Below are 57671 nucleotides of genomic sequence, written 5' to 3'. Positions count from 1 at the left end.
ATCAGCGACCTCGCCAGCGCATGGACGCGGGTGGACAAGAACCATCGCCGGCTGATCGGGCGCTGCACCGAGCAGGGCCTGCAACTGAGCATGGACGACGACTTCGACGCCTTCCACCACCTGCACCTGCAGACCCACGAGCGCAAGGGTGCGCCGCTGTACCTGCCGCGCGAGGCGTTCCGCCGCTTCGTGAAAACCCTGCGCGAACGCAACCTGGGCCGGCTCTACCACGCACGGATGCCCGACGGCCGCGTGGCCGCCAGCCAGCTGGTGCTGACCGGGCCGCACCCGGTCAGCCACACCGTCTGCGCCGGCGCCGAGGCTGCGTTGCTGAGCCTGGGCGCGTCGGCGTTCCTGCGCTGGCGCGCGCTGGAACACCTGGCCGCCGAGGGCTACCGCGCCAACGACCTGACCGACGCCGAACTCAACCCCGTCACGACTTTCAAGTCGCAGATGGGCGGCGAGCTGTCGCTGTGCCTGGAGGTCTCGCGTGCCGACGACATCCGCTTCCGCCTCGGCGACTGGGCAACCACGCTGCCGCAGCGCGCCCGCCGCGGCGTGCACCGTGCCCTGCGCCGCTCCACCGGCATGGCCGAATGAGCGAGCCCGTGGTTTCCGGGGCCGAACTGGTCTGCGCCACGCTGACGCGCGCCGGCGTCGACTGCGTGTTCGGCCTGCCCGGCACGCAGACCACGGGTCTGTACGAGGCGCTGCGCCGCGCGCCGCTGCGCAGTGTCGTGGCCACCCACGAGTTGTCGGCAGCGATGATGGCCAACGGCTACTACCGCGCCTCGGGGCGGATCGCCGCCTTGCTGACGATTCCCGGCCCGGGCTTCACCTGGGCACTGACCGGGCTGGCGGAGGCGGCGCTGGATTCGGCCGCGCTGCTGCACCTCACCATGCAGCCGGCACGCTCGCCCGGACAGCAGTTCCAGCTGCAGGCGCTGGACCAGGCGGCGATCGCCGGCCCGCTGAGCAAGGGCCAGTACCACGTCGACCATGCCACCGGGATCGCCCCCGCGTTGCTCGCGGCACACGCACAGGCCGGCGCCGGCGAACCCGGTCCGGTGCTGGTGCAGTTCGCGAGCGATGCATTGCGCGAAGCGGCGCCGCTGGCAGATGTCGCGCTTCCTTCGCCGCCACCGCTCGACGAGGCCGCACTCGACGCCGTGCTGGCCACGCTGCGCCAGGCCGGTCGCTGCATGCTGCTGCTCGGCCAGGGCTGCGCCGCCGCGGCCGGGTTGGCCACGCAGCTGGCCGAAACGCTGTCCGCCGCAGTGGTCACCACCACCTCGGGGCGCGGCGTGGTGGCCGAGGATCACCCGCTGTCGCTCGGCTTCGCGTTCGCCGGCAACGAGTGCGGCACGCTGAACGCGCTGGTCGAGGCCAGCGGCGCGGTGCTGGCGATCGGCTGCAAGTTCTCGCACAACGGCAGCCGCGGCTTCGAGCTGCGGCTGCCGCCGGAAAAACTCATCCACGTCGACGCCAGCGCCGCCGTGCTGGGCGCCAACTATCCCGCGCGCCACGCGATATGCGCGGACGCGGCGACCTTCCTGGCCGCCCTCCTGCAACGGCTGCAGACCAAGCCTGGCCATGCCGGCTTCAGCCACGACGAGATCGCGCAGTGGCGGCGGCGCGCCGACGACGAGCGCGACCGGCGGCGGGTCGAGCCGCGCATCCACGGCGTGGACGGCGGCCAGCCGCAGGCGTTCTTCGCCGCGCTGCGCCAGGCGCTGCCACGGCACGGCTGCCTGCTCACCGACTCCGGCCAGCACCAGGGGCTGGCGCGCCGCCACTTCCCGGTGCTGTGCCCGCGCGGCCTGATCGTGCCGACCAACCTGCAGTCGATGGGCTTCGGCATCGGCGCCGCGATCGGCGCCTGCCTGGCCGATCCGGCGCGGCCGGTGGTGGCGCTGGTCGGCGACGGCGGCCTGGCGATGTCCGGGCTGGAGCTGCTCACTGCGGTGCGCGAACGGCTGCGGCTGACCGTGATCGTGTTCGTCGACGGTGCCTACGGCCTGATCCGCATGCAGCAACTGGCCGGCTCGGGCCATGCGTACGGCACCGAGTTCGACAGCGTCGACGTCGCCGCCCTGGCCGCGGCCGTCGGTGCCACGCACGTACGCCTGCAAGGCGATGCGCAGGCCACCCTGGCCGCGGCGATCGAGGCGCCCGGCGTGACCCTGGTCGAGGTGCGCGTGGGCGATTCCGCACCGATGCACTGGCTGCGAGCCAAGAGCCGGCTGCGCGGTTCGCGGCTGCGCAGGTGGTGGCGCCACCTGCACCGTTGAACCCCCACGCGCGGCGGCCCGGTGGCCATCGCGGGTGCTAGCATGGCCGCACAGGCGCGGCGTCGAGCGCACGCATGCGGCGATCAGGGGAAACATCCATGGGCAAGCGGGACGGGCGGCACGTGCCGGCGATCGTGATGGGCTGCGGCCCCACAGCGTTGGGCATCCTGCGTTGTCTGAAACTGGCCGGCATCCCGACCTACGTGGCCTGCCGCGCGGGCGACCAGGTGACGCGCTCGCGCTGGTTCCGACCCACGCCCGGCCCGACGGCGTGGGATGGCGTGCCCGGTCCGCAGGCACTGGATCACCTGCGCGACCTGCCGCTGGACGAGGCGGTGCTGATCGCCGGCGCCGACGACGCCGCACTGTGGCTGGCCGATCTGCCGCAGAGCGAGCTGGGCCAGCGCTTCCGCACCAGCACCTGCTCGCGGCAGACGCAGGAGCTGCTGCAGGACAAGTCGCGCTTCGCCGCGCTGCTGGCCGAAACCGGCATGCCGCACCCGCCGACCTACCGCATCGACAGCGCGGCGGACATCGCGGCGATGCCGTTCGAGCGGCTCGACCGCGTCTTCATCAAGCCGGTCAACTCGCAGAAGTTCAGCGACGTGCTGGGCATCAAGGGCGTGTGGGTACACAGCCGCGAGGAGCTGCTGGAAACCTGGCAGCGCCTGCACGGCCTGGGCTTCCGCCTGATGGCGCAGGAGTACGTGCCCGGCACCGCCGCCGACCATTATTTCGTGGACGGCTTCCGCGACGCGCAGGGACGTTTCACCGGCCTGTTCGCGCGGCGACGCTTCCGCATCCACCCGGCCGACTTCGGCAACAGCTCGTACTGCGAGAGCATCCCGCTGGCCGAGGTCGAACCGGCGGCGACCAACCTGACCGCGCTGCTGGCGAAGGTGGATTACCGCGGCATCTTCAGCGCCGAGTTCAAGCGCGACGCCCGCGACGGCCAGTTCCGCATCCTCGAGGTGAATACCCGCGCCTGGACCTATGTCGAGTTCGCCGCGCGCTGCGGCGTCAACGTGTGCGAAATGGCCTGGCAGGATGCGCTGGGCCTGCCGGTCGATGCCGCCGCGCCGGATTACGTGGTCGGCGCCGGTTGCGTGAACCTGCAGCGCGACATCAACGCCGTGCGCGGCCAGTCGCGGCAGGCCCGCGAGCCGTGGTCGAAGATCCTGCGGCAGTGGGCGCACGCGCATTACCACACGTTCCGTTTCGACGATCCGCTGCCGGGCCTGTCCAGCGCGTGGCGCATCGCCACCCACCGCACCGGGCGCCACCACGGCCCCAGCGAGGCGCCGGTACCGCCGGCCGCCGCGCCGAACGAGCCGCCGGCAAACTGAACCTGGACGGCATATATCGCTCCATCGCGAATCGAAGATATATACTGCCGGGCACCGTGACCCCGGAACCCTTGCGATGCCGTCGATCAGCTTCGAATTCTTTCCGCCCAAGACCGACGACCAGCGCGCGCAGCTCGACCGCGCGGCGCAGGCGCTGAAGGCGCACCGACCCGAATACGCCTCGGTCACCTTCGGCGCCGGCGGTTCCACGCTGAGCTACACCGGCGACACGGTGGCGCGGCTGCATACGCAGCACGGGCTCAACGTGGCGCCGCACCTGTCGTGCATGGGCGGCACCCGGGCGGAGATCGCCGCGCTGCTCGACGGCTACCGCGCGGCGGGCTATCGGCGCATCGTGGCGTTGCGCGGCGACATGCCCTCGGGCATGGCCACGGCGGGCGACTTCCGCTACGCCGCCGAACTGGTGGCCTTCATCCGCCGGCACTGCGGCGACCATTTCCACATCGAGGTGGCGGCCTACCCGGAGACGCATCCGCAGGCCGACGACGCGCTGCGCGACCTCATGCACTTCAAGGCCAAGATCGACGCCGGCGCCAACGGCGCGATCACCCAGTATTTCTTCAACCCGGATGCGTATTTCCGCTTCGTCGACGACGTGCGCAAACTTGGCGTGAACGTGCCGATCGTGCCGGGCATCATGCCGATCTCCAACTACAGCCAGCTCAGGCGCTTCTCGGAAATGTGCGGCGCGGAAATCCCCCGCTGGATCGCCAAGCGCATGCAGGCCCACGGCGACGATGCGGATGCGGTGCGTGAGCTCGGCGCCGAGGTGGTGGCGCAACTGTGCCGTCGCCTGCTCGACGGCGGCGCGCCGGGGCTGCACTTCTACACGCTCAACCGCGCCCGCGCCACGCAGGCGGTGTTGCAGCAGCTGGCCTGAAACCACCACCGCGCACAACCTCCCGCAGGAGCCCGCTGGCGGGCGATGCCTTTGAGGCGGGGATTTGCAAGCAAGAGCATCGCCCGCCAGCAGGCTCCTGCGATGGTGATGCGCCAACGGGAAGTCGTTCGTGGCGCCGCGGGACGGCTATGCTGACCGGATGTTGCGCCTGGTCGCCCTGCTCAGCCTGGCCTTGCTTGCGTGCGCCGCCCCCGCGGCGGCGCAGACGCCGATCCATCGTTGCATCGGCGCCAACGGCGGCGCGGTGTTCACCGACCAGCCGTGCGCCGCGCTGCGCGCCACGCCGGTCAACCCCGCGACGCCCACCGATACCCCCGCGCCGAGCGGGCCGCCGCCGGTGCTGTGTGCCGCCAACATCGAGGAGCTGCGCCAGAGCGTGATCGATGCGTTCGCGCGGCGCGACAGCGTCCGCATGGGCGGGCTGATCCTGTGGGACGGTTACGGCCGCGGTGCGGCGATCGCCGACATCCGCGCGCTGACCACGCTGATGGAACAACCGCTGCTGCAGGTCGACCTGCCCGCTCCCGCGGCATCCGCCGCCGCGCTGCCGGACAACTGGCCGCCCCTCGCCGGCGACCCTGCTCCAGCGGCAACCGCCGCGCCCGATCAACTGGTGCTGCACACCGCCGGCGCCGACGGCGCGGGTTCCACGTGGCGTTTCGACATCGTGCGCCAGGCCGGCTGCCTGTGGCTGCGCAACGCGCCGTAAACGCCGCCCCCGCAGCGACGCGCTATCATGTGCAGTCTTCATGGAGAACCGAACATGGCGCAGCAGTACCCCGAATGGATCTGGCAGAACGGCCACATCAAGCCGTGGGCCGAAGCCACTACCCACGTGATGTCGCACGCGCTGCATTACGGTTCGTCGGTGTTCGAAGGCATCCGCAGTTACGCCACGCCCGACGGCGCGGCGATCTTCCGCCTCACCGACCACCTGAACCGGCTGTTCCTGTCGGCCAAGATCTACGACATGCAGCTGCCGCACTCGTTCGAGGAGCTGGCCGCCGCCTGCCGCGAGGTGATCCGCAAGAACGGGCTCGGCGCGTCCTACCTGCGCCCGGTGGCGTATCGCGGCCTGGGCGGCTTCGGCCTGTCCGCCGAAACGCCGATCGACATGGCCGTGGCCGCCTGGCCGATGGGCCCGTACCTCGGGCCGGAAGCGCTGCAGAACGGCATCGACGCCTGCGTGTCGAGCTGGCAGCGCTTCGCCCCGAACACCATCCCGGCCGGCGCCAAGGCCGGCGGCAATTATCTTTCCGGCCAGCTGATCGCGCGCGAGGCGCGCCGGCTCGGCTTCGGCGAAGGCATCGCGCTCTCCTCCAGCGGCCTGCTCAGCGAAGGCGCCGGCGAGAACCTGTTCCTGGTCTTCGACGGCGTGCTGCACACCACGCCGGCCAGCGCCTCGATCCTTGCCGGCATCACCCGCGACACGCTCAAGACGCTGGCCCGCGAGGACGGCATCGAGGTGGTCGAGCGCGACATCCCGCGCGAGTACCTGTACCTGGCCGACGAGGTGCTGATGTGCGGCACCGCCGCCGAGATCACCCCGATCCGCTCGGTCGACGGCAAGCAGGTCGGCGCCGGCAAGGCCGGTCGCGTCACGCTGCGCCTGCAGGAGCTGTTCTTCGGCCTGTTCGACGGCCGCACCCACGACAAGTGGGGCTGGCTGGAACAGGTCTGAGGGAAGCCCCTCTCCCCGTGGGAGAGGGGTTGGGGAGAGGGTACGGGCGGAGCGCGCTGCGGCAGCGTTCCTTGTGGTATTCAACGCGGCGCCCCGCACCCTCATCCGGCGCTGCGCGCCACCTTCTCCCGAAGGGAGAAGGGATCTTCGGCTCGCACCTCCCAAACGGGCCTGATACGAAAAACCCGCCTTCCGGCGGGTTTTCTTGGTTCACATCAGGTTGCGACCGTGGAACAGTTCCTCGATCTCGCGCCGGAGCAGCGACTCGATCCGCTGGCGTTCCTTGAACGACAGGTCGTCCGCGTGCGACTCGAACAGGTAGGTGTCCAGGTCGAAGTCCTTGATGTGCATCTTGGTGTGGAACATGTTCTCCTGGTACACGTTGACGTCGAACATCTCGTACTTCTGCCGGATGTGCCGCGCCAGGTAGTCCTGCACCGAATTGATCTTGTGGTCGATGAAGTGCTTCTTGCCCTTCACGTCGCGGGTGAAGCCGCGCACGCGGTAGTCGCACACCACGATGTCCGACTCGAAGCTGTCGATCAGGTAGTTCAGCGCCTTCAGCGGCGAGATCACGCCGCAGGTGGCCACGTCGATGTCCGCGCGGAAGGTGGCGATGCCGTTGTGCGGATGCGTCTCCGGATAGGTGTGGACGGTGATGTGGCTCTTGTCCATGTGCGCCACCACCGCGCCGGCGATCGAATCACGGCCGAGCTTCTCCACCACCGGCTCCTCGGAAATGAGGATGGTCACCGACGCGCCCTGCGGATCGTAGTCCTGGCGCGCGATGTTGAGGATGTTCGCGCCGATGATCTCGGCCACGTCGGTGAGGATCTGGGTCAGGCGGTCGGCGTCGTACTGCTCGTCGATGTATTCGATGTAGCGCTGGCGCTGCTCTTCGGACACCGCATAGCAGATGTCGTAGATGTTGAAACTCAGCGCCTTGGTCAGGTTGTTGAAACCCTGCAGGCGAAGACGGGGAAGCGGTTTGACCACGAGCGACTCTCCATGGGCCATGGCGGCCGGCTGTAGAGGCGGGTTAGCGACAAGGGTCCCCGCGATTGGTGTGAAGCACAGGCTGGTGCCTGCGACCCTTGGTTGGTGGCATGCTCTCGACGTTGCCGCTGTCGAAAGACCGCGAAGTATGCGGCAAACGCGTCAGGAAATGAACCTGCAGCCAATCGGCATGTTTGCCATAATGCGGGACAAGCTGACGTGATTGCGGTCACGCTTGCCGCGGAGGCGACAAGCGCCGCAGAACCTTGCCTGACCTGAGGAGTCGACGTGGCCCCACACCTGAAATACCAGTTGCAACAGGCCTTCGAACGCTCGCAGGCCCCACTGGGCTTCGCCCCCGACCCCGCCTCGATGGAGCGCTTCCTGGCGCTCTGCCACCGCCGGCGCTACCCGGGCAAGACCGCGATCATCCGTCCCGGCGATCCGGCCAACACGCTGTACTACGTGGTCGAGGGTTCGCTGGCGGTATGCACCGAGGACGAGCAGGGCCGCGAATTGATCCTCGCCTACATCAGCCGCGGCCAGTTCATCGGCGAGATGGGCCTGTTCGTGGAGCAGGCCCAGCGCGAGTCGGTGGTGCGCTCGCGCACGCCGTGCGAGATGGCCGAGGTCAGCTACGAGCGGCTGTTCCAGCTGATGGAAGGCCCGCTGCGCGAGGAGTGCCCCAAGATCCTGTTCGCGATCGGTGCCCAACTCACCAATCGCCTGCTGCGCACCTCGCGCCAGGTCAGCCGCATGGCGTTCATGGACGTCACCAACCGCATCTCGCGCACCCTGCTCGACCTGTGCGACGAGCCCGACGCGATGACCCACCCGGACGGCACGCAGATCCGCATCTCGCGCCAGGAAGTGAGCCGCATCGTGGGCTGCTCGCGCGAGATGGTCGGCCGCGTGCTCAAGCAGCTCGAAGAGCAGCGCATGATCGACGTCTCCGGCAAGACCATCGTGATCCGCGGCACCCGCTGACCACGCCCGGCCGGCACCGCCACCGGTTCGCCTGAACCGGGTTTTTACGGCCGCCAGTCGAGCATGGTCTCCCGCCCCGGCTGCGAGACGGCGCTTGGATTTCGATCAGTTCTTCCTCTTCGTCGGCATCGGTCTGCTCGCCCAGGTGGTGGACGGGGCGCTGGGCATGGCCTACGGGCTGGTATCCAATTCGATCCTGCTGGCGCTGGGGCTGCCGCCGGCGGTCGCCAGCGCCACCGTGCACACCGCCGAGATCGCCACCACCTGCGCTTCCGGCGCCTCGCACGCATGGTTCGGCAACGTGCGCTGGCCGCTGTTCTGGCAGTTGGCGATACCCGGGGCGATCGGCGGCGTGCTCGGCGCCACCTTCCTCGCCAGCGTGCCCGGCGAGACGATCCGCCCGTTCATCAACGCCTACCTGCTGGTTCTCGGCGCGATGGTCCTGTTGCGCGCGTTCGGCAAGCGGCTGAGCCGGCATCGGGTGCAGCACACCGGCGTGCTTGGCTTCTTCGCCGGCCTGCTCGACGCGATCGGTGGCGGCGGCTGGGGGCCACTGGCCACCAGCACGCTGATCGCCCGCGGCGGTGGCGTGCGCCGGACGATCGGCTCGGTCAACGCGGCGGAGTTCGTGGTGACCACGTCGATCTCCGCCACCCTGGTGTGGCACGTCGGCATCGGCCACTGGCCGATCGTGCTCGGCCTGCTCACCGGCGGCGTCCTGGCCGCGCCGTTTGCCGCCTGGCTGGTGCGCCACCTGCCCGAACGCGCGGTGATGGCCGCGGTGGGCACCTTGATCGTGGCGATCAGCCTGGTGCAGCTGCTGCACGCGTAGGGCGGGCACCGCCCGCCATGTTTCATCCCATTGAGCACGAGCCGGCGGGCGGTGCCCGCCCTACGCGCGCCGAACTCCGGCCTTCACAACCACTCGACGCGGGTCAGCGTGCGGCCGAGTGCCTTCTCCACCTTCTTGCACAGTTTCGGCGTGCCGTTGACCAGCACCGCCTCGGTGGCCTGCCTGAGCATCGCCACATCGTGCATCGAATCGCCGTAGGCCACGTGCCAGGCGGCGACGCCGTGCTCGGCCAGCGACTGCACCTTGCGCCGGCCCACGTTGTGCCGGCGCGGGCGCAGGCCCAGCCAGCCGGGGCGCAGTTGCGAGGCGACCACTTCCACGCCGGCCAGCCCCAGTTCGCGCAGGATGCCGGTCGCCAGCGTCTCTTCGCAGCCGGTCACCACGATCACCCGATCGCCTTGCGCCTGATGCCGGCGCAGCCGGCTCAGTCCTTCGCGGCAGAATTGCTTCGGGCGTCGCGCCAGCACGCCAGCGAAGGCATCGGCGGCCACCCGGTATCGCGGCTCGCGCAGGCCCAGCAAGGCGATCCGCACCAGCAGGTACAGCGGCAGGCGGCGCGACAGCGGCCACGTCAGCAGCAACAACGGCGAGGCCAGCAAGGCCACGCCCTTGCGCCATGCCGAGCCGGCATAGCGGCTGCGCACGAACAGGGCGAAGGAATCGCCGTGGATCAGCACCCCATCGAAGTCGAACAGCACCACGCGCGGCGTGTTCTCGCACGGCGCGGCGACCGCGTCATCCCCCGGCGCGGCCGTGGCAGGTTCGACGGGGGCGCTCATGCGTTGGCGAACAACCGTCGCAGTTCGCGGCCCGGGTCCTCGGCGCGCATGAACGCCTCGCCGACCAGGAACGCCTGCACGCCGCCCGCGCGCAGGCGAGCCACGTCTTCGGGCGTGTGGATGCCGGATTCGGCAACCAGCACGCGGTCGTATTCGATCAGTTCCTGCAGCGCCAGCGAGGTTTCCAGCGCGGTCTCGAAATTGCGCAGGTTGCGGTTGTTGACGCCGATCAGCGGCACCGGCAGCGCCAGCGCGCGCTCCATCTCGTCCTCGTCGTGCACTTCGCACAGCACGTCCAGGTCGAGCTCGGCGGCGAGCAGCGCCAGCGGCAGCAGCTCGTCGTCGTCCAGCGCGGAGACGATCAGCAGGATGCAGTCGGCGCCGATCGCGCGCGCCTCGTGCACCTGGTAGGGGTCGATGATGAAATCCTTGCGCAGCAGCGGCAGCGAACAGGCCTTGCGCGCCTGCTGCAGGAACGCCTCGCTGCCCTGGAAGAAATCGGCGTCGGTGAGCACCGACAGGCAGGCCGCGCCGGCCTTCTCGTAACTGCGCGCGATCGCGGCGGGATCGAAATCGGCGCGGATCACGCCCTTGCTGGGGCTGGCCTTCTTCACCTCGGCGATCACCGCGGGCAAGCCAGCCTCGATCTTCGCCTCGATGGCAGCGGCGAAGCCGCGCGTGTCCGGCAGGTCGGCGATGCGCGCGCTCAGCTCGGCCAGCGGGACCTTGCTGCGGCGCTCGGCGACTTCTTCGGCCTTGCGCGCCAGGATGCGATTGAGGATGTCGGTCATGGCATCTCGCTCGGGTGGGGTGACGGGTGCATCGTAGTCGGCCACGACGCGTGGTGTAACCGCACCGTGTTTACGGGACTCCCGCCAGACGTCGCGTGGCGGCCACGAAGGCCTGCATTTTCGCATGCGCGGCGCCGCTGGCGATCGCCGCACGGGCGCGTTCGATGCCGGCGCCGATGTCCTCGACCACGTCGGCAGCATACAAGGCCGCGCCGGCGTTCAGGCACACGATGTCGTGCGGCACGCCGGGTTCGCCGTGCAGCGCACCCAGCAGCATCGCCTTCGATTCGCCGGCGTCCTCCACCCGCAGGTTGCGGCTGGAGGCCATCGCCAGGCCGAAATCCTCCGGCTCCACCTCGTACTCGCGCACCACGCCGTCGCGCAGTTCGCCGACCATGGTGGCCGCGCCCAGCGAAATCTCGTCCATGCCGTCGCGGCCCCACACCACCAGCGCCCTGCGCGCGCCCAGCGCCTGCAGCACGCGGATCTGGATGCCGACCAGGTCCGGGTGGAACACGCCCATCAGGATGTTCGGCGCGCCGGCCGGATTGGTCAGCGGGCCGAGAATGTTGAACAGCGTGCGCACGCCCATCTCGCCGCGCACCGGCGCCACCACCTTCATCGCCGGATGGTGGTTGGGCGCGAACATGAAGCCGATGCCGGTCTCGGCCAGGCACGCGGCGACCTGCGCCGGCGCCAGGTCGATCGACGCGCCCAGCGCCTCCAGCACGTCGGCGCTGCCGGACTTCGACGACACGCTGCGCCCGCCGTGCTTGGCGATGCGCGCACCGGCCGCCGCGGCCACGAACATCGACGCGGTGGAAATGTTGAAGCTGCACGCGCCGTCGCCACCGGTGCCGACGATGTCGAGCAGGTGCGCATCGTCGCCGATCACCGGCACCGGCGCGGCCAGCTCGCGCATCACCCGCGCCGCGCCGGTGATCTCGCCCACGGTTTCCTTTTTCACGCGCAGGCCGGTGATGATCGCCGCGGTCATCAGCGGGCTCACCTCGCCGCGCATGATCTGGCGCATCAGCGAGATCATCTCGTCGTGGAAGATCTCGCGGTGCTCGATCGTGCGCTGCAGCGCTTCCTGCGGCGTGATGCCGACCATGCTCATGCCGCCAGCTTCCGCCGCGGCAGGCCGAGGAAGTTGGCCAGCAGGTCGTGGCCGTGCCGGGTCAGGATCGATTCGGGATGGAACTGCACGCCCTCCACCGGCAGGGTCTTGTGGCGCAGGCCCATGATCTCGTCGATCGAGCCGTCCGGGTTTTCCGTCCACGCGGTGACTTCCAGGCAATCCGGCAGCGAGGCCTGCTCCACCACCAGCGAGTGGTAGCGCGTGGCCTCGAACGGATTGGGCAGGCCGGCGAACACGCCCTGGCCGCGATGGATCATCGGCGAGGTCTTGCCGTGCATGATCTTCTTCGCGCGAATCACCTTGCCGCCGAACGCCTGGCCGATCGCCTGGTGGCCCAGGCATACCCCGAACACCGGGATCTCCCCGGCCAGCTCGCGCAGCACGTCCAGCGACACCCCCGCATCGTCCGGCGTGCCCGGCCCCGGGGAAATCATGATGTGCGAGGGCTTCAGCGCGCGGATGCCGGCCACGGTGAGCGCATCGTTGCGCACCACCCTCACCTCCTGGCCCAGCTCGCCCAGATACTGCACGAGGTTGAAGGTGAAGCTGTCGTAGTTGTCGATCATCAGGAGCATGGTGTGCTCTGCCGCCGCGGACATACCCAGAGACGCCCATGATAGCGGGACAACCGCGGCCGGTCAGCGCGGATGCGCGTCGGTCGGCGCCGGAGCGGGGTGCGAGAGCGGATAGCCGTGCTCCCGCAGCAGGCGCAGCACCCCATCTACGGGCAGTGCCTGCACCTGGTGGCCTTGCCAGCCGCGCATGTCGCCGGCGTGGAACAGGGAGTTGATGATGGCTTCTTCGGTCGCCTCGATGGCGGCCATGAACAGCGGCGACATGGCGTCGTTGCGCAGCACGGCAACCTGGCGCACGGACTGTTCGGCGGCGTACGGCACGCGGTTCGCCGCGTAGGTGGAGAAGGCGATCACGTAGTCGCCGCTGCCGTTGGACGCGATGCCGCCGCTGCGGGCGAGGCCGAGGATCGCGCGTTTCGCCAGCCGTTTCAGGTTGCGCGCATCCAGCGGGGCGTCGGTGGCCACCACGATCATGCACGAGCCGTCGGGCGAGTCGTTCAATGCGTCGCTGAGGTAATACTTGTGCAGCAGCTTGCCGACCGGGACGCCGGCCACGGTCAGGGTGCCGCCGAAGTTGGTCTGCACCAGCACGCCGACGGCATAGCCGCCCAGACGGTCAGGCAGCTTGCGCGAGGAGGTGCCGATGCCGCCCTTGAAGCCGAACGCGACGGTGCCGGTGCCGGCGCCGACGTTGCCCTGCGCGACCTTGCCGCCGCTTGCCGATGCGATCGCCTGCAGCACGTCGCGCACGGCGACGTGGCGACCGCGGATGTCGTTGAGATAGCCGTCGTTGGTTTCCCCCACCACCGGATTGACCGACAGCACCTCGCGATTTTCGGGGTTGGCGAGCGCGTGCTCGATCAGCGCCGCAGCGGCCACCGGCACGCTCAGCGTGTTGGTCAGCACGATCGGCGTTTCGAGGTTGCCGAGTTCGTCGATCTGGGTGCTGCCGGCGAGCTTGCCGAAACCGTTGCCCACGTACACCGCCGCCGGCACCTTGTGCTGGAAGAGGTTGCCCGCGTGCGGCAGGATCGCGGTGACGCCGGTGCGCACGTCGTCGCCACGGATCAGCGTCTTCTGGCCCACTTCGACGCCGGGCACGTCGGTGATGGCGTTCAGGGCGCCGGGCGGCAGCACGCCGATGGCGACGCCGTAGTCACGCAGGTCGCGCTGCTGACCGAATGCCGGCAGGCAGGCCAGCAAGCCGAGTGCCATCGCGATGGCGCGGCGACCCATCAGCCCGCCTCGCGCCGTGGCCGTCGCCAGAAGCGGTAGATCAGCGCGCCGATCAGCAGCGCGATGGCGGCGGCGACCAGGTTGGCAACGCCGGCGCTGGCCAGCAGGCCCAGCGACAACGCCGTCGCGGCGAGCGGGATCAGCGGCCCGCCGGGCAGCCGCATGGCGCCCTCGCGCTGGCCGTGGCGCCTGCGCAGCACCAGCACCGCGACCGCCGTGGCGAGATAGCCGAACAGCCGCGCCACCACGGAGAGCAGCGCCAGCTGCACGAACGAACCGGACAGCGCCAGGATCACCGACAGCACGCCCACCGTGACGATGGCCACCGCCGGCGTGCGGAAGCGCGGATGGATGCGCGTGAGCGCGGCCGGACCCACGCCGTCGTCGGCGAGCGCGAGCAGGTAGCGCGGGCCGAACATGATCGTGTTGCTGTTGGTACCGAGAATGGAAACGGCCGCGCCGACGGTCAGTACCAGCGCCAGCCACATGCCGCCGAAGCGCGCCGAGGCATCGGCCAGCGGCGTGCTGGACGCGGCCAGCCCCGGCAGCGTACCCAGCGCCACCCACTGCACCGCCACGTAGGTCGCGGTGACGATCGCGATCATGGTCAGCATCGCGAACGGCACGTCGCGCTGCGGGTTGCGATATTCGGCGGCTGCCGCGGGCATGTTCTCGAACCCGGCATAGGCGAACAGCAACAACAGGGCGCCCTTGGCCAGGTCGTCCATCGGGATCGAGTCCACCGCCAGCGGCGAGGCCTGGCCCAGGTCGACGAAAAACGCACCAATGAGCACGAACATCGCCAGCGGCAGGAACTTGGCGATCGCCAGGGTGACTCCGGTACGCGCCGCGGCACGCACGCCGATCACGTTGATGCCGGTCAGCGCCGCCAGCGAGCCGACCACGATCAGCACGCGCACATTGCCGTCGCCCGCCGCCGGCCAGAAATGCGTGACCGCATCGGCCAGGCCGTTGCTCAGCGCCGCGGCGCTGGCGATGCGAGTCAGCAGCAGCATCCAGCCCACCTCGAATCCGGCGAAGCGCCCGAACGCCTCGCGCGCATAGAGATAGCTGCCGCCAGCCTGGTCGAAGTAGCTGGCGGCCTGCGCATAGCACAGCACCAGCAGGCTCACCGCGATGCCCGCCAGCAGCACGGCCCACAGGCTGGCCGGCCCCAGCAGCGCGGCAGCCGCTGCCGGCAGCAGGTAGATGCCGCTGCCGATCACGTCGTTGACCGACAGCCCGACCAGTTGCCAGCGCCCGACCGCGCGCAGCATGTGCGGCTGGGCGGTGGCGGCAGTTTCCACGGTCGCCGGCCGGGCGGGGGTGATTGAGATCGGCGACTGGTTCAAGAGCGATTCCGGAGGTGGCGGGATCAGGCATCGCCGCGATGCGCGCGACGCCGCGGCCACGGCCGTCGCAGTGCGACGAGGTCGACGCCGGGCGGCAAGCTGCCGCCCGGCGCACGGGCATCACCAGCGATAGGCGACCTTGCCGTACACGTAGGCACCCTGGGCACCGAACGGCGAGCTGCTCGGATACGGGAAGATGCCGTGGAAGTTGCTGCCGTCCGGTGCCTTCTGCGGATAGGTGTCGAACACGTTGTCCGAGCCAAGGGTGAAGGTCCAGCGATCGTGGTAGTAGTTGGCAGCGAGATTGAAGATCCACCGGGACGGGTAGACATCGTCGTAGATGTAGCTGGTCGAGCTGTACTCGGTGACCCCGCCGTAACGCACCGCGGTGCCGGTGAAGCCCCAGTGGCCGGTCTTCCAGGTGTTGGTCCAGATGAACTTGGAGCGCGGCATCTGGTCGGCCAGCAGGCCCTTGGCCTGGCTGCGCGTGATGCGCTGGAAACCGACATTGCCCAGCGCGTCGAGCACCGCGGGGTTGGGCAGCACCTTGGTCACCTTGTTCTTGTGGTACGACCAGTTGACCGTGGTCTGGAACGAGCCGCCGTCGGCAAGCTCCTTGATGTAGTTGGTGACCACGCCGATGCCCTTGATGCGCATCTCGGCCGCGTTGGTGAAGTAGGCCAGCGCCACGTACTCGGAATTGACCACGCCGTTGGCGGCCAGGTAGTCCTTGACCGACTGGGTCACCAGCGACATCGAGCTTGACATCAGGATGCGGTTTTTCAGCCGGATGTCGTACAGGTCCACCGTGGTGGTGAAGGCGCGCGTGGGCGCCCACACCGCGCCGACGGTGATGCTGCGGGTGGTCTCCGGCTTCAGCGGCTCGCTGCCCAGCAGCTGCGCGGTCTTGTTGTCCGGCGGCACCAGGCCGCGCAGGTAGATGCCCTCGGGCAAGCCAAGCGAGTTGCCGGCGGGGTAGGACACCGAGGTGGTCACCGAGGCGTGCTGCTGGCCCAGGCCCGGCGCGCGGAAGCCGGTGGAATAGGTGCCGCGCAAGGCAAAGCCGTGGTCGAAGTCGTAGCGGCCGGACAACGCGTAGGAGAGGTTGGTGCCGAAATCGGAGTAGTCCTCGTGGCGCGCCGCGATCGAGGTACTCAGCCGGTCGGTGATGTTGCCTTCCAGTTGCGCGTACTCGGCCACCGAATGCCGCGTGCTGTTGCTGGCGTCCTCCGGGCCCCAGCCGGCAAAGCCCTGCGCGCCGCCGGTGACGCCCGAGGTGCCCACGTAGTACGAGGCAAGGTCGCCGGCCACGATCTTGTAGCCCTGGTGCAGGTACTGCGCGCCGAAGCCCAGGTGCCAGTAGTCGTTGAGCGACTTGCCCATCGAGAAATCGAGGGTGGCCTGCGAGGCGGTCAGGGTGCCGTCGTGGATGTCGGTCGGGGTGTAGCCGAAGTCGTTCCAGAAGGCGAAGTTCACCGTGTTGAAGGTGCCGTAGGACACGCGGTTGGCGCCCCAGGTGGCCGCGGTGTCCCAGTCCCAGCCCGACTCCGTCTCGCCGCGCACGCCCATCACGAAGGACTTGTCGCGCGACACGCCATGCTCGACCGGGTTGAAGCCGTCGCCGTCCGGGAACAGGTACTGCATCAGGTCGTTCTTCGGCTCCGGCGCGTTGGTGCCGTAGCGGTAGAACGCCATCGGCTCGGCCATCAGCCGGCCGTAGTGGCCGTAGCCGTACAGATGCACCTTCGGCGTGAAGTCGTACTGCCAGTTGAGGAAGGTGTTGTAGTTGTTGGAATTGGGGATGCCGACGTGGTACTTGCGGCCCAGCTCGGTGAAGCCGGGGCGGTTGTCCAGCCCGGCGCGGTTGGTCGGGTCCTGCTTGCCGACCTGCGCGGAAAGCCGCATCCAGCCCTTGTCGCCCAGCGCGAAGCCGAGGCTGCTCTGCAGCCGCGAACTCGCACCGTCACCGGCCGAATACTTGCCGTAGTCGCCCTGCACCTCGCCGCCCTCGCCGCCCTTTTTCAGGATGATGTTGATGACGCCGGCCAGCGCGTCGGAGCCGTACTGCGCCGAGGCGCCGTCGCGCAGCACCTCGATGTGGTCGATGGCGCCGACCGGGATGGTGTTGATGTTGACGCCCTGCGAGCCCTGGCCGACCTGGCCCAGGGTGAGCATCAGCGCGCTCGAGTGCCAGCGCTTGCCGTCGACCAGGATCAGCACCTGGTCGCTGTTGAGGCCGCGCATCTGGAACGGCCGCACGAAGGCGAACGTGTCGGACATCGAGGCCAGCGGGAAATTCAGCGAGGGTACGGCGAGGTCGAGCGCATTGCCCAGGCTCACCGCGCCGGAGTCGTTCAGCACCTGCGCGGGGATCACGTCCACCGGCACCAGCGAACTGGATTGCGTGCGGTCGCTGGTGCGCGTGCCGGTCACGATCACCTGCGACAGGTTGACGGCATCCTTCTTCTGCTTTTGCTGGCTCGATGATGCCGCATCCGCCGGCGCGGCGGGTGCCGGCGCGGTTTCCTGCGCGGCAGCGGTGCCCGCCAGCACCAGCGCCACCGATACGGACAACAGCCTGGGAATGATTCGGCCGAAACGCTCGTTCATCAGAGACCCCCAACGTTAGGATTGCACCGGAACCGCCCTGCCCCCGGCGATTGCTTGGTCCACTTCAGTCAAGCGATGTATCCGGGCGTCTCCGCACCGGCAAGGCGTTGGCGATGTCCCCGAGAACAAGCGTATTCAGGCCGGGCCCGAAGGCACGCTCCGCAACGTCTGGTCGAGCATAGTCACAAGCCGCCGCCAGCCACCAATGAAAAGACCGGCACCTGGCATAACCGAAAGTTGTAGATGCCCGTGAGCGTGGGCGCGATCAGCCCGGCGCAAGCGTCTGCCGCGCCAGCTGGCGCACCAGTTCGATGAAGTGTTCCTGCAAGGGATTCAGCTGGCTGTCCAGCCGGTACACCGCGTACAGCACCACGTCCAGCTCCAGCGCCAACGGCCGCGTCTGCACCACGTCGCCGTCACCCTGGGAGGCGGTGAAGGGGTCGACCAGCGCCAGCCCGGCGCCTTGTGCCACCAGTGCGCAGGCGAGTTGATAGGTCTGCACCCACACCGAGATCTGCGGCGGCGGGTCGACATGCATCAGGTGGCTTTGCAGCAGGCTGCCCAGCGCATCCTGCACGGCGATGCCGATCATCGGCTCGCCGGCCAGCGCCGTCACCGGCAGCGGCTGCGCCAGTTCCGCGGGCGACCAGCGGCCCGGCGGCGCGATCACCATCACGCGGCCCTGGCACAGCGGCTCCTGGCGCAATTCCGGGTGGCTGGCGTCCTGCAGTGTGAGGCCGATGTCGGTTTCGCGCAGGGTCAGCGACTCGCACATCTCGGCCGAGTGCCGCGTGGACAGCTCCGCGGTCGCGGCGGGCCAGGCCTTGCGCAGCAAGGTGGTCGCGTCCGGCACCAGCGACTGCGCCAGGGTGGGCGTGCAGGTCACCCGCAGCGGTTCGCTCTCCGGCCGCGCGAAATTCGCGGTGAGCCGTTGCAGGTCGTGCAGGTCGCGGATGATTTTCTCCACGCGCGGACGCAGCAGCAGCGCCTGCTCGGTGGGATGCAGCCGCCCGCGCACGCGATGGAACAGGGTGAACCCGAGCTGGTGCTCCGCCTGCTGCAGCGCCTTGCTCGCCGCCGGCTGCGAAATGTTCAACAGATTCGCCGCGCCGGTGAGGCTGTTGGTGGTCATCACGGCATGGAACAGTTCGATGTAGCGAAGACGCATGTCGAGAGTTCACCCTGTGGCCGCGGCGGCGCTGCCTTCGAAGTGCAGCACAGCCGGTGCCGCCGGGCAACTCCCGTCGACCGGTTTCCACAACCCGCAGTTATGCCAGGTGTCGGTCTTTTCATTGGTGCCGCGCCGTGGCCGATCACTATGCTCGACGCCGTGTCGTGACGGGCTACCGGATGCCCGCGGGAGTACGCGCACCATGTCCGATCCAAGCAACGCCGCCGAGCCCGGTCACTGGGGCCCGCCCTACCTGCTGTACCTCGGCAGCGCCGCCGACGACCTGGCGATCAAGACCGCCCGGGGCCTGGCCTACTGGCGCCCGGACTGGTGCGTGGGCCAGCTGCGGCGCGGCGACTGCAAGCCGACGCTGGGCCTGCCGGAGATGAGCGTCGGCGAAGCGCGCAAGGCCGGCGCCAACACCATGGTGATCGGCGCGGCCAATGCCGGCGGCGTGATGTCCTCGCACATCGTGGCCGATGCCATCGCCGCGCTGGAGGCCGGCCTGCACGTGGCCGCGGGGCTGCACCAGAAGCTGCGCGACAACCCGGACATCGTCGCCGCGGCGCGACGCCACGGCCGCGAACTGTTCGATGCGCGCGATCCGATGCCGGGCCTGCCGGTCGGCAACGGCCGCCCGCGCGCCGGCCGGCGCCTGCTCACCGTGGGCACGGATTGCTCGGTCGGCAAGATGTACACCACGCTGGCGATCGAGCGCTCCATGCGCCGGCGCGGACTCGCCGCCGACTTCCGCGCCACCGGACAAACCGGCATCCTGGTTGCCGGCTCCGGCATCCCGATCGACGCGGTGGTCGCCGACTTCATCTCCGGCGCCGCCGAGAAGATTTCGCCGGCACGCCTCGACGGCGGCTGGGACCTGATCGAAGGCCAGGGCTCGCTGTTCCATCCCTCCTACGCCGGCGTGTCGCTGGGCCTGCTGCATGGATCGCAAGCCGACGCGCTGGTGCTGTGCCACGAGCCCACCCGGCAGCACATGCGCGGCCTGCCCGACTACCCGCTGCCGGAACTCAAGCGCTGCCTGCAGGCCAACCTGGTTGCCGCGCAGCTGACCAACCCGGCGGTGAAGGCGGTGGGCGTGGCGGTGAACACCTCCAACCTCTCCGCCGCCGACGCCGCGACCGCCTGCCGCCGCATCAGCGGATTGCTCGAACTGCCTTGCCAGGACCCGGTGACGATGGGCGTCGAAGCGATCGTGGACAACCTGCTCGCATGCTGCGCCAACTGATCATCGAGGAGCGCCGTTTCCCGCTCGCCGCGCCGTTCCGCATCTCGCGCGGGGTCAAGCACAACGCCGACGTGGTCACCGTCGCCATGCGCCAGGGCGACAAGTGCGGGCGCGGCGAAGCGGTGCCCTACGCGCGCTACGGGGAATCCGCCGCGTCGGTGATCGAGCAGATGGAGCAACTGCGCCCGCAACTGGTCGCCGGCATGGGCCGCGACGAACTGCAGGCACGGTTGCCGGCCGGCGCCGCGCGCAACGCCCTGGACGCGGCGCTGTGGGACCTCGAATCGCAACTGAGCGGCGTGCCGGTCTGGCTGCGCCTGGCGCGGCCGCAACGCGCCGCGCTGGTGACCGCGCTGACCATCGGCATCGACACGCCCGAACGCATGGGCGCGGCCGCCGCGCGCATCGCCGGCATCGGGCTGATCAAGATCAAGGTCGACGCCGACGACCCGGCCGCACGAATCGACGCCGTGCGCCGCGCCGCGCCGCATGACCGGCTCATCGTCGACCCCAACGAGAGCTGGACCATCGAGTTGCTGCGCGACATGCAGCAGCCGCTGGCGCGCGCCGGCGTCGACCTGCTGGAACAGCCGCTGCCGGCCGACGCCGACGACGCGCTGCTGGGTTTTTCCGGCAGCATCCCGATCTGCGCGGACGAGGCCTGCCACGAGACGCGCGACCTGCCGCGCATGCGCGGGCGCTACCAGGCGATCAACATCAAGCTCGACAAGACCGGCGGCCTGACCGAGGCATGGCACCTGCTGCGCGCCGCGCGCCGCGAAGGTTTCAAGGTGATGGTCGGCTGCATGGTGTGCTCGTCGCTGGGCATCGCGCCGGCGCTGGAACTGGCGCGCGAGGCGGCCTTCGTCGACCTGGACGGGCCGTTCTGGCTGCAGCACGACCACCCGGACGGCGTGCAACTGGACGGCGGCTCGCTGCTGCCGCCCTTGTCCGGCTTCTGGGGTGGCTGAGCGCCGCGCCACAACCGCCGGTTATGCCAGCTGATCGTCTTTTCATTGGTGGCTGGCGCACGCCGGCGACTATGCTCGATCCGACAATCGTGGAGGGTGAACCCATGTCCGATCGCAACACCGCGCGCGCCGATGTCCGCCAGGCGCACCGCGCGCGCGCCGCGCGCTGGCGGCAAGCCGCGCTGGCGCTGGCGCTGGCGCTGACCGCGTGCAGCGCGCTGGCGTGGGCGCAGGACGTCAATCCCGATTCGACCGGCCGCGAGCCGGTCATCACCCGCATGGCGCTGGAGAAGGCCAAACCGGTCACCGCCAAACACGCCATGGTGGTCAGCGCGCAGCACCTGGCCACGCTGGTGGGCGTGGACATCCTCAAGCGCGGCGGCAATGCGGTGGACGCCGCCGTGGCGGTGGGTTTTGCCGAAGCCGTGGTGCACCCGTGCTGCGGCAACATCGGCGGTGGCGGGTTCATGACCATCCACCTCAAGGATGGTCGCAACCTGTTCCTCAACTTCCGCGAGAAAGCGCCGCTGAAAGCCACGCCGACCATGTTCCAGGACGCCGACGGCAACGTGGTCGAGGGGCGCAGCACCGACAGCTATCTCGGCGTGGGCGTGCCGGGCACGGTGATGGGTTTCGACACCGCGCTGAAGGCCTACGGCACGATGTCGCTCAAGCAGGTCATCGCGCCGGCCATCAAGCTGGCGCGCGAGGGCTACATCCTCAAGCAGGGCGACGTCGACAGCCTCGAACCGCACACCGGGGATTTCGCCAGGCACGCCAACGTGGCGGCGATCTTCCTCAACCACGGCAAGCCCTTCAAGGTGGGCGAACGACTGGTGCAGAAGGATCTGGCCAACACCCTGGAAATGATCGCCGACAAGGGCATCGACGCGTTCTACAAGGGCCCGATCGCCGAGGCCGTGGTCAAGGCCAGCGACGCCAACGGCGGCATCCTGTCGATGCGCGATTTCGCCAATTACACCGCGCAGTGGGAAAAACCGATCCAGTGCAAGTACCGCGGCTACGCCGTCGTCTCGGCGCCCCCGCCGAGTTCGGGCGGCACCACGCTGTGCCTGATCCTGCAGATCATCGAACCCTACCCGCTGGCCAGGTGGGGTTACGGCTCGGTCAACAGCGTGCACTACATCGTCGAGGCCGAACGCCGCGCCTTTGCCGACCGCAACACCTACCTCGGCGACCCGGCCTTCGTGCACAACCCGATCGACGAGCTGCTCTCGGCCGAACACGCGGCCAGGCTTCGCGCCACCATCCAGCCGGACCGGGCCACGCCGTCCTCCGAGGTCAAGGGCAGCCTCGGCGCCCCCGAAGGCAATCACACCACGCATTACTCGGTGGTCGACAAGGACGGCAACGCCGTCGCCGTCACCTACACCGTCAACTTCCTGTTCGGCAACAAGCAGATCGCCGGCCATACCGGTTTCTTCCTCAACGACGAGATGGACGATTTCACCTCCAAGCCCGGCGTGGCCAACGGCGCCGGCCTGGTGCAGGGCGTGATCAACCAGGTCGAACCGGGCAAGCGTCCGCTGAGCTCGATGACGCCGACGATCGTGCTGCGCGACGGCAAGCCATTCATGCTCACCGGCAGCCCCGGCAGCGCCACCATCATCTCGTCCACGCTGGCCAGCATCATCAACGTGGTCGACTTCGGCATGAACATGCAGCAGGCCGTCAACGCGCCACGCCTGCACCAGCAGTGGTATCCGGACGTGGTCTACGCCGGCCAGGGGCTGCTCACGCCCGAGTCGCAGAAAACCCTGGAAGCGATGGGCTACACGTTCAAGCAATTCAGCGGCGGCGCGGTCGAGGCGATCCTGATCAATCCGAAGACCGGCTTGCTGGAAGGCGCCAACGACCCGCGCCGTCCCGCGGGGCTCGCTGCCGGGTACTGACCTCCGCGACGCCGTCCGGCGGGCGGCCTGCGCTAGATTAGGCAGCCGAACCACGAAGGCCGGAGTGAACACGTGGCGCGACTGCCCGAACCCGTCGCAGCGAGGCCGCCGCGATGGATGCGCTGATCACCGCCGCGGCGCAGGCGCTGGCGGCGGGCGACCCGCTCGGCGCGATGACGCGGGTCGCCCTGCGCGAGGATGCGCCGGCGCTGGCGTTGCGCGGCGTGGCCATGGCCCAGCTCGGCGATTTCCCGCGCGCGACGCTGCTGCTGCGGCGCGCGGCACGCGCGTTCGGCCCGCGCGAGGCGACAGCGCGCGCACGCTGCGTGGTGGCCGAGGCCGAGATCGCGCTGGCCTCGCGCGAGCTGGCCGGTGCCACCGCCACCCTCGACGCAGCGCGCGCCACGCTCGACGCGCACGGCGACCACGTCAACGCGGCGCACGCGCGCTACCTCGGCATCCGCCGCCTGCTCCTGCTCGGGCGCCTCGACGAAACCGAACAGGCGCTGGCCGCGGTAGCCGGCACGCCGCTTCCGCCCGCACTGCTGGCGGTGCACGAACTGGTCGCGGCGGGCGTCGCGATGCGCCGCCTGCGCGCGACGGCGGCACGTGATGCGCTCGCTCGCGCCGCCCGCGCCGCGCAACGCGCAGGCATCCCCGCGCTGATGGCGGAGGTGGACGCCGCCACGCGCACCCTGCACGCGCCCGCCGCACGCTGGCTGGCCGGCGGCGAGGAACGCCTGTTGCAGCTGCGCGATGTCGAAGCCCTGCTGGCGTCGGAGACCTTCGTCGTCGATGCCTGCCGCCATGCCGTTCGGCACCGTGGCAAGACGGTTCCGCTGGCCAGTCGTCCGGTGTTGTTCGCGCTGATGCGGCAACTGGCCGAGGCGTGGCCGCATGACGTGCCGCGCGACGCGCTGGTCGCCCGCGCGTTCCGCGCCAGGCACGCCGACGAGTCGTATCGCGCACGCTTGCGGGTGGAACTCGGGCGCGTGCGCCGCGCGCTGAGCGGGTTGGCCGAGGTGCATGCCACCCCGCACGGTTACGCCTTGCTGGCGCATCGCGCGGACCAGGTCGGCGTGCTGGCGTGGCCGGTCGAGTCCGCGCACGCGGCGGTGCTGGCCCTGCTCGGCGACGGCGAATCGTGGTCCAGCTCGGCGCTCGCGCTTGCGCTGGGGCGCAGCCAGCGCAGCGTGCAGCGGGCACTCGAAACGCTGGCGGCAGCCGCCAGCGTGCAGTGCGCCGGGCACGGTCGTGCGCGCCGCTGGATGACGCCGCTGACGCCGGGATTCGCGACGACCTTGTTACTCCCGGCGCCGCTGTCGTTTGAATAGCATGGCCCGCGTCTTCCATCCCCAAGGAGTCCGGACATGAAACGAAGCAAAGCCGACATCGTCGCCGAACACGGCCCCTACCCCGGCACCGATGGCGTGCATGGCGTCACCTGCGATGGCGAACATGTGTGGTTCGCCTCCGGCACACGGTTGAACGTGTGGGACCCGGCCAGCGCCCGCGTGTTGCGCAGCATCGACATCGCCGCGCACGCCGGCACCGCGTTCGATGGCCGCCACCTGTTCCAGATCGCCGAGGACCGCATCCACCGGATCGATCCGCAGACGGGCGAGGTGCTGGCCACCATTCCCGCGCCGGGCGACAGCAGCTCGGGCCTGGCGTGGGCCGAGGGCACGCTGTGGGTGGGCCAGTATCGCGGGCGCAAGATCCAGCAGATCGATCCGGCGACCGGCGCGATCCTGCGCACCATCGAATCCGACCGCTTCGTCACCGGCGTCACCTGGGTCGACGGCGAGTGCTGGCACGGCACCTGGGAAAACGACGAGAGCGCCTTGCGGCACATCGATCCGACGACCGGCGAAGTGCTGGAGCAACTCGACATGCCGCCCGGCGCAGGCATCTCGGGGCTCGCCGCCGAAGACGGCCAGGCCGTGTTCTATTGCGGCGGCGGCCACAGCGGCAAACTGCGCGTGGTGAAGCGGCCGCGAAGCGTCGCGGCGGCTGGCTGACGAGGCGCCGGATTCCAGCTTTCGCTGGAATGACGGCCAAGGAGCTTCAGCGGCGCAGGCGTGCCGGGCTCAACATCTCCATCGACAGCCCGGCATCGACCAGGCGCTGCGGCAGCGGTCGGCCCAGCGCCAGGTTGGCGCAGGTTTCGCCCATCGCCGCGCTGGTCTGGATGCCGTAGCCGCCCTGCGCGGCGACCCAGAAGAAACCCGGCGCATCGGGATCGAAGCCGCCGATCAGGTCGCCGTCGGCGACGAACGAGCGCAGGCCGGCCCACGTGCGCCGCGGCCGGCGGATCGTCATCGTGGTGGCTTCCTCGATACGGTGGATGCCCAGCGCGATGTCGTATTCCTCCGGCTGCACGTCGTGCGGTTCGACCGGGTCGGCATTCGCGCACGAGCCCAGCAGCAGGCCGGCGTCGGGCTTGAAATAGAACCTCTCGCTGAAGTCGGTGACGAACGGCCAGCGTGCCGTGGCCATGCCTTCGGGCGGCTCGAACACGAAGGCGGAGCGGCGCTTCGGCACGATGCCCAGCGGCGCCACGCCGGCCAGCGCCGCCACGTGGTCGACCCAGGCGCCGGCCGCGTTGAGCAGCAGCGGCGCGCGGAACGACTGCGCCCCGCTGTGCACCCGCCAGCCGCCCGCCTCGCGCTCGATCGCGTCGATGGCGACGTCCACGCGCAACTCACCGCCATGCGCGCGCAAACCGCGCAGAAAGCCGAGATGCAATTCGTTGACGTCGATGTCGGCCGCGCCCGGCTCGTGCAGGCCGATCTGCGCGAACTCCGGCCGCAGCACCGGCACCGCGGCCTGCACGCGGGCCGCGTCGTGCAGCTCGATGTCGCGGCTGAACGGCACGATGGCCTCGTACAACGCGCGCACGTCGTCGCGGCGTTCCGCACCGGCGATGATGGTGGCGCCACGCGGACTCAGGATCGGCTCGGCCGAGAATCCCGCCGGTGGCGCCGCCAGGAACGGACGCGCGGCACGGGTCAGCGCGCGCACCTGTGGCGAACCGTAGGTTTCGCTGAACAGCGCGGCCGAGCGTCCGGTCGAGTGCACCCCGGCATGCGCCTCGCGCTCCAGCACCAGCACCCGCGCATGCGGTGCGAGGAAATACGCGACCGACGCGCCGGCCATGCCGGCGCCAATCACGATCACATCGGTTTCGATCCGTTCCATCATCAGTTCTTTCGTTGAGAAGGGAATAGGGAATCGGGAATGGGGAATCGCAAAAGCAGAGAGCACTGCTCTTGGCTCTTGGCTCTTGGCTATTCGCTATTCCCCATTCCCTACTCCCTGGTTTGTTTCGCCACCACGCTGGTGGCGGTTAGGTCGGCGGTGACGTTGCCCAGCGTGGCGAGGGCGTCGGGCACCGTATCCACCGCCAGCATCAGGCCCAGCGGGGACAGCGGCAGGCCCATCGCCTGCGCCACCGGCAGGTTGGTGGCGACGAAGGTGACCTGGCCCGGCAATCCCACCGAACCGAGGCTGACCACGACCGCCAGCAGCGCACCGGCCAGCAGCTGTGCAGTGGACAGATCCACGCCATAGGCCCACGCGATGAACGCCGCCGACGTCATGTACTGCACCGGGCTGGTCAGCCGGAACAGGCTCACCGCCATCGGCAGCACCAGCGCGGCGACCTGCTTGGGATAGCCGAGGCGGCGGTCGGCGCTTTCCAGCATCGCCGGCAGCGAGGCCAGCGAGGACTGCGTGCTGATCGCCACCGCCTGCGCCGGCACCAGCGCGGGCACGAAGCGGCGCAGCCGCTCGCCGCCGAACACCAGCGCCACCGGCAGCATCATCGCGGTGACGGCGAGATACAGCAGGCACTCGGTCAACACGTACACGCCCAGCGCACTGAGCATGCCCAGTCCGGAGCGCGCGCACACCGAGAGGATCAGCGCGAACACGCCCAGCGGAGCCACCCACAGTACCCAGCGCACGATCACGATCATCGCGTCGGCAATCGCCTGGAAAAACTCCACCAGCATCGCGCGCCGCGCCGGTGCGATGCGGGTCAGCGCGAAACCGAGGAACAGCGCGAACACCACCAGCGGCAGCATCGCGCTCTGCGCCGCGGCCATGATCGCGTTGCTGGGCACGATCGCCACCAGCGTGTCGACCCACTGCACCGGCGCCACCGACACCGCCGGCGCGCTGGCGTGGTCGAGCGCGGCGACCAGCTCGGGGTTGTGCGGAAACAAGGAAAACACCAGCGGCGCCGCCAGTGCGGCGAACAGCGCGCCGCCGGTGAGGATCACGATGAACACCACGATCGCGCGGCGCGCGATGCGGCCGGAGGCCGCCGCGTCGGTGGCAGTGTTGACGCCCACCACCACCAGCGCCAGCACCAGCGGCACCACCGTCATCTGCAGCGCGTTCAACCACAGCTTGCCGACCGGGTGCACCGCGTTGGCCACCTGCAGCGCCACGGATTGATTCCAGCCGGCCAGCAGCAGGCCGATCACCGCGCCGGCGGCCAGGCCGGTGAGCACGCGCGCGGTGGCGCTCATCGCGCGCCGTCCGCGTGGAGGACGGGCAACTGCCAGGTGTTGCGCAGGCGCTCGTACTCGGCCTGCGGCAGCAGCACGAACACCGGATGGTCCTGCGGCTTGAGCCAGGCCAGCAGCGACTGCATCACCGCCGGCGTCATCGCGGTGCAGCCGGCGGTGGCGTCGGTGGGCGACTTCCACAGGTGGGCGAAGATGCAGCTGCCCGCCTGTGGCACGTTGCGCGGGTTCTGCTCGATCACGAAGCCCATGCGGTAGCGCTGGTCGCCGTTCGCGTGCAGGTCGCGCCGCATCGGCTCGGTGGAACCCTTCACCGCGTCCAGGCCGACCACGTTCGCGTCGACGATGCGGTTGTAGTGCTTCGCGCCGCTGACATCGACGCAGTACTCGGTGGCGTTGAGCGCGAGGTACGGCATCGCAGTATCGACGCTGGCCGCATAACCGAACGAGTCGCCGATACGGAACACCCCGGCCGGGCTGCGGTTGTCGCCTTCGCGTTTGACCGGACCGCCTGCAGCGGTCTGCGGCGCATTCAGGCCCAGCCCCCAACCGGAACCGTTCTTGCCGATGGTCACCGGCGTGGAGGTACGCACCTCGCGCCAGCCGTCGCCTTCGCGCACGAAGGTGCGCAGGGTGCCGTGGTCGACGTTCCAGTCGGCGGTGGTGACCAGGATCATCTGGCCGGCGTTCCGCCACGGCACATCTGCGGCGTCCGCGTGCGCGACGCCGGCAAGCACGACGGCGAAGGTCAGCAAGGCAAGGGGGCGGCAGTGAACAGTCATCAGCTTTCGTTCCGCATGGTGAAGATGCTTGACCTCGTAGGGCGGGCACCGCCCGCCGCCTTCGTGAAGCCACACGGACGACGTATCGAAAAGCCGGCGGGCAGTGCCCGCCCTACGAAAGCATCGCCCGCGAGCGGGCTCCTGCGATTCCCTATTCCCAATTCCCTAATTCCCGTCCTCATGGCTCCAGCATCTGCTGGATCCGGTCGAGGTTGCCCAGCAGCAGGGCACGGCGATCGTCGTGGCTTTCGCACAGCTGCACGAATACGCCGTCGAGCAGGTGCTGCAGGGCGGACTGGTACAGCAGCGGCTGGATGTAGGGCAGCTCGTCATGGGCGGACACCACCAGCGCGATGTCGGCCAGCGTGCGCAGCGGATTGGCGGTGTGCCGCGTCACCGTGATCAGCTGGCCGCGGCGTTCGCGGAAATAGCGGGCGATCTTGCACAGCGCCGGGTGGTTGCCGTGTTCGGAGAACATGATGAGCACGTCGCCGGCGCCGGCGGCGGAGACGTTGGCGGTCATCCGCGCGGTGTCGAAGTTGTGCACGGTGAGGATGCCCAGCAGCGACAGGCGCAACGCGAAATTGCGCGCATAGATGTCGTCCTCGCCCAGGCCGATGATGAACACCTTGCCGGCGCGGCCGGCCTGGCCGATCGCGTCGGCCACCGCATTGAGCATCTCCGGCGGGTTGATCAGCCGGGTGGCTTCCTCGGCCTCGGACTTGCGCCGCCACAGGTTGCCGGCGAACGCGCCGGTGCCGTCGCCGCCGGCGGTCGACTCGACCTGCAGGGTGTCGCCGTTGTCGGCGCGGGCGATCGCCTCGCCCACGGAATACTTGAGGTCGGGATAACCCTTGAAGCCCAGCTTCTGGGTGAACTTGACCACGCTGGACTGGCTGATGCCCAGCGCATTGGCCAATTGCTGCGAAGAGTAGTCGCGCAGCAGGTGCGCGTTCTCCAGCACGAAATCGGCGATGCGCCGCTCCACCGCGGACATCTGGTCGCGTTCCGAACGGATTTTGACCAGCGGCGACATCAGTTCTCTATCCTCTCCAGGCCGCGTATCTCCCGAATGCCCAGGCCGGGCGCGTCCGTTACCGAGATCTCCGATTCGTTGAAGATTACCCCACCGTCGACCGGGTTGAACTGGCACAGCGAGGGGCCGTCCAGGTCGATCTTGGTGATCGCGTTGGACTTTGCCACCGCCACGTGCACCGCGGCCGCCACGCTGATCGAGGTTTCCAGCATGCAGCCGATCATGCACTCGATGCCGTGCATGCCGGCGATGTCGGCGATGCGGATCGCATTGGAGATGCCGCCGGTCTTCATCAGCTTGATGTTGATGATGTCGGCCGCGCGCAGGCGGATCAGCTCGATCACCTCCATCGGGCCGAACACGCTCTCGTCGGCCATCACCGGCGTGTGCACGCGCTCGGTGACGTAGCGCATGCCGGCCAGGTCGTTGGCCTTGACCGGCTGCTCGATCAGCTCGAGCTTGATGCCGGCCTCCTCCAGCGTCTGCAGCGCATACACCGCCTGTTTGGCCGTCCAGCCCTGGTTGGCATCCAGGCGCAGCAGGGCGCGCCCTTCCACCGCGGCGTAGATCGCCTTGACCCGCTCGATGTCGACGCCGATGTCCTTGCCGACCTTGATCTTCAGCGACTCGAAACCGCGCTCCACCGCGGAGACCGAATCGGCCACCATCTTGTCGATGTAGTCGACGCTGATGGTGATGTCGGTGGTGATCACCGGATCGCCGCCGCCGAGCAGCTTGTACAGCGGCGCGCCGTAGAGCTGGCCCCACAGGTCGTACACCGCGATCTCCACCGCCGCCTTGGCGCTGGTGTTCTTCTCCATCGAGGACTGGATCAGCTGGGTGATCTGGTTGAGGTTGGCAATCTCCTGGCCGATCAGCCGCGGGGAGATGTAGTGGCGGATCGCGTCGATGATCGAGCCATGGGTGTCGCCGGTGATCACCGCGGTGGCGGGCGCCTCGCCGTAGCCGACCTCGCCGGTGTCGGTATGCATCATCACCACGATGTCGTCCACCGTGTTGACGGTGCGCAGCGCGGTCTTGAACGGGGTCTTCAGCGGTACCCGCAGCATGCCGAACTGGATGTCGGTGATTTTCATGGGAAGGCCTTCATGGAATCCGTGTCCTGTTTTCTTTTTGGTGCCGGCGGGCTCAGCGGCGGATGCGCACGATGCTGGTCATGCGGTCGACATAGCTCTGCTGGTCGTTGTAGAGCAGCGGCAGCAGCGGGGTCACCGACACCGCGTTGAGCTTGATGCGCACGCGGCTGCCGTCGGCCTTGCGGTAACTCATGCCGCCCACGTCGTGGATCACCCAGGGCTGGCCCTGGTACTGGCCGATCACCATCATCACGTGGCCGGGGATGTAGACCAGGTCGCCGACCTCCAGCGCCTGCGCGGCCTTGAGGCGCGTCTCGCGGCTATCCTTGGCGGTGAACGCGCGGTGCTCCAATGCCGGGCTGATCGCCTGCCTGCTTGTGTTGCGCGGCATCTGCACGCCCATGCTGCGGTACACGTCGGAGACGAAGCCCGAGCAGTCACGGCCATCGTACGCGTGGCCCCAGCCGTAGCGTTCGCCGAGGAACTTGAACGCCTGGCGGATGATGTTGGCGCGGGTCAGCGGCAGGTAGTCGGCAGCCGTGTCGGTGTTCTTCTGCAGCAGCGCCGGGGTGAAGCCCAGCGTGCCGTCGGCCTTGCGCAGCGGCAGGTCGAGCACGTGCGCGGCGTACGGCGTCTGCCCGTTCACCGGCTGGTCCGGCGGCAGATCGGTCGCCAGCGGCAGGCGCGTGCCCATGTCCAGCGGCAGCTGCGAGACGGCCGGCACCTCGCGGGTGAACACGGTGCGTTCGACCGCGCCGGTGATCACCCGGTACGGCGTCCTGTCAACGTAGCCGAACACCTCGGCCGCGCTGCCTTCGGCCACGTTGTCCTTTTCCGTCCACGCCGCATAGCGCGGGCTGACCACGAACAGCCACTGGCCGTCGGCGCTCGCATGCACGATCGCCACCGGCGTGCCGGGAAATTCGGCGGTCTCCTGGAAGCGGTCGATGTCGGTGTCGCCCTTTTCATTGAACACGCGCAGCGTGGTGGGGAACGTGCGCAGCGCAGCGCGGCGCACCACCAGGCCGTAGCGCGTCTTCTGCTGCGCGGGAATCGCATCCAGTGCGAGGTTGGCGACCACCGCGTCGAGCGTGGCCGCGCTCACCGATTTGCCCTCGACGTCGAACAGCGGTCGATCCGGCCGCTGCGACAGATCCTTGATCCAGCCTTCGACGCGGGCGCGGTCCAGCGTCGAAGGCAACGCGCGCAGATCGTGCATCGACGGGTCGATCTTCAGCAGCCTGGCGTTCTGCGCCGCGATCGCCGCGCGATCCATCACCGGCGCATCGGGCTGCGCCAGCCGCTCCACCCAGAACTGCGGCGTCAGCTGCGCCTCGCCCACGCCGAGCACGCCGGAGGGCGGCACGACCAGCGCGTCGTCGGCGCCGCGGGCCTGCGGCGCCGCCGCGGCGAGCAGGGGCGCAAGCAGGAGAGTGGCAAGCAGGGGAAATCGCATCATCGTGTCCTGTCGCAAGAACGCATCACGGAAGGGCCAGCTGCTTCAGGATCGACGCCACCACCAGGCCGAAACCGGTGCCGAGGATGTAGCCGAGCAAGGCCAGCAGGATACCCACCGGCACCAGCGCGGCCGAATAGCTGGCCGCCAGGATCGGCGTGGCGGCCACGCCGCCAATATGCGCCAGCGAGGAGATGCCGCACAGGTAGAGGTCGAAACGGAACAGCTTGGCGAAGCCGATCAGCAGCAGCGCGTGGATCGCGATGACGGTAACGCCGCACAGCAGGTACAGCGGTGCCGCGGCGATGCCGTGGAAGTTGCTCTGCGAGGCCAGCACCGCCACCACGCTGATCAGCAGGGCGCCGGAGATCGTGCTGGCGCCCGGATAACGCGCCAGCGGCGTATGCGCCACTACCAGCCCTGCGCCGGTGGCCAGCAGGATCGTCCAGGTGGTCGCGCTCAACATGCTGGAGGTCGGCAGTTTCGTCGCCACCCAGCCAGCCAGCGCGGCCGCCAGCAAGGCCATGCCCAGCCACAGCAGCACGCTGTCGGGCGTGGTCGGGCCGGTGGGTTTCGTTTCCGCCAGCGGGATGTCGCCGCTGGACTTGGCCCGCGTCCAGCGGTTGAACGCCGGCGCCAGCCGCGCCACCGAAAACAGCACCACCACCCACATCGAGTAGCACAGCGCGTCGGTCAGCAGCGACATCGCCAGCAACTGGTCGGACATGTCGATCGCCTGCTTCACCGCGATCATGTTGGCGGTGCCGCCTACCCAACTGCCGGACAACGCGGCCAGCGGTTGCCACTGGTCGCCCGGCAGCCAGTGCCGGTAGATCAGGAACGCGCCGATGAAGGCCACGAACAGGCTCACCGAGGTGCAGGCGAACACGGCCAGCACGCGCGGCCCCAGCCGCCAGATCGCGCGCAGGTCGCAGTTGATCATCAGCAGGAACAACAGCGCCGGCACCAGGTGCGAGACCAACATCGTCTGCGCCGCATGGATCTCGTCGTTGACCTGCCACAGCCCCGACACGGCCAACGCGGTCACCAGCAGATAGGTCAGCACGATCGGCGGCAACACCGAGAAGACCTTCCAGCCGTAGCGGCGCTCGATCGCCGGAAACACCCCGGCGGCCAGCAACATCACCGCCAGGTAGGGCCAGACCGTTTGGATCACATGCGTCCCCTCGTGGTTCGTGCGCGGGCCAGTGCCAGCCTCGCTGTCGTGTCGGCAAGGAATAGCTGATTCGAGTCGAATTGGTTTGAAGCATAAATTATTGACCAGCATTTGCAAGCGTGTTACACAGCCATTTCAGGGGATCGGATGCGGAGACGCCGCTCGATGGATACACCATTGCCTGCCACCACGAGAATACGACGCCATGCCCGGGCCGCGCGCCTGTTGCTGGTGGCCGCGCTGGCGCTGTCCGCCGGCCTGCCGGCGGGGGCGAGCGTGGGTGGCTCACCGCTGAATCCCGTCATTGCCCAGATCGACGCCGGCCATTTCAAGGCGGCGCAGGCGGCGATCGAGACCGCGCTGGCGCAGCCGGGCGTGTCGGCCGAGCAGCGCCAGGCACTGCTGTTCCAGCGCGAGCGCATGCGCCGCATCCTGCTCGACTTCACCCTGAGCGCGGACGAGGTCGAGGCGCGCGTGCGCAAGCAGATCCCCGACCTCACCGACGCCGAGTTCGCGAAGTGGAACGCCGCCGGCCTGTTCGAACATCAGGTCATCGACGGCCGCACGCTGTACTTCAAGCGTTCGCCCGGCAATCTGTTCCGGCTCAGCCCCGAGGCGGTGGCGCGGCGCGCGGTGCAGGCACCGATCACCGACGGCCCGATGGAATCGCTCAACGACCACCAGCGCGCGATCTTCCACGCCGCGCTCGACCAGCATCGCGCCAGCGTGCTGCCGCAGCGCCTGCGCATGACGCAGACACTCACCGTCGACGCCGATGCGGTGCCCGCGGGCAAGATCGTGCGTGCGTGGATTCCCTACCCGCAGGCGATCCCCGGCCAGCAGGAAGACATCCGCTACGTCGCCAGCGTGCCGGCGAAGCACGACATCGCGCCGAAATCGGCGCCGCAGCGCACGGTGTACCTGGAAAAGCCCGCCGTGGCCGGGCAGAAGACCGTGTTCTCGGTCACCTACGAACTGACCTTGCTGGCGCAATACCACGCGATCGACCCGGCCAGGGTGCAAGCGGAAACCATCACCCCGGAGCTGGCCCCGTTCGTGGCCGAGCGCGCGCCGCACATCGTGTTCACCGACGCCATGCGCGCGTTCTCGCGCAAGGTCGTGGGCGAGGAGAAGAACCCGTACCGCATCGCGCAGAAACTGTTCGCCGCGGTGGACCGGATTCCCTGGGCCGGCGCGCGCGAGTATTCGACGATCTCCAACATCAGCGACTACGCGCTGCACGCCGGCCACGCCGACTGCGGCCAGCAGACCCTGCTGCTGATGACCCTGCTGCGCCTCAACGGCATCCCCGCGCGCTGGCAGTCCGGCATGGTGTTCGCCGCCGACGGCAGCGGCTACAGCAACATCCACGACTGGGGCTTCCTGTACCTGGCGCCGTACGGCTGGGTGCCGATGGACGTCACCACCGGCCGCCTGCATCCGGCCGCGGGCGACGACCCGGCGCTGGAGTGGTTCTACCTCGGCGGGCTCGACAACTGGCGCATCGCCTTCAATGCCGACTACGGGCGCCGCTTCGAGCCCCCCAAGCACCACTTCCGTTCCGACGACGTGGATTCGCAGCGCGGCGAGGCCGAGTGGGACGGCGGCAACGTGTACTTCGATCAACTGGACTACGACTTCGACTGGCAGGTGCTGCCAGCGGAGCACGGACGCGGCGGCAACTAACCGGCAGCTATTCACAAAAACTGGCATCGACGGCGTCGATGGGGAGATGGGGAAATGAGCAACAGTCGCAGCTTGCGCAGAACCGTACTTTGCATGGCGCTTGGCATGGGCCTGGCCTCGCTGGCCGTGCCTGCCGCCTTTGCCGGCAGCAACGACGGCGCCGTGGTCGGCCACACCGCGGCGGGCGCGGTGGTCACGGTGACCAGCACCGACACCGGCCTCACCCGCAGCGTCACCGCCGATGCCAAGGGCAACTACCGCTTCCCGTTCCTGCCGGTCGGCACCTACACCTTGCAGAGCAGCGGCGGCGGTGCCGCGAGCGAGCCGATCAACGTCACGGTGAGCCTGGGCAACACCACCACCGTCAACGTCGGCTCGGCTCCGACCGCGACCGAACTGAGCGCGGTCACGGTCAGCGGCTCGGTCCTCCCCGGCGTCGACGTCACCTCCACCGAGTCGGCCACCAACGTCACCCGCGAGCAACTGGCGCGGCTGCCGGTGGATCAGAACATCACCTCGGTGGCCGTGCTGGCGCCGGGCGTCAACAAGGGCGTCGCCGGCTTCGGCGGCATCTCCTTCGGCGGCTCGTCGGTGGCGGAGAACTCGTTCTACGTCAACGGCCTCAACGTCACCGACTTCTATAACCGCAACGGCTTCTCCTCGGCGCCGTTCGCGTTCTACCAGGAGTTCCAGGTCAAGACCGGCGGCTACTCGGTCGAGTTCGGCCGCACCACCGGCGGCGTGATCAACGCGGTGACGCGCTCGGGCACCAACCAGTTCAAGTACGGCGCCGAGCTCACCATGGAGCCGGCCAGCTGGCACTCGCGCGCCGACGACCACTACCGCGCCGACGGCACGCGCTACCTCACCGCCAGCCGCGACCGCGACGCGCTGGCCAAGCTCAACGTCTACGCGTCCGGCCCGATCGTGAAGGACAAGCTGTTCTTCTTCGCCATGTACGAGGCGCGCGACTCCTCGCCGGAGAACACCAACGACGCCGGCACCACGCTGACCAAGAACAGCGCCGACACCGGCTTCTGGGGCACCAAGATCGACTGGCACATCACCGACGCCAACCTGCTTGAGTTCATGGCCTTCTCGGACAAGAACAGCAACGTGGGCGACGTCTACGACTACACCTACACCGGCGACATCACCGGCAACAAGACCAACGAGATCTACACCGACACCGGCGGCAGGAACTGGAACCTCACCTGGACCAGCTACCTCACCAACGACCTGTCGATGAAGCTGATGTACGGCCGCAACGACCGCGAGTCGTTCAACCGCGGGCTCAGCGACGTGGAATGCAACCGCGTGGCCAGCGACGGCAAGATCGCCCTGCCCGGTGTCGCGCTCGGCTGCACCACCAACTCATCGGTGAGCCATCGCAACGACGTGCGCAAGCAGGCGCGCGCGGACTTCGAGTGGACGCTGGGCGACCACCTGCTGCGCTTCGGCTTCGACCACGAGCAGAACACCTCCGACTACGAGCGCTACTACCCCGGCCCCGGCGCGATCTACTACAACGTGTACAAGGCCGACCCGGGCTCCTCGATCTCCAACCCCAACGGCGGCGGCGTGATCCCGCCCGGCTACACCGGCTACGTGCGCGCGCGCCGCTACGAGATCGCCGGCAACTTCGAGACCACCAACTCGGCGTACTACATCGAGGACAACTGGCAGGTCACCTCCAACCTGCTGCTGAACGCCGGCATCCGCAGCGACGGCTTCGACAACAAGGGCGGCGACGGCAAGAGCTACATCAAGATGGACAACATGATCGCGCCGCGCGTTGGCTTCTCGTGGGACATGAAGGGCGACGGCAGCACCAAGCTGTTCGGCAACCTCGGCCGCTACTACCTGCCGGTGGCCAACGTGATCAACATCAAGCAGGCCGGCGGCCTGCTCGACGAACGCACCTACTACGCCTTCGGCGGCTGGCAGATCGAGGACCGCAACGGCTCGCAGTACGCCATGCCGATCCTCGGCCCGCAACTGGGCGGCGTCGACACCTCGCAGGGCGACGGCACCGTCGGCGACCTGCGCTCGGAGGTCGACCACGACATGGACCAGGTCTACCAGGACGAGGCGATCCTGGGCTTCCAGCAGATGATCGACGACAAGTGGTCGTGGGGCGTCAGCGGCACCTATCGCCGCCTGCACAACGCGATCGACGACATGGAGATCAGCGCCACCGCGCAGTGCGGCGAGGATGGCTACATCGGCTGGGTGATGGCCAACCCCGGCTCCAAGGTGCAGGTGTGGGGCGACTCCAACTGCGACGGCACGCCCGACGGCTACATCACCGTGGACACCTCCAAGGAAGGCTGGGCGATGTACCGCCAGGATGGCGTCGACGCCGACGGCGACCCGATCATGACCTACATCGGCCAGCGCGGCTGGGTGAAGCCCAAGCGCAGCTATACCGCGGTGGAGTTCCAGATCAACCGCGCGTGGGACGACCAGTGGGCGTTCAATGCCTCCTACACGCTGTCGTGGAGCCGCGGCAACGCGGAAGGCCCGGTCAACTCGGACACCAACTTCGACGACACCGGCCGCACCGAGAACTTCGATGACCCGTGGGTGAACTTCGGCGGCGACGGCTACCTGCCCAACGACCGGCGTCACCAGTTCAAGCTGCGCGGCACCTACGCGCTGACTCCGCACTGGCAGCTCGGCGCCGACCTGCAGGCGCTGTCCGGCACGCCGATCACCGGCTTCGGCGTGGGCAACCCGTTCGACGCGTCCAACTACCACAGCTACTACACCTGCGTGCAGAACTGCGATTCGGAGTTCTCCGCCGACCGCGTCTATGTGAACTCGCCGCGCGGCAAGTACGGCCGCACGCCGTGGACCTACAACGTCGGCGCCAGCGTGAGCTACATCCTGCCGATCGGCGACACCGGCCGCTTCAAGGCCAAGCTGGCGGTGTACAACCTGTTCAACACCCAGCAGACGCTGAACGTGGACCAGGACCTGCAGACCACCATCGGCAACGGCACCAGCGACACCTTCGGCGACGGCATCAGCTTCCAGGCGCCGCGCTTCACCCAACTCACCCTCAGCGTGGACTTCTGAACGTACTCCCCTGGCGGCGACCCACACGGAATGGTGGGTCGCCCTTTTTTTGCCCGCCCTGCGGGCGACCGACAATGGCCCGCCACTGCCCATGAACCACCTCCACGCCACGCCAGCCGCCATGCCCGGCAACCTCGCGGCCGCCGGTACGCCGGCGCCGCGCTGGCTCGATGGCGTCGACCTGCAGCGGCTGGCCGAACGCATCCCCACCCCCTTTCACGCCTATTCCGCCAGCGCGATCCACCAGCGCATCGACGCGCTGAAAACCGCGCTGGCCGGCCTCGACGCCACCATCTGCTTCGCGGTCAAGGCCAACCCCAACCTCGCCATCCTGCAGCTGATGGCGCAAGCCGGCGTCGGCGCCGACATCGTCTCGGTCGGCGAACTGCGCCGCGCGCTCAACGCCGGCATCCCGGCCGAGCGCATCGTGTTCTCCGGTGTCGGCAAGAGCGCCGACGAGATCGCCGGCGCGCTGAACGTCGGCATCATGCGCTTCAACGTCGAGTCGCTGGACGAACTGCATACCCTGCAGCGGGTCGCGAAGGCGCAGGAAGTGACCGCGCGCGCCGCCGTGCGCATCAACCCCGACGTGGACGCGCAGACCCACGCGAAGATCTCCACCGGCAAGTCGGAGAACAAGTTCGGCGTCAGCATCGACGAGGCGCGCCGCTGGTTCGCCGACCGCAAACGGCTCGGCAACGTGCAACTCGACGGCCTGCACGTGCACATCGGCTCGCAGATCCTCAGCCTTGATCCGTTCCGCCTTGCGCTGCAGCGGGTCGCCGCGTTCTGGCGCGAACTCGAGCAGGCCGGCCACCCGCTCAACAGCATCGACGTCGGCGGCGGGCTGGGCGTGTGCTATCGCGCCGGCGTGGACCAGCCGGTGGCCGCGGCCGATTACGTCGGCGCGATCCGCGAGGCGCTGGCCGGTTTCCGCGGCCGCCTGCTGCTGGAACCAGGGCGCTACCTGGTCGCCGAGGCGGGCGTGCTGCTGACCCGGGTAATCCGCGTCAAGCCCGGCATCGAGCGCACGTTCCTGGTGCTGGACGCGGCGATGAACGACCTGCAGCGGCCCAGCCTGTACGACGCCTGGCACGACATCGTGCCGGTAGCGGACGAGCCGCGCCCCATGACCACCTACGACATCGTCGGCCCGGTGTGCGAGACCGGCGATACCTTCGCCCGCGCACGCGAACTGCCCGAATGCGCCGCCGGCGACCTGTTGCTGATCAAGGCCACCGGCGCGTACGGTACGTCGATGGCCTCCACCTACAACTCGCGGCCGCTGGCCGCCGAGGTACTGCTGCAGCGGGGCCGCTACGCCGTCGTGCGGCGGCGGCAGCATTTCGAGGAAATGATCGCCGGCGAACAGCCGGCCCGGAACTGGGAAACGCCATGAACACGACTGTCCGCCTCGCCCTCCTCGCCGCCTTGAGCCTGGCTGCCGCGCTGCCCGCGCAGGCACAGCAGGATCCGCCGATCACCATCGACACCCACGTCGATATCCCGTTCAACTACATGGGCGAGCCGCGTTTCGACGTCGGGCACGACACCCGATTGCTGGTCGACCTGGGCAAGATGGAGCGCGGCGGCCTGAACGCGGCGTTCTTCGTGGTCTGGGTGCCGCAGCACAAGCTCGACGCCGCCGGCTACGCCAAGGCGGTGAAACAGGCCAGCCAGAAATACGACGGCATCGGCCGCATGCTGATGATGTACCCGGACCGCATCCGCCTGGCCACCACGCCCGAACAGCTGCTCGCCAACCGCAAGGCCGGCCTGCTCTCGGCGACGATCGAGATCGAGAACGCCTACTCGCTCGGCCACGACATCCACCGCCTCGACGCCGCCTTCGATCGCGGTGCGCGCTCGGTCGGCCTGGTCCATGTCGGCAACAACGACCTGTGCACCAGCTCGCTGCCCGACACCGAACACGGCGAGCCGGCGATGAACAGCGCCGGCGACAAGGGCATGAGCGACTTCGGCCGCGCCGTGGTGAAGCGCGCGAACGAACTCGGCATGCTGGTCGACATCTCGCACGCCTCGGACAACTGCGTGCGCGATGCGCTGAAGGCATCCAGCACGCCGATCATCGCCTCGCACTCCGGCGCCCGCGCCGTGCTCGACCACCCGCGCAACCTGCCCGACGACCTGCTGCGCGCGATCGCCGCCAAGGGCGGCGTGATCGACGCGGTGGCCTACAAGGAGTTCCTCAAGCACGACCCCGGTCGCGCGGCCGCCGAGAAGGCGCTGCAGGAGCGCGTGGCGAAACAGGCCGGCGAGAAGGCATACGACATCGACAACGACGACTACCGTCCCGAGATGGAAGCGGGCATGGCCGCGATCCAGAAGCAATACCCGCTGGCCACCCTGGACGACTACGTGAAGCAGATCCGCCACATGGTGAAGGTGGCCGGCATCGACCACGTCGGCATCGCCTCCGACTTCGACGGCGGCGGCGGCATCACCGGCTGGAAGGACGCCAGCGAGACACGCAACGTCACCGCCGCGCTGCGCAAGGCCGGCTTCAGCGACGAGGACATCGCCAAGCTGTGGGGCGGCAACCTGCTGCGCGTGTGGGGCGAGGTCGAGCGCCATGCTGATCGTCATTAAGCCGCGCCTGCTGCTGGCCGCGGCACTCGGGCTGGGCTGCACGCTCGTCCACGCGGCCACGCCCGGGGCGGAAACCGCTGCCCTCGACAAGATCGTCGACGCCACCGTCGCCCGCTACCACCTGCCCGGCATCGCCGTGGGCGTGATCGAGAACGGGCAGGTCGTCTACACGCGCACCGTGGGCGAAACCATCGCCGGCTCGGGCCAGCCGATCACCCCGCAGACGCTGTTCAAGATCGCCTCCAACAGCAAGGCGATGACCACCGCCCTGCTCGGCCGGCTGGTCGACCAGGGCAAGCTGCGCTGGGACGATCCGGTGACGAAATACCTGCCGCAGTTCCGCATGCACGATCCGTGGGTCACCGCGAACATGCGCGTGGCCGACCTGCTCACCCATTCCAGCGGCCTGCCCGAGGGCGGCGGCGACCTGATGCTGTGGCCGGAGCCGAACGCGTTCACCCGCGCCGACATCATCCACGGCCTCGCCTTCATCAAGCCCGGCTACAGCTTCCGCTCGCAATACCAGTACGACAACCTGCTCTACGTGGTGGCCGGCGAAGTCGCCGCCGCCGCGGGCGGCGCGCCGTACGAAACGCTGATGCGGCGCGAAGTGTTCGAGCCGCTGCACCTGGACCGCTGCCAGGTCGGCGCGTGGAACCGCGACACGGTCGGCGACGTGGCCACGCCGCACCGCCGCGACGGCGGCCGCAACGTGCCGATCCCCGAAGCCGCGGCGATTCCCGCGATCACCTCGGCCGCCGCCGGCGGCATCCGCTGCGACCTCACCGACATGCTGAGCTGGGCGCGCAACTGGCTGGTGCCCAGCACGGCGCAGCTGAAGTGGCTGTCGTCGGTGCAGCGCGACGTGCTGCAGGCGCCGCACATGCTGATCCCGGTTTCCGCACAGCGCCGCGCCTGGGACAACAGCCACATCATGGCCTACGGCTACGGCTGGCGCATGGCCGACGTCGACGGCCAGTGGAGCGTGTGGCACACCGGCACGCTGAACGGCATGTACTCGATGCTGGCCCTGCTGCCGGACCGCAAGAGCGGCTTCGTGTTCATGATCAACGGCGAGGCGGACGACGCACGCACCGCGCTCGGCGAAGTGCTTATGAAGCATTTCACCGCACCCGACTCCAGCCGCGACGTGAGCTGGTACGCCGACGCGCTGGAGCAGCAGGCGAAGCAGCGGTCGCCGTCCTCGTCCGCCCCGGACACCTCGACGCAGCGGCCAGCCAGCACCGCCGAACTGGCGCGCTGGAGCGGGCAGTATCGCGACCCGTGGTTCGGCGACGTCACGCTGTGCCCGCGCGACGGAAAAATGCATTTCGCCGCCGCGAAGTCGCCGACGCTGGCCGGCACGGTGATGCGCCTGGGCAAGCGTTATTTCGTGCACTGGGACGATTCGGCCGACCTGGATGCCTGGCTGGATTTCCATGCGGCCACCGCCAGCCAGCCGATCACCCTGCGCATGGCCAAGCTCGACCCGCTGGGCGACTTCAGTTCCGACTACGAGGACCTCGATTTCCAGCGCGTGGGGAGCTGCCACCCATGACCAACCCGTCGCCCATCACCGCCGGCAGGAGCCCGCTTGCGGGCGATGCTCCCGTGCCTGGCGGAAGAAAAGGCATCGCCCGCAAGCGGGCTCCTGCGAAAGCCGGGCATCTGATCGCGTTTGCCCTGCTCGTCGCCGTCAGCGGCATCGCCCACGCGGACCAGCCGCCGGCGCTGTCGCCGGCGACGACTGCCGCCGCGGCGAACCTGGTCGACATCCGCACGCTGGTGCCGGACATCGCCGAGGACATCAAGTACGCCGGCAGCGACAATTTCATGGGCACGCCGGCGGACGGCTATCGCGCGCCGGCCTGCCTGCTGCTGCGCCCGGTCGCCGAGGCGCTGGCGAAGGTCGAGCACGAGCTGCGCGCGCAGCACCGGCGCCTGAAGATCTGGGACTGCTACCGCCCCGCCCGCGCGGTGGCGCACTTCGTGCGCTGGGCGCAAGACTTGGGCGACCAGCGCACCAAGCCGCAGCACTACCCGCGGCTGGACAAGTCCGAACTCCTGCACGGCTACATCGCCGAAAGCTCGGGTCACAGCCGCGGCGCCACCATCGACCTGACCATGCAGCAGTGCGCCGACGACGGCACGCATTGCACGCCGCTGGACATGGGCACCGATTTCGATTTCTTCGACGTGCGCGCGCACACCGACTCGCCCGAGGTGACCGCGCAGCAGCACGCCAACCGCGTGGTGCTGCGCGACGCCATGCAACGCGAAGGCTTCCGCAATTACCCGATGGAGTGGTGGCATTACACCCTCGAACCGGAGCCGACCCCACACACGATCTACGACGTGCCGGTGCAATGACCGGCCCGGAGCAACCATGCGCCGATACCCGTAGGGCGGGCACTGCCCGCCGGCTCTTCGGCGCGGCGCAACGCGCTTCGCAAATGCGGCGGGCAGTGCCCGCCCTACGAGGCACGATCAACGAGGGGAGATCCGCCATGCACAGACTCTTCATCGGCCTCGCCGCTGCCACCCTGCTCGCCGGCTGCGGCGGAACCAAGCCGGTCGATCCGGTCGACGCGCTGATGGCGCCCTACGCCGGCGACGTGCCCGGCGCCTCGCTGCTGGTCATCAAGGACGGCAAGGCCGTCGTCGATCGCAGCTACGGCCTGGCCAACCTCGAGGACGACGACAAGGCCACGCCGGCCACCAACTACCGGCTGGCCTCGGTGAGCAAGCAGTTCACCGCCGCGGCGATCCTGCTGCTGGCCGAACAGGGTCGACTCACGCTGGACGATCCGATACGCCGCTGGCTGCCCTCGCTGCCGCAGACGACCTCCGCCGTCACCCTGCGCCAGCTGCTCGACCACACCGGCGGCCTGGTCGACTACGAAGACCTGATCCCGCCCGGCACCACCGGGCAGGTCAGCGACAACGACGTGCTGCGCATGCTCTCCGCCACCCCGAAGACCTACTTCGCGCCCGGCACCGCCTACCGCTACAGCAACACCGGCTACGTGCTGCTCGGCCTGGTGGTCGAGCGCGCCTCGGGCTACAGCCTGCCGCTGTACCTCAAGCAGCAGATTTTCCAGCCGCTGGGCATGAATCACACGCTGCTGTACGAGAAGGGCGGCCCCGACGTGGACGACCGCGCCTACGGCTACAGCGAGGTGGGCGGCCAGTGGACGCGCACCGACCAGAGCGTCACCAGCGCCACCCGCGGCGACGGCGGCATCTATTCCTCGGTCGAGGACCTGGCCAAATGGGACGCCGCGCTGTACGACGACCGCCTGCTCAGCGACGCCTCGCGCAAGCTCGCCTTCAGCCCGCACGTGAAGGTCACCGGCGAACCGTACGAGGCCAGCTACGGCTATGGCTGGCGCATCACCGGCGACACGCTGTGGCACTCCGGCGAAAGCATCGGTTTCCGCAACGTGATCGTGCGCTGGCCGAAGCAGCGCCTCACCGTGATCCTGCTCAGCAACCGCAACGAGCCGGAGCCGTACCGCACTGCGCTGGAAATCGCCAGACCGTGGTTGCGTTGATCACCGCCATCACCCATCACCGTCATTCCAGCGCAAGCTGGAATGACGAGAAAGAACGCGAAACCATGAGACCCACCGCGATGCGCGCATTCCCGATACCCCGCCTGCTGCGCGCCGCCTCCGTGCTGCTTGCGCTCGCCCTGCTCGCCGCCTGCGCCCCGCTGCCGCCGCGCAATCCGCTGGCGACCTGGGTGCCCTCGCCGAACCACGACATCCGCCGGCCGGTGCTGATCGTGCTGCATTTCACCGACCAGCAATCGGTGCGGCAGAGCCTGGAAACCTTGCGCACGGCCAACAGTGGCGGTCCGGTCAGCGCGCACTACCTGATCGGCGCCGACGGGCATCTCTACCAGCTGGTGTCCGACCAGCTGCGCGCCTGGCATGCCGGCGGCGGGCGCTGGGGCACGATCACCGACCTCAACTCCGCCTCGATCGGCATCGAGCTGGACAACGACGGCCACAGCCCGTTCGCGCAAGCGCAGATCGACAGCCTGCTGCGCCTGCTCGCCGACCTCACCGAACGCCTGCAGATCCCGCGCGAGCAGATCATCGGCCACCAGGATCTCGCGCCTGCGCGCAAGAACGATCCCGGCCCGCTGTTTCCCTGGCAGCGACTGGCCGCCGCGGGCTTCGGCCGCTGGCCGCAGGGCGTGCTGGTCGATCCGCCCGCCGGCTTCGATCCGTGGATGGCGCTGGCCGTGGTCGGCTACCCGCTGGACGATCGTGCCGCCGCGGTGCGCGCGTTCCACAACCACTTCCGCGGCCTCGGCGGCGACGAACTCGATCCGCAGGACTCACGCATCCTCTGGAACCTCGTGCAGCAGATCGAGTCGGGCGGCTGAGATCTTTCGACAGCCGGAAAGCGGCGGGCAGTGCCCGCCCTACCCGGCGGCAGGCGTAGGGCGGGCACTGCCCGCCTGCTCTTCCGCGAATACCGGCGAGAATGAAAGCGTGCGGTCGCCCTACACCTGCAACCGATCGCCTTGCCGTGCGACCAGCGCATACAGCGCCGGCATCAGGTACATGCCGATCAGCAGCCGCGACAGCATGCCGGCCACGATCACCAGCGCGAACGGGCGCTGCGAATCGGTGCCGACGCCGCTGGCGATGGCCGCCGGCAACAGGCCGAGCGCGGCCACCAGCGCGGTCATGGTGATCGGACGCAGGCGCAGGATCGCCGCCTCGTGCACCGCCCTGGCGATGTCCATGCCGCCCAGCCGCAGCTCGTTGACGCAGGAAATGTAGACCACGCCGGTCAGCACCGACACGCCGAACAGCACGATGAAGCCGATCGCCGAGGACACCGAGAACGGCGTGCCGGTGAGCCACATCGCCACGATCGCACCGAACGGTGCGGACAGCAGCACGCCGGCCACGGTGATGAACGGGAACTTGAAATTGCCGTAGAGCACGAACAGCAGGCCGAAGATCAGCAGCAGGGTGAGCGGCAGGATCACGTTCATCTGTGCGCGCGAGGCGGTGTACTCCTTGTACTCGCCGCCCCACTCCAGCCGATAGCCGTGCGGCAGCTTCACGTCGCGGCCGACCCGGGCGATCGCTTCGTTCACCGCTCCGGCCAGGTCGCGTCCGCTCACCGAGAACTGCACGCCGATGTAGCGCGAACCGTTCTCGCGATAGATGAAGGAGGCGCCGTTGGCGATGCTGATGTCGGCCAGCTCCTTCAGCGGAATCTGCTGGCCGCCGGGCGTGGCTACCGGGATCTCGCCGATCTGCTGCGGGTTGTCGCGGTACTGCGGCTGCAGACGCACCAGCAGGTCGAACTGCTTTTCGCCCTGCGCCACTTCGGTGGCCACGTCGCCGCCGATCGCCGCCTCGATCAGCTTGTTGATGTCCTCGACGTTGAGTCCGTAGCGCGCGATCTTGGCGCGGTCGATCTTGATCGACAGGTTCGGCTGCCCCAGCTCGTGCACCAGGGTCAGGTCGGTAATGCCGCGCACCTTTTCCATCGCCTGCTTGATCGCTTTGCCCTTGGCCTGCAGCACGTGCAGGTCCGGGCCGTAGACCTTGACCGCCAGCGAGCTCTTCAGGCCGGTCTCGGCCTCGTCCACTGCATCCTCGGCCGGCTGGGTGTAGTTGAACTGGATGCCGGGAAACACCTGCAGCTTCTTGTCGATCGCCGCGATCAGGTCCTGCTTGCTGCGGTATTTGCCGTCCCACTGCGAATACGGTTTCAGGCCGACGAAGAACTCGTCGTTGAAGAAGCCGGTGGAGTCGGTGCCGTCGTCCGGGCGGCCCAGCTCGGAGCCGACCGTGGTGACCTCGGGGAAGGAGCGCAGAATCTGCCGGATCTGCGGCGAGATCTTCGCGGCCTCCTTGAATGAGATCGTGTACGGCATGGTGGCGCGCACCCACAGCGAGCCTTCGTCCAGGTGCGGCATGAACTCGGCGCCGATGCCGCGCATCATCACCAGCGCCACCGCCAGCAGCAGCAACGAGACCCCGGTTACCCGCCACGCATGCTGCTGCAGGCGTTCGAGCCAACGCACGTACCAGCCCTTGAACTTGTCGTAGATCGCGTTGCGCCGCTCGCGCACGCCACGGCGCATGAACAGCGCGCACAGCACCGGCAGCAGGGTCAACGTGACCAGCAGCGAGCCGACCAGGGCGAAGATCATGGTATCCGCCATCGGCTTGAACAGCGTGCCGGAAGGCCCGGTCAGCACATAGATCGGCAGGAAGCTGGCCACGATCACCGCCACCGCGTAGACCAGCGGGCGGTCCACTTCCGAGGCGGCGCTCTGGATGACTTCCTTGATGTTGAACTCGGTGCCCTGCCGCGCGGCCAGCTCGCGGAAGATGTTCTCGACCATGAAGATCGCGCCATCGACCAGGATGCCGAAATCCACCGCGCCGATCGACAGCAGGTTGGCCGAGGCGCCCTTCAGGTCCAGGCACAGGAACGCGAACAGCAGGGCCAGCGGAATCGTCACCGCCACGATCAGCCCGGCGCGCACGTCGTAGAGGAAGAAGATCAGCACCGCGATCACCAGCACCATGCCCAGCAGCAGGTTGTGCATCACCACCGCCTTGGTCTGGCCGATCAGGTCGGTGAGGTCGTAGAACGGGTGGATCTTCACGTCATCGGGCAAGACGTCGCGGTTGAGCTCCTGCGTCTTCGCCTCAACCCGCTGCAGCACGTTCTCCGTCTTCGAACCGGTCAGCGCCAGCACCACGCCCTCCACCGCGTCGTCCTGGCCCATGTAGCCGAACTCGCCCAGCCGCGGCGCGATGCCGACCTGCACGGTGCCGACATTCTTGACCAGGATCGGCGTGCCGTCGTGCACCGCCAGCACCACGTCACCGATGTCCTGCACGGTCTCGAGCCGGCCCAGCCCACGCACGTAGAAAAACTGCCCGCCCTGGGTGTAGAAGCCGCCGCCGGCGTTGCCGTTGTTCGCGGCCAGCGCGGCCTCCACCTGCGCCACCGACATGCCCAGCGCGGCGATCTTCACCGGATCGAGCAGCACCTGGTATTGCATGGTGCCGCCGCCGAAGCCGGAATCGTCGGCCACGCCGGGCACCGAGCGGTACTGCGGCGCGACGACCCAGTCGTTCAGCGTCTTCAGCTCCATCGGCGAGCGGTCGGTGCTCTGCAGCACGTAGCGATACACCAGCCCGGAAGGCGGCGACATCGGCGACATCGACGAGGACACACCGTCGGGCAATTCGACATCCGGCAAGCGGTTGCGCACGCGCTGGCGCGCGAAATGCGGATCGGTGCCGTCGGCGAAGGTAAGCGTGACGTCGGACAGGCCGTACAGCGACACGGAGCGCTTGGTCACCATGTCGGGGATGGCATTCATGCCCAGCTCCACCGGCACCGTGATCAGCCGTTCCACTTCCTCGGCCGAATGCCCCGGCCACTGCGTGACGATGTCGACCATCGGCGGCGACAGGTTCGGGTACGCATCCATCGGCAGGATGTTGTAGGACCACACGCCGGCCGCGGCCAGGCCCAGCGCCAGCAGCACCATCAGCATGCGCTGCTGCAGCGCGAACGCGACGATGCGGTTGATCAGCGAGGCCGGGCGCGGCGGCAGCCCTTCGGGTGGCGTCTGCGCGCTCATTGGGTCTGCATGAAATGCAGGAAGATCGCGCCGTCCACCACGACCTTGTCGCCGGCGTGCAAGCCCTCGGGAATCTCGAAGGAATCGCCCACGCGTCTACCCAGCGTCACCGTGCGCTGGGCGTAACCGCCGTCAGCCGCCGCCACGTACACGAACGGCAGGTTCTCGTCATCGCGCAGCACCGCCGACACCGGCAGCAGCAGTCCCGTGCGCGCGTCACTGGAGCGGATATTCACGCGCACGTACATCTGGCGCTTGAGCAGGCCGTCCGGATTGGCGACCAACACGCGGGCGCCGATCGAACGCGTATCGGGATCGACCACCGCGCCGACGTTGGTCACCTTGCCGGGCATCGTCGCGCCATCGCCGCCGACCTCGACGGTGGCCGCGTCGCCGTTCCTCACCGCCGCCAGATCGTCGCCGAACAGCTGCGCCATCACCCACATGGTCGAAGTGTCGGCGACGGTGAAGCAGGCTGTCGAACCGGCCGCCAGCAACTGGCCGGGCGCAATCGACTTCTCCACCACGGTACCGGAGATCGGCGCGCGGATCACGCCCTGGCCGCGCGCGACCGACTTGCCTTTGCGTATCGCCGCGATGGTTTGCGGATCGACATGCAAGGCCAGCAGCGCCTGCAACGCGGCGTCGCGATCGGCGTCTGCCCCCGCCGCATCGGACTGCGCCTGCGCGTGTTCGCGCTGCGATATCGCCTGATGTGCGTACAGGTCGCGATCGGTCGCCGCCACCTGGTCGGCGGCATGGGCCGCGGCGAGCGCCTTGCGATATGCGCCGACGGCGGCGGCGAAGTCGGGCGAATCCACCCGCGCCAGCGGTTGTCCCGCCTTGACCTTGTCGCCCGGGTTCACCAGCACCTCGGTCACCGGGCCGGAGAACGGCGCCAGCACTTGCGTGGCGCGGTCGTGGTCGAAATCCACCACGCCGCTGGTTTCGATGCTGCGATGGAAGCTGCTGCGTTCGATGGTCAGCAGATGGATGTGCTGGCGCTGCGCCGCGGTCAACGTCACGTTGTGCGGTGTGTCGGTGGCGGTTTGGGGCTCCGCTTTCGACGAGCAGGCGGCCAGCGTCGACACGATCATCAGCGCAAGGACGGGCGCGCGCCAGGACAGCGCGGGGCATGGTCTACTTTTCATCGCTATCCCGAGTGGCAGCGGCATCGGTGGAGTGGGCATCGGCGTCGTGCCACCAGCCGCCGCCCATGGCCTGGAACAGCGCGGCGGTGTCGACGTAGCGACTGGCCTGCGCCTGCACCAGCGCGATGCGCGCCTGCTGGTCGGCCTGCTCCGCGCCGAGCAGCGACAGGTAGCTGGCGTAGCCGTCCTTGTACTGGCGCTGCGAGAGTTCCAGGGTGAGTTTGGCGGCATCCGCGGCCTTGGCCGCCGCCTGCAGGCCTTCGGCATCGTGCTGCAACGCCGCCAGCGTGTCGGCCACGTTCTGGAACGCGGTCAGTACCGTGCCGCGATATTCCTCGGCCGCCTGCACGTAGGCCGCCTTGGCCGCGCGCTCCTGATGCAACAGGCTGCCGCCCTCGAAGATCGGCGCGACCAGATCCGCGCCCAGGCTCCAGAAGCCGGTGCCGCTCTTGAACAACTGCTTGATCGCCAGCGCGGTGCTGCCCGCATTCGCGCTCAACGTGATATTGGGTAACCGATTCGCGATCGCCACGCCGATCTGCGCGCTGGCCGCGTGCATGTTGGCCTCGGCCTGCCGCACGTCGGGGCGCTGCGCCACCAGGGTCGAAGGCAGGCTCAGAGGAAGCTGCTGCGGCAACTGCAGGCTGGCGAGGTCAAACGACTGCGGCGCCGCCTCGCCGGGCAGTTCGCCGGCCAGCACGGCCAACAGGTGGTTCTGCTGGTCCAGCTGGTTCAGCAACGGTGGCAGCGTCGCCTGCAACTGGGCCAGTTGCGATTCCTGCGCGGCGAGATCGAGCCGCCCCGCGTAGCCCTTGTCCAACTGGTAGCGCAGCAGCTTGACCATCTTCGCGTTGGTCGCGATCAGCTCGCGGGTCGCGGCGACCTGGGCGCGCAGCGAGGCCTGCTGCACCGCCGCCACCACCACGTTGCTGCTCAGCGTGATGCGCGTCGCCAGCATCTGGAATCGCACCGCCTGCTGCTGCGCCTTCAGCGATTCCACGTTGCGCCGGTTCAGGCCGAACACGTCCGGCACATACGACACGCTGACCTGCGGCGTGAACAGGTTGTACAGGTACGCGTTGTTGCTGGGCACCGGCGCCAGCGCGCCGGGCGGGTCCTGCTCGCGGCTGGCCGACATGCCGGCGCTGACGCTCGGCGCATACGCGCCGCGTCCGGCGCGGGTGTTCTCGCGCGCCACCGCCAGCGCGGCCTGCGCCGCCTTCAGATCGGGATTGTGCGCCAGCGCCTGTGCGATCAGCGCGTCGAGCGCGGCCGAATGGAACAGCGTCCACCACTGCGCGGGAATGTCGCCGCCGGAAACGAAACGCTGGGGCTGCCCGCCGGCGACATTCGCACCGGGGGTGCGCTCCGGCAGCGGCCCGGCGGCCACGCCGGCAACATCCGGTGCCGCCGGCTTCCGGAAATCCGGCCCCACCGCGCAGCCGCCGATCGCCAGCACCGCGACGACCGCCAGCAGCGACCCCCCTGCCCGTCTGATCATCGCGGCCGTCATCGCGACGGTGCCAGCAGACAATCGGACCGCGGGTTTTTCATGCGTGCGCGTCTTGAGGAAAAGATCGGAACGCAACGATATAACGTACCAAGCCGACGCGAAAGCCTGCAAGAAATTGCGTTTGCGCAGCCCGTCCCGCGGGAAGCCGCATCGGGAGGGCGCGACACTCGCCCCCTCCCGATGCGGATCAAGCCATGCAGATCAAACCCACGCGCCACGCGGTGCCCGGGAAGTCGGGCACGCCGGCGCGCGTCGCTCTAGAAGCGCAGCGCCACCCCCAGGTTGACGGAACGGCCATAGCGGTAATAGCCCTGCGACAGCAGCGGGTTGCCGTTGATGCTGTAGGTCTGCGCCTTGTCCAGCAGGTTCTGGCCGTCCAGGCTGACGCTGATCATGTCGTTGAACTTGTAGGAGACGTGCGCGGTGACCCAGGTGATCGCGTCGGCCTGTTCGTTGTAGCCGGTCCCCAGCACGTTGATCGCGGTGACGAAGCCGTTGGTGCGGTCGGCATTGGCGCCCAGCGACCACTTGCCCTTCTCGTACATCACGCCCAGCGAGTAGGTCGCCGGGGCGATGCCCTCGAGCGGACGCTGCTCGCCATCCACCCAGCTCGTGGAGAGGTTGCGCGTGTACTGCGCACGCACGCCGAAACCGTTGTCCCAGAAATGCTGCAGGCTCAGTTCCAGGCCTTTCACGCGCGCATGGTCGCCGTTGATCGGGCGCATCACGTTGAACAGGTAGCCGGGCACGCCGATGTCCTGGCCGGTTTCCCAGCTGGTGGTGATCTGGTTGGTGATGCGCTTGTAGAACACGGCCATGCTGGCGACGGAGTGCTGGGCGAAGTACCACTCCAGCGACAGGTCGCCCTGCGCCGCGCTGTAGGGCTTGAGGTCCGCGTTGCCGCCGTAGACCTGGGTGAACTCGCCCCACGCGACGCTTTCGGTGGTGTTGGTCGGTGCCAGCTGGTCCACCGCCGGGCGCGCCATGGTCTTGGCCGCGCCGGCGCGCAGTTGCAGCTGGTCGGTGAAATGCCAGGTGAAGTTGGCCGAGGGCAGCAGGTAGCTGTAGCTCGCGTCCTGGACCACCGGCGTGGGCGCCGCGTACTCGGCGGTGTAGTTGAACGCGCCGTTCTCGGTGATGTTCAGGATCTTCGCGTCCCAGGCCTGGGCGCGGGTATCGGTCTGCACCAGGCGCACGCCGACGTCGCCTTCCCAGCGATCCCCGGACATGTCCGCCTGCACGTAGAACGCGTTGGTCTTCTCGCTGACGCGGTAGCTCTGCAGCGGGTTCCATTGCGGGCCGGCCAGCGCGTAGTCGTACGGCGTGCCGTCCGGGCGGAGGTTGCCGTTGTAGGCCTGCAGCCGGGCCAGGTAGTTGGGCACGTCGAAGGCCAGGAAGCTGCGTGGGAAGCTGCTGCCCACGCCGGACATGAAGTGCGGCAGGTGGAAGGAGTGCGAGATCACGTTGCCGCCGAGGTCGGCCACGTTGATGGCGTTGTCCTCGGAGTAGTAGTCCGCGCCGCCGTTGAGGGTGTTGTTGACCAGGTCGCGCGACTTCTCGCGCTCGGTGCGGGTCACGCCGAAGCGCAGGTTGTCCACGCCCCACTTGCCGACGAACAGCTTGCCGGCCACGGTGCCGCCGGTGATCTCGTCACGGACGTTGTCGCCGCTCAACTCCATGTAGTGCGTGTTGAAGTCCGAATCGCTGAACTGGCCGCTGGCGAGGCCGGAGATCAGGTCGCGACCGTCGTCGAACTTCACGTCGACGTTGGGCACCGCGTACGGGCCGACGGTGATGCGCGCCGTGTTGGGCTGGTTCATGCGCAGCACGACGTAGGTGTCCTGGCCGCCGGAGCGACGCTCCGAGGTGGAGCGGTACAGGTCGCCGGTCAGGGTCAGGTCGTCGGTCGCCTTCCACTCGCCGTTGATGCCGTACAGCGCGGTATCGACGACGCGGTACTGGGTCTGGTTCAGCAGTTCCGGATTGAGCCGCAGCTCCGGGTCCGGGTTGTCCATGGTGAAACCGGTGACGATGCCATTCTGCACGGTGATGTCGGACCAGCGCCCCGGCGCGAACAGCGGGTAGTAGGACTGCTGGAAGGACACCTGCGGCGAATCCAGGCGCGTCTTCAACCCATCCACCACGATGCGCACCCGGTCGTTCGGACGCCACTCGATCTTGCCGGAATAGGCGCTGCGCTTCTTGTCCTCCAGGATCGAGCCGACGCGGAACTGGCCCGGCGCGATCAAGCCGTAGTCTTCCGGGTCCAGCTCGCCGTTGCCGTTGAGGTCGATGTTGCCGCCCCAGGCGTTGCCGTACCAGTTGGGATCGTTGGGGTCGGGGTTGCGCGTCCAGCCGCCGTCGTTGCCGGCGACGTCGGTGCGATCCTTGCGCTTGGCCTTGACCACGCCCAGCAGCACGCCGACGGTGTCGTTGGCGAAGGTGTTGCTGTAGGCGGCCGAAAACTTGTGTCCGTTGAGTTCGGACATCTGGTTGCGATCGCCCTCCAGGCGCACGATGCCGTGCTGTCCGGGCCGGTCGAACGGGCTGGCCGAACGCAGGTTGATCAGGCCGCCGATGCCCCCTTCGGTCAGCGAGGCCTGCGCGCCCTTGATCACGTCGGCACCGCTGATCACGTCGGCGGGCAGGACGTCGAAGGCAAAGTCGCGACCGGCGCCATCAGTCGCCAGGATGCGGCCGTTGAACGTGGTCAGCGTGAACTCCGGGCCGAGGCCGCGCACGCTGACCTTCTGTCCCTCGCCGCCGGCCGTGCGCGAGATGGCCACGCCGGTAATGTGGCTGAGCGAGTCGGCCACGTTGTCGTCGGGGAACATGCCCAGTTCGAGCGCACTGATCGAATCCTGCACGGTGCCGGCATCGCGCTTGAGTTCGGTCGAGCGCGCCATGCTGCCCCGCTCGCCGGTAACCACCACGGTGGCCAGCTCGGTGGCGGCGCGCGGCGTGCCCTGGTCGACCGGGACCGCCTGCGGGCTCTGCGTCGTGGCGGCGCTGGCAGGCGCTGTCTGGGAGAACGCCGCCGCCGGTATCAGTAGCGCCAGCGCGACGGCACAAGACAGTGTGTTTCGGTGAAAGGATGCGGCGTTCAAAGGCTCTCTCCTGGGGGCGCGATGGCGGACCTTACATCTAAACAACGAAACCGAGCCTATATCATGTTTCGTTTCGCATCAATAGCGAAATACAACGAAATACGGCATAATTTCGCCACCCGTCGGAACTCCCAAATGGCCGCTACTCGCGATACCAGTCAACGACGCCTCCAGATCAGCGAACTCGTCCGCCAGCAAGGAAGCGTCCAGGTCAGCAGGCTCGCCGACCGCTTCGGCGTGAGCGCGCAGACCGTGCGCAAGGATCTGCGCTACCTGGCCGAGCGCGGCGTGATGGCGCGCGCCTACGGCGGCGCGATCGACAGCGGCGTGATCGGCAACGGCAGCCCCGCCGAACCCAATTACGAAGCGAAAATCACCAGCTACCTGGCCGAGAAGCGCCGCATCGGCGTGCGCGCCGCGACCCTGATCAAGCCCGGCGACACCGTTGCCATCGACTCGGGCACCACGGCCATCCAGCTGGCCAAGGCGTTGCCGGACATCGACATCACCGTGGTCACCAACGACTACGGCGTGCTGACCGCGCTGGCATCCAAGCCGAGCATCAACCTCGTCATGCTCGGCGGCGAACTGCGCCGGCGCAACATGGCGTTCTACGGCGGGCTGACGGTCGAGGCGCTGGACGCGCTGCACGTGGACAAGCTGTTCCTCGGCGTGGACGGTTTCGACCTGGAGCGCGGCATCACCACCCATTACGAGCCCGAGGCCCTGCTCAACCGCAAGATGGTGGAGGCCGCACGCGTGGTCATTTCCATCACCGACAGTTCGAAGTTCGGCAAAGTCTGCCTGCACCGCATCATCCCCGTCACCGCGTTGAACGTGTTGATCACGGACACCGGCGCACCCGAGGACATCATCCAGGCCAGCCATCAGCTCGGTTTCGAGTTGTTGCTGGCCTGAGAGCAGGGATTCGGGATTCGCAAAAGCATGAGAGCGCCGCCGCCGCAGGAGCCCGCTCGCCGGCGATGCTCCTGACGCTCCCGCAAATCCCCAATCCCCCATTCACTGCCCCGAGCTTGTCGAAGGGCCCTATCCCGGCTCAAAGGCATCGCCCGCAGGCGGGCTCCTACGTGCCCGGCCTGACGAACACGCGCATCGCATTGCCGTAGTAGATCTTGTCGATCACCGCGCGCGGCAGCGCCAGGCCCGGCACGTCGGCGTGGATCATGTCCACATGCTGCGTCTCGCCGGTGGCCAGGTAGCGCCAGTCGGAGCTCCACGCCGCGTGCGCCTCGCGACGGAACTCGGCGGGGTCGGCATCGGGGCCGTAGGTCAGGTCGGTGCCGTACATCACCCGATCCTGGTAGCGGATGAAGAAGTTGCGCACCTTCTCGCGGTCGCGCACCGACTGGTATTGCACCTGGCTCATGCGCGCGGCCATGTCCACGGTGGCATCGGGAAAACGGTCGAGGAAGGCGGCGATGCGGTCGACGTCATACTCCAGGCTGGCCAGATGCGCGCCGACGAAGCGCAGCTTCGGGTGCGCAGCCACGAAGCGGTCACGCGCCGCCATCAGATCCTCGTAACGCGGCATCTCCGGGTGCAGGTACATGTAGTACTCCGGATGCTTGCTGAAGTACTCGCGATCGTTGTCGGTGGTCATCTGATCCAGCGGCAACCAGCAGTTTTGCGGCTCGCCCTGGTGGTCGATCAGGGCCACGCCGAGCGCACGCACCTGCTCGGCCACGGGCGCCAGGCCCGGATCGTCGAGCATGATCAGCTTGCCGTCGGCGCTCCGCTCCGCGAGGCCCACGTTTTTCCAGATCTTCACTGCCAAGGCGCCCGCCGCCACGTCGCGGGCAAGTTTCGCGTCGACGCGTTCGGTCCAGCCCGGCGTGCCGAACCCCTTCATCGAGAAGGTGGTGGCCCAGTGGAAATGCGCCGGGTCCCTTGCCGCCAGGGCCACGGCGGCCGCGTGCTGCCGCGCGATGCTCGGGAAGTCGGGGTAGTCGACGTTGATCGACAGCAACTCGAAACCGTCCGCGCGCGCCTGTTCGAGGAATGCCGGATCGGGCGTGTTGGCGTGGACGTGGGCGTCGAACTTGCGCACCTGGCCGAAGTCGGCCATCGAATAACTTTCCGCGGCATGCCGGCTCGCCGTCGCGCAGGCGCTGGAAAGGGCTGCCGCGATGGCCAACAGGGCAAGGACGGCGGGACGGAAGATCGTGTTCATCGGTCCACCTCGGCAATATAACGAAACATTTTCGAACCATACCGAAACGAAACGCTTGCATCAAGAGCAACGGCTGACGCAGAATCGGGACGACGTCTCAAGAGGAATTCGCCATGCGCCCGATCGGACGACGCACTGTATTGAAGCTCGTGGCCGGCAGCGTGGCCGGTGGCGCGGCGTGGCTCATGCTGCCGAAGGCGCTGGCGGCATCCCGGCCTGGCTATCCCGGTGCCGGCCGCACCGATGGCGGCACCGGCGCCACCGCCGGCGATGCAGTACTGGCGATCGCCTTCGATCACCGCCTGCACACGCGCCTGGTGGTCCGCGGCAAGCCGCTCACGCCGTGGCAACCCAGCGAGAGCCTGCTGTTGGCCGATGGCGCGGTCGACGACTTCGCCATCACCGGCCACCGGGAACAACCGGTCGCCGACGCGCGTCACGGCAGCGGTCACCAGTCGATCGTCACCGGCCGTTCCGGCAACCTGGAAAAGGAAGTGGCGCTGACCTTCTTCGACGGTCTTCCCGGCTTCGCCGTGCTGCAGACGCGCTACCGCAACCTGGGCAGCACCGCCGTGCAGGTCGCCGGCTGGCGCAATGCCGCGCATGAACTGGCCGAGGCGCCCGGCGGTTTCTGGAGCTTCTCCGGCACCACCCACACCGATCGTCGCGACTGGGTGCAGCCGATGGCTGCCGGGTTCGACCAGCGCAACACGCTGGGGATGGATTCGTCCGACTACGGCGGCGGCACGCCGGTGGCCAACATCTGGCGCCGCGACGTCGGCCTGGCGGTCGGTCATGTGGAGCCGGTGGTGCGTCCGCTGGATCTGCCGGTGCGCAAGACCGACCGCGGCGCGCACATCGCGGTCGAATCGCTGCAGGCATCCGCCCTGGCGCCGGGCCAGGCCTTGGTCACCGAACGCACTTTTCTGGCGGTGCACACCGGCGATCATTTCGCGCCGCTGCTGCAGTACCGGCAATACATGCAGGCCGAGGGCCTGGAGGCGCCGCAGGCTCCGGAATCGGCCTTTGCGCCGGTGTGGTGCGCGTGGGGCTACGGCCGCGACTTCACCGTCAAGCAGATCCTGGACACGCTCCCGAAAGCGCGCGAGCTGGGCTTCGGCTGGGTGGTGATGGACGACGGCTGGCAGACCAACGAAGGCGACTGGCGCATCGACAGGCGCAAGTTCCCGCGCGGCGATGCCGACATGCGCGACTTCACCGCCAAGGTGCGCAGCCAGGGCATGCACCCGCGCCTGTGGATCGCGCCGCTGGCCGCCGACCCGGGCAGCGACGTGCTGCATGACCATCCCGACATGCTGCTGCTGGACCAGGACGGCGGGTTCCAGAAGGTGACTTGGTGGAACGCGCTCACGCAATGCCCGGCCTACCAGCCCACCGTCGACTTCTACGTGGCCCTGGTGAAGAAGGTCATCGGCGACTGGGGCTTCGAGGGCATCAAGTTCGACGGCCAGCACCTCAACGCCGTGGCGCCCTGCTACAACCCTGCGCACAAGCATGCGCATCCGGGCGATTCGGTCGAAGGCCTGGCCACGTTCTGGCAGGCCATCCACCGGGCGGCGCACGAGGCCAACCCGCAGGCGGTGGTCGAGCTGTGCCCCTGCGGCACGGCTTTCGATTTCCACAACCTGCCGGCCACCGACCAGTACCCGGCGTCCGACCCGACCTCTTCGTGGCAGGTGCGCAGCAAGGGCAAGAGCATGAAGGCGCTGATGGGCTCGCGCAGCA

Annotated in this window: 44 protein-coding genes (2 of these 44 running past the window's edge); 23 read left to right on the top strand and 21 right to left on the bottom strand. The window is 68.6% G+C overall.

Translation table 11 applies throughout. The features are described 5' to 3' along the window. The 6 genes from ACVCL3_RS14045 to ACVCL3_RS14020 form a co-directional block, all read left to right on the top strand. Positions 1-600 carry the 3' portion of a GNAT family N-acetyltransferase gene (locus ACVCL3_RS14045; protein ID WP_447099718.1) on the top strand. It extends 459 nt beyond the left edge of the window, so 600 of the gene's 1059 nt are visible here — the last part of the coding sequence; the start codon falls outside the window, past its left edge; it ends in the stop codon at positions 598-600. Continuing rightward, complete coding sequence (locus tag ACVCL3_RS14040) at positions 597-2291, top strand: thiamine pyrophosphate-binding protein (protein ID WP_447099717.1); 1695 nt, start codon at positions 597-599, stop codon at positions 2289-2291. Before ACVCL3_RS14045 ends, ACVCL3_RS14040 begins: the two co-directional genes overlap by 4 nt. 98 nt (positions 2292-2389) lie before the next feature. Then, complete coding sequence (locus tag ACVCL3_RS14035) at positions 2390-3637, top strand: carboxylate--amine ligase (protein ID WP_447099716.1); 1248 nt, start codon at positions 2390-2392, stop codon at positions 3635-3637. A 76-nt stretch (positions 3638-3713) separates the two neighbouring features. Then, on the top strand, positions 3714-4538 hold the full coding sequence (metF, locus tag ACVCL3_RS14030) for a methylenetetrahydrofolate reductase [NAD(P)H] (protein ID WP_447098118.1): 825 nt from the start codon (positions 3714-3716) through the stop codon (positions 4536-4538). 160 nt (positions 4539-4698) lie between these two features. Continuing rightward, complete coding sequence (locus ACVCL3_RS14025; protein WP_447099715.1) at positions 4699-5268, top strand: DUF4124 domain-containing protein; 570 nt, start codon at positions 4699-4701, stop codon at positions 5266-5268. Between the two features lie 54 nt (positions 5269-5322). Next, positions 5323-6240, top strand: coding sequence for a branched-chain amino acid transaminase (locus tag ACVCL3_RS14020; protein ID WP_395120145.1), 918 nt, complete (start codon positions 5323-5325; stop codon positions 6238-6240). Positions 6241-6450: 210 nt separating this feature from the next. On the opposite strand, the gene speD is transcribed toward ACVCL3_RS14020, so the two are convergent. After that, positions 6451-7236 carry an adenosylmethionine decarboxylase gene (gene speD / locus ACVCL3_RS14015; protein ID WP_136258246.1) on the bottom strand — a complete coding sequence of 262 codons (786 nt, stop codon included), beginning with the start codon at positions 7234-7236 and terminating at the stop codon, positions 6451-6453. A 372-nt stretch (positions 7237-7608) separates the two neighbouring features. Between speD and crp the strand changes: the two genes are divergently transcribed. After that, positions 7609-8223, top strand: a complete 615-nt coding sequence (crp, locus tag ACVCL3_RS14010) for a cAMP-activated global transcriptional regulator CRP (protein ID WP_395136028.1) — start codon at positions 7609-7611, stop codon at positions 8221-8223. A gap of 94 nt (positions 8224-8317) precedes the next feature. Next, positions 8318-9055: a sulfite exporter TauE/SafE family protein gene (locus tag ACVCL3_RS14005; RefSeq protein WP_447099714.1), complete on the top strand. Its 738-nt coding sequence runs from the start codon at positions 8318-8320 to the stop codon at positions 9053-9055. A gap of 83 nt (positions 9056-9138) precedes the next feature. Here ACVCL3_RS14005 and ACVCL3_RS14000 read toward each other — a convergent pair whose 3' ends face one another. The 8 genes from ACVCL3_RS14000 to ACVCL3_RS13965 all read right to left on the bottom strand — a co-directional run bounded on the left by ACVCL3_RS14000 (position 9139) and on the right by ACVCL3_RS13965 (position 18728). Beyond that, positions 9139-9855 carry an HAD family hydrolase gene (locus ACVCL3_RS14000; RefSeq protein WP_447099713.1) on the bottom strand — a complete coding sequence of 239 codons (717 nt, stop codon included), beginning with the start codon at positions 9853-9855 and terminating at the stop codon, positions 9139-9141. Continuing rightward, complete coding sequence (gene trpC / locus ACVCL3_RS13995; protein WP_395120148.1) at positions 9852-10646, bottom strand: indole-3-glycerol phosphate synthase TrpC; 795 nt, start codon at positions 10644-10646, stop codon at positions 9852-9854. Before trpC ends, ACVCL3_RS14000 begins: the two co-directional genes overlap by 4 nt. 70 nt (positions 10647-10716) lie before the next feature. Beyond that, positions 10717-11766, bottom strand: a complete 1050-nt coding sequence (trpD, locus tag ACVCL3_RS13990; RefSeq protein WP_447098114.1) for an anthranilate phosphoribosyltransferase — start codon at positions 11764-11766, stop codon at positions 10717-10719. Continuing rightward, on the bottom strand, positions 11763-12362 hold the full coding sequence (locus tag ACVCL3_RS13985; RefSeq protein WP_447099712.1) for an anthranilate synthase component II: 600 nt from the start codon (positions 12360-12362) through the stop codon (positions 11763-11765). The genes trpD and ACVCL3_RS13985 overlap by 4 nt, the downstream gene beginning before the upstream one ends. 63 nt (positions 12363-12425) lie before the next feature. Then, the gene (locus ACVCL3_RS13980) at positions 12426-13598 is read right to left on the bottom strand and encodes a DmpA family aminopeptidase (protein WP_447098082.1); all 1173 of its coding nucleotides are present in this window, start codon (positions 13596-13598) and stop codon (positions 12426-12428) included. Further along, the gene (locus ACVCL3_RS13975; RefSeq protein WP_447101534.1) at positions 13598-14875 is read right to left on the bottom strand and encodes an APC family permease; all 1278 of its coding nucleotides are present in this window, start codon (positions 14873-14875) and stop codon (positions 13598-13600) included. Before ACVCL3_RS13975 ends, ACVCL3_RS13980 begins: the two co-directional genes overlap by 1 nt. A 195-nt stretch (positions 14876-15070) precedes the next feature. Beyond that, complete coding sequence (locus ACVCL3_RS13970; RefSeq protein WP_447099711.1) at positions 15071-17560, bottom strand: TonB-dependent receptor plug domain-containing protein; 2490 nt, start codon at positions 17558-17560, stop codon at positions 15071-15073. Between the two features lie 265 nt (positions 17561-17825). After that, entirely contained in the window at positions 17826-18728 is a 903-nt protein-coding gene (locus ACVCL3_RS13965; protein ID WP_395120154.1) for a LysR family transcriptional regulator, read from the bottom strand. 205 nt (positions 18729-18933) lie between these two features. On the opposite strand from ACVCL3_RS13965, the gene dgcN reads away from it, so the two are divergent. The 5 genes from dgcN (at position 18934) to ACVCL3_RS13940 (ending at position 24882) form a co-directional block, all read left to right on the top strand. Continuing rightward, positions 18934-19977 carry an N-acetyltransferase DgcN gene (gene dgcN, locus ACVCL3_RS13960; RefSeq protein ID WP_395120155.1) on the top strand — a complete coding sequence of 348 codons (1044 nt, stop codon included), beginning with the start codon at positions 18934-18936 and terminating at the stop codon, positions 19975-19977. Beyond that, positions 19962-20948, top strand: coding sequence for an N-acetyl-D-Glu racemase DgcA (dgcA, locus tag ACVCL3_RS13955; protein ID WP_447099710.1), 987 nt, complete (start codon positions 19962-19964; stop codon positions 20946-20948). The genes dgcN and dgcA overlap by 16 nt, the downstream gene beginning before the upstream one ends. 104 nt (positions 20949-21052) lie before the next feature. Then, a complete protein-coding gene (gene ggt, locus ACVCL3_RS13950; RefSeq protein ID WP_447099709.1) occupies positions 21053-22861 on the top strand; it encodes a gamma-glutamyltransferase in 1809 nt (602 codons plus the stop codon). 113 nt (positions 22862-22974) lie between these two features. Next, positions 22975-24195 (top strand): helix-turn-helix domain-containing protein, encoded by a 1221-nt coding sequence (locus ACVCL3_RS13945; protein ID WP_447099708.1) that lies wholly within the window; start codon positions 22975-22977, stop codon positions 24193-24195. A gap of 36 nt (positions 24196-24231) precedes the next feature. After that, complete coding sequence (locus tag ACVCL3_RS13940; protein WP_447099707.1) at positions 24232-24882, top strand: Vgb family protein; 651 nt, start codon at positions 24232-24234, stop codon at positions 24880-24882. Between the two features lie 46 nt (positions 24883-24928). Here the strand turns inward: ACVCL3_RS13940 and ACVCL3_RS13935 are convergent, their stop codons facing one another. The 7 genes from ACVCL3_RS13935 to ACVCL3_RS13905 all read right to left on the bottom strand — a co-directional run bounded on the left by ACVCL3_RS13935 (position 24929) and on the right by ACVCL3_RS13905 (position 32944). Next, positions 24929-26065 (bottom strand): NAD(P)/FAD-dependent oxidoreductase, encoded by a 1137-nt coding sequence (locus ACVCL3_RS13935; protein ID WP_447099706.1) that lies wholly within the window; start codon positions 26063-26065, stop codon positions 24929-24931. A 107-nt stretch (positions 26066-26172) separates the two neighbouring features. Then, a complete protein-coding gene (locus ACVCL3_RS13930; protein ID WP_447099705.1) occupies positions 26173-27399 on the bottom strand; it encodes a dicarboxylate/amino acid:cation symporter in 1227 nt (408 codons plus the stop codon). Then, on the bottom strand, positions 27396-28178 hold the full coding sequence (locus ACVCL3_RS13925; protein WP_447098076.1) for a L,D-transpeptidase family protein: 783 nt from the start codon (positions 28176-28178) through the stop codon (positions 27396-27398). Before ACVCL3_RS13925 ends, ACVCL3_RS13930 begins: the two co-directional genes overlap by 4 nt. Positions 28179-28356: 178 nt before the next feature. Next, positions 28357-29214, bottom strand: a complete 858-nt coding sequence (locus ACVCL3_RS13920) for a MurR/RpiR family transcriptional regulator (protein ID WP_395120163.1) — start codon at positions 29212-29214, stop codon at positions 28357-28359. Next, a complete protein-coding gene (locus ACVCL3_RS13915; protein ID WP_447099704.1) occupies positions 29214-30311 on the bottom strand; it encodes a dipeptide epimerase in 1098 nt (365 codons plus the stop codon). Before ACVCL3_RS13915 ends, ACVCL3_RS13920 begins: the two co-directional genes overlap by 1 nt. A gap of 52 nt (positions 30312-30363) precedes the next feature. After that, positions 30364-31767, bottom strand: a complete 1404-nt coding sequence (locus ACVCL3_RS13910) for a C40 family peptidase (RefSeq protein ID WP_447099703.1) — start codon at positions 31765-31767, stop codon at positions 30364-30366. A gap of 25 nt (positions 31768-31792) precedes the next feature. Next, positions 31793-32944, bottom strand: coding sequence for a DUF819 family protein (locus ACVCL3_RS13905; RefSeq protein WP_395120165.1), 1152 nt, complete (start codon positions 32942-32944; stop codon positions 31793-31795). A 165-nt stretch (positions 32945-33109) separates the two neighbouring features. Here ACVCL3_RS13905 and ACVCL3_RS13900 point away from each other — a divergent pair, with 165 nt between their 5' ends. The 8 genes from ACVCL3_RS13900 (at position 33110) to ACVCL3_RS13865 (ending at position 44717) form a co-directional block, all read left to right on the top strand. Continuing rightward, positions 33110-34630 (top strand): transglutaminase-like domain-containing protein, encoded by a 1521-nt coding sequence (locus ACVCL3_RS13900; protein ID WP_447099702.1) that lies wholly within the window; start codon positions 33110-33112, stop codon positions 34628-34630. Between the two features lie 54 nt (positions 34631-34684). Next, positions 34685-37711 (top strand): TonB-dependent receptor, encoded by a 3027-nt coding sequence (locus ACVCL3_RS13895; protein WP_395120167.1) that lies wholly within the window; start codon positions 34685-34687, stop codon positions 37709-37711. A 121-nt stretch (positions 37712-37832) separates the two neighbouring features. Further along, complete coding sequence (lysA, locus tag ACVCL3_RS13890; RefSeq protein ID WP_447101533.1) at positions 37833-39110, top strand: diaminopimelate decarboxylase; 1278 nt, start codon at positions 37833-37835, stop codon at positions 39108-39110. Beyond that, positions 39107-40321 (top strand): dipeptidase, encoded by a 1215-nt coding sequence (locus ACVCL3_RS13885; protein WP_447099701.1) that lies wholly within the window; start codon positions 39107-39109, stop codon positions 40319-40321. Before lysA ends, ACVCL3_RS13885 begins: the two co-directional genes overlap by 4 nt. After that, a complete protein-coding gene (locus ACVCL3_RS13880; RefSeq protein ID WP_447099700.1) occupies positions 40305-41879 on the top strand; it encodes a serine hydrolase in 1575 nt (524 codons plus the stop codon). The genes ACVCL3_RS13885 and ACVCL3_RS13880 overlap by 17 nt, the downstream gene beginning before the upstream one ends. Continuing rightward, positions 41876-42691 (top strand): M15 family metallopeptidase, encoded by an 816-nt coding sequence (locus ACVCL3_RS13875; RefSeq protein ID WP_447099699.1) that lies wholly within the window; start codon positions 41876-41878, stop codon positions 42689-42691. Before ACVCL3_RS13880 ends, ACVCL3_RS13875 begins: the two co-directional genes overlap by 4 nt. Before the next feature lie 137 nt (positions 42692-42828). Beyond that, positions 42829-43875, top strand: a complete 1047-nt coding sequence (locus ACVCL3_RS13870) for a serine hydrolase domain-containing protein (protein ID WP_447099698.1) — start codon at positions 42829-42831, stop codon at positions 43873-43875. Between the two features lie 65 nt (positions 43876-43940). After that, positions 43941-44717 (top strand): N-acetylmuramoyl-L-alanine amidase, encoded by a 777-nt coding sequence (locus ACVCL3_RS13865; RefSeq protein ID WP_447099697.1) that lies wholly within the window; start codon positions 43941-43943, stop codon positions 44715-44717. Positions 44718-44837: 120 nt separating this feature from the next. Here the strand turns inward: ACVCL3_RS13865 and ACVCL3_RS13860 are convergent, their stop codons facing one another. The 4 genes from ACVCL3_RS13860 to ACVCL3_RS13845 all read right to left on the bottom strand — a co-directional run bounded on the left by ACVCL3_RS13860 (position 44838) and on the right by ACVCL3_RS13845 (position 53734). After that, the gene (locus tag ACVCL3_RS13860) at positions 44838-47963 is read right to left on the bottom strand and encodes an efflux RND transporter permease subunit (RefSeq protein WP_447099696.1); all 3126 of its coding nucleotides are present in this window, start codon (positions 47961-47963) and stop codon (positions 44838-44840) included. Next, positions 47960-49138 (bottom strand): efflux RND transporter periplasmic adaptor subunit, encoded by a 1179-nt coding sequence (locus tag ACVCL3_RS13855; protein WP_447099695.1) that lies wholly within the window; start codon positions 49136-49138, stop codon positions 47960-47962. The genes ACVCL3_RS13860 and ACVCL3_RS13855 overlap by 4 nt, the downstream gene beginning before the upstream one ends. Next, positions 49104-50615 carry an efflux transporter outer membrane subunit gene (locus ACVCL3_RS13850; RefSeq protein WP_447099694.1) on the bottom strand — a complete coding sequence of 504 codons (1512 nt, stop codon included), beginning with the start codon at positions 50613-50615 and terminating at the stop codon, positions 49104-49106. The genes ACVCL3_RS13855 and ACVCL3_RS13850 overlap by 35 nt, the downstream gene beginning before the upstream one ends. A gap of 269 nt (positions 50616-50884) precedes the next feature. Further along, positions 50885-53734, bottom strand: coding sequence for a TonB-dependent receptor (locus ACVCL3_RS13845; protein WP_447099693.1), 2850 nt, complete (start codon positions 53732-53734; stop codon positions 50885-50887). A gap of 135 nt (positions 53735-53869) precedes the next feature. Here ACVCL3_RS13845 and ACVCL3_RS13840 point away from each other — a divergent pair, with 135 nt between their 5' ends. Then, positions 53870-54652: a DeoR/GlpR family DNA-binding transcription regulator gene (locus ACVCL3_RS13840; RefSeq protein WP_395120184.1), complete on the top strand. Its 783-nt coding sequence runs from the start codon at positions 53870-53872 to the stop codon at positions 54650-54652. Between the two features lie 166 nt (positions 54653-54818). Here the strand turns inward: ACVCL3_RS13840 and ACVCL3_RS13835 are convergent, their stop codons facing one another. Next, complete coding sequence (locus ACVCL3_RS13835) at positions 54819-55925, bottom strand: amidohydrolase family protein (RefSeq protein ID WP_447099692.1); 1107 nt, start codon at positions 55923-55925, stop codon at positions 54819-54821. 113 nt (positions 55926-56038) lie between these two features. Between ACVCL3_RS13835 and ACVCL3_RS13830 the strand changes: the two genes are divergently transcribed. Further along, a protein-coding gene (locus ACVCL3_RS13830) for a glycoside hydrolase family 36 protein (protein ID WP_447099691.1) crosses the window boundary here: on the top strand, positions 56039-57671 show its 5' portion. It continues 485 nt past the right edge of the window; only the first 1633 of its 2118 coding nucleotides appear in the window; its start codon is at positions 56039-56041; the stop codon falls past the right edge of the window.

This window comes from Rhodanobacter sp. UC4437_H4 (genome assembly GCF_052978425.1).
The sequence above is the reverse complement of the archived record's forward strand: the minus strand, read 5'-3'. Positions and strand labels throughout refer to the sequence as shown.

Bases quoted from the DNA above. Each gene is read 5' to 3' on its own strand.
- ACVCL3_RS13870 (WP_447099698.1), top strand. From the start codon at position 42,829: ATGCACAGACTCTTCATCGGCCTCGCCGCTGCCACCCTGCTCGCCGGC.
- ACVCL3_RS13865 (WP_447099697.1), top strand. From the start codon at position 43,941: ATGAGACCCACCGCGATGCGCGCATTCCCGATACCCCGCCTGCTGCGC.
- crp (WP_395136028.1), top strand. From the start codon at position 7,609: ATGGAGCGCTTCCTGGCGCTCTGCCACCGCCGGCGCTACCCGGGCAAG.
- ACVCL3_RS14035 (WP_447099716.1), top strand. From the start codon at position 2,390: ATGGGCAAGCGGGACGGGCGGCACGTGCCGGCGATCGTGATGGGCTGC.
- ACVCL3_RS13980 (WP_447098082.1), bottom strand. From the start codon at position 13,598: ATGGGTCGCCGCGCCATCGCGATGGCACTCGGCTTGCTGGCCTGCCTG.
- ACVCL3_RS13885 (WP_447099701.1), top strand. From the start codon at position 39,107: ATGAACACGACTGTCCGCCTCGCCCTCCTCGCCGCCTTGAGCCTGGCT.
- ACVCL3_RS14000 (WP_447099713.1), bottom strand. From the start codon at position 9,855: ATGAGCGCCCCCGTCGAACCTGCCACGGCCGCGCCGGGGGATGACGCG.
- ACVCL3_RS13965 (WP_395120154.1), bottom strand. From the start codon at position 18,728: ATGCGTCTTCGCTACATCGAACTGTTCCATGCCGTGATGACCACCAAC.
- ACVCL3_RS13895 (WP_395120167.1), top strand. From the start codon at position 34,685: ATGAGCAACAGTCGCAGCTTGCGCAGAACCGTACTTTGCATGGCGCTT.
- ACVCL3_RS13930 (WP_447099705.1), bottom strand. From the start codon at position 27,399: ATGAGCGCCACCGCGCGCGTGCTCACCGGCCTGGCCGCCGGCGCGGTG.
- ACVCL3_RS13855 (WP_447099695.1), bottom strand. From the start codon at position 49,138: ATGCCGCTGCCACTCGGGATAGCGATGAAAAGTAGACCATGCCCCGCG.
- ACVCL3_RS13975 (WP_447101534.1), bottom strand. From the start codon at position 14,875: ATGCTGCGCGCGGTCGGGCGCTGGCAACTGGTCGGGCTGTCGGTCAAC.
- ACVCL3_RS13835 (WP_447099692.1), bottom strand. From the start codon at position 55,925: ATGAACACGATCTTCCGTCCCGCCGTCCTTGCCCTGTTGGCCATCGCG.
- lysA (WP_447101533.1), top strand. From the start codon at position 37,833: ATGCCCGGCAACCTCGCGGCCGCCGGTACGCCGGCGCCGCGCTGGCTC.
- metF (WP_447098118.1), top strand. From the start codon at position 3,714: ATGCCGTCGATCAGCTTCGAATTCTTTCCGCCCAAGACCGACGACCAG.
- ACVCL3_RS13925 (WP_447098076.1), bottom strand. From the start codon at position 28,178: ATGACTGTTCACTGCCGCCCCCTTGCCTTGCTGACCTTCGCCGTCGTG.
- ACVCL3_RS14025 (WP_447099715.1), top strand. From the start codon at position 4,699: ATGTTGCGCCTGGTCGCCCTGCTCAGCCTGGCCTTGCTTGCGTGCGCC.
- ACVCL3_RS13915 (WP_447099704.1), bottom strand. From the start codon at position 30,311: ATGAAAATCACCGACATCCAGTTCGGCATGCTGCGGGTACCGCTGAAG.
- ACVCL3_RS13910 (WP_447099703.1), bottom strand. From the start codon at position 31,767: ATGCGATTTCCCCTGCTTGCCACTCTCCTGCTTGCGCCCCTGCTCGCC.
- ACVCL3_RS14040 (WP_447099717.1), top strand. From the start codon at position 597: ATGAGCGAGCCCGTGGTTTCCGGGGCCGAACTGGTCTGCGCCACGCTG.
- ACVCL3_RS13940 (WP_447099707.1), top strand. From the start codon at position 24,232: ATGAAACGAAGCAAAGCCGACATCGTCGCCGAACACGGCCCCTACCCC.
- ACVCL3_RS13840 (WP_395120184.1), top strand. From the start codon at position 53,870: ATGGCCGCTACTCGCGATACCAGTCAACGACGCCTCCAGATCAGCGAA.
- ACVCL3_RS13880 (WP_447099700.1), top strand. From the start codon at position 40,305: ATGCTGATCGTCATTAAGCCGCGCCTGCTGCTGGCCGCGGCACTCGGG.
- ACVCL3_RS14020 (WP_395120145.1), top strand. From the start codon at position 5,323: ATGGCGCAGCAGTACCCCGAATGGATCTGGCAGAACGGCCACATCAAG.
- ACVCL3_RS13935 (WP_447099706.1), bottom strand. From the start codon at position 26,065: ATGATGGAACGGATCGAAACCGATGTGATCGTGATTGGCGCCGGCATG.
- trpD (WP_447098114.1), bottom strand. From the start codon at position 11,766: ATGAGCATGGTCGGCATCACGCCGCAGGAAGCGCTGCAGCGCACGATC.
- ACVCL3_RS13860 (WP_447099696.1), bottom strand. From the start codon at position 47,963: ATGAGCGCGCAGACGCCACCCGAAGGGCTGCCGCCGCGCCCGGCCTCG.
- ACVCL3_RS13875 (WP_447099699.1), top strand. From the start codon at position 41,876: ATGACCAACCCGTCGCCCATCACCGCCGGCAGGAGCCCGCTTGCGGGC.
- ACVCL3_RS13920 (WP_395120163.1), bottom strand. From the start codon at position 29,214: ATGTCGCCGCTGGTCAAAATCCGTTCGGAACGCGACCAGATGTCCGCG.
- ACVCL3_RS13945 (WP_447099708.1), top strand. From the start codon at position 22,975: ATGGATGCGCTGATCACCGCCGCGGCGCAGGCGCTGGCGGCGGGCGAC.
- ACVCL3_RS13970 (WP_447099711.1), bottom strand. From the start codon at position 17,560: ATGAACGAGCGTTTCGGCCGAATCATTCCCAGGCTGTTGTCCGTATCG.
- trpC (WP_395120148.1), bottom strand. From the start codon at position 10,646: ATGACCGACATCCTCAATCGCATCCTGGCGCGCAAGGCCGAAGAAGTC.
- ACVCL3_RS13850 (WP_447099694.1), bottom strand. From the start codon at position 50,615: ATGATCAGACGGGCAGGGGGGTCGCTGCTGGCGGTCGTCGCGGTGCTG.
- dgcN (WP_395120155.1), top strand. From the start codon at position 18,934: ATGTCCGATCCAAGCAACGCCGCCGAGCCCGGTCACTGGGGCCCGCCC.
- dgcA (WP_447099710.1), top strand. From the start codon at position 19,962: ATGCTGCGCCAACTGATCATCGAGGAGCGCCGTTTCCCGCTCGCCGCG.
- ACVCL3_RS13985 (WP_447099712.1), bottom strand. From the start codon at position 12,362: ATGCTCCTGATGATCGACAACTACGACAGCTTCACCTTCAACCTCGTG.
- ggt (WP_447099709.1), top strand. From the start codon at position 21,053: ATGTCCGATCGCAACACCGCGCGCGCCGATGTCCGCCAGGCGCACCGC.
- ACVCL3_RS13900 (WP_447099702.1), top strand. From the start codon at position 33,110: ATGGATACACCATTGCCTGCCACCACGAGAATACGACGCCATGCCCGG.